Origin of the sequence: Rhodococcus yunnanensis NBRC 103083 (assembly GCF_001895005.1) — a bacterium.
Classification (GTDB): Bacteria; Actinomycetota; Actinomycetes; order Mycobacteriales; family Mycobacteriaceae; genus Rhodococcoides; species Rhodococcoides yunnanense.
Genome location: NZ_BCXH01000009.1, coordinates 57,672 through 115,025 on the forward strand (window position 1 = coordinate 57,672; position 57,354 = coordinate 115,025).

The window sequence follows — 57,354 nt, forward strand, 5'->3', positions numbered from 1 at the left end:
TCCTGCTGCTCGACGAGCCGACCAACAATCTCGACATCGACGCCCGCCGTCACCTCCACCAGGCGATCACAGCGTTCAGCGGCGTACTGATCGTGACGAGCCATGACCTCGAACTTCTCGAGATCATGGACGGCACGGCGGAAGTGCGCGCCGAGCGTGACGGCATCACGCGGTTGCGAATGTTCGGCGGCAACTACGCCCACTATCGCGACGTCGTCGATGCGGAACAGGAGGCAGCACGCGCGGCACTGCACGACGCGAAAAACGATGTGCGCAAGCAGGAACGCGAACTGGTAGAAACACGAACCAAGCTCGACCGACGCCTGCGGTACGGCAAGAAGATGGCCGAACAGAAGCGGGAGCCCAAGATAGTCATGGGCAATCGCAAACGGGCGGCGCAGGTTTCGGCCGGCAAGTTGCGCAACAACCATCTGGAGAAGGTCGACGACGCCCAAGCCGCACTCGCATCCGCCGAGGATCGACTGCGTGACGACAGACAGGTACGCGTCGACCTGCCTGCGACCGAGGTCCATGCGGGGCAGAAGATCGTCGAGATCGACGAGCTCGACATCGTGGGACCGGAGCGGATCGCGCTGATCGGCCCGAACGGCAGCGGCAAGACGACGTTGTTGCGTGCACTCGAATCGGCAGGGCCATCGGTGCCGTGGCGGTATCTACCCCAGCGGCTCGACGTGTTCGACGAGTCGAAGACGGTCGCGGAGAATGTCGCCGACGTCGCCGAACACGCGTCGAACGAGCAGATTCGAGCACAGTTGGCGCGCTTCCTCTTCCGCGGAAACGACGCCGATGCCGTCGTGGCAACCCTGTCCGGCGGTGAACGATTGCGGGCCGCACTCGCCCGGATCCTGCTCGCCGAGCCTGCGCCGAGATTCCTCATGCTCGACGAGCCGACCAACAACCTCGACCTCGCCAGCAGAGCACACCTCACCGAGGCCCTCGCGGGGTATCGGGGTGCCCTGATCGTCGCGAGCCACGACCTGGCGTTCCTGCGCGATCTCGGGCCGACGAGGTGGGTGGAGTTGGAGCGAATGTCACATTCAGTCACCTCGGAGTGAGCGAATGTCACATCCGGTCACTTAGAGTGAGCGAGGGCGTCATCCGGTCACTCAGGGTGCGCGACTGGGCCATTCGCTCACCGGGTTACTGCCGGGTGCATGATGGACGGGTGGACTTCGCAACCAACCCGAACGACGGCATCCGGATCGCGTATCAGGTCGTCGGCTCCGGACCGCCGCTGCTGCTGGTACATGGGAGCCTGCTGACGCACACGATCTGGCGAACATTCGGATACGTCAAGGCCTTACGCCCGAGCCGCGCGCTCATTCTCGTCGACATGCGTGGGCACGGTCGCAGTGACAAGCCGCACGAGATCGACGCATACCGAATGGACACCGTCACCGACGATCTCGTGGCGGTACTCGACGCAGCCGGAATCGCCAGGACCGACTACTGGGGATACTCGTACGGCGGCCGCGCTGGTCTGTCGCTGACGGCGAAAGCTCCCGAACGGATCAGCAGCCTCATCGTCGGGGGTGGATCGCACGGGCCGCAGGCGGGCGCGTTCGATCGCCTGTTCTTCCCCGGGTGCGCGGACGTACTGGAAACACGCGGCATGGACGGCTTCATCGACGAGTGGAACAAGCACCGACTGTTCCCGGTGGATGCAGCCACCCGGGCGGTGTTTTCGGCGAACGACGCCTCCGCGATGGCAGCCTACTTTCGTGCATCCGACGTCGAACCGGGATTGTCCGACGAAGCACTGCGGCAGTTCACCGTCCCCAGTCTGTTCTATGTGGGGTCGCAAGATCACACCCGTTTGGACGACGCGCACGCGGCAGCCGACCTGGTCCCCGGCGCTGAACTCCACCTCATCGACGGTTTCGACCACTCGACGACTCCCGCCGCGAGCACCGAGGTCCTCAGCGTCGTCCACCCCTTCCTTACAGTGCATCCTCAGGCATGACGGCGATCGGGTTCCGGTAACCTCGGCGTGAGCGAATGTCACATCTGGTCACCCCCGAGTGAGCGAGGGCGACATCCGGTCACTCAGAGTGAGCGAGGGCGACATCCGGTCACCCCCAAGTGAGCGAAAGCCACATCCGGTCACCACCCCAACGTGAGCGAATGTCACATCCGGTCACACCCAAACACCCCCAAACCCGCGAACTCAGACCGAACCAGCAGAATACGCGATTGAATCATCTTGATTTCAAGTCTGGCGCCGGGAGGGAAGACTTGCCACAATCGGTCAACATGTCCCTGCGTTTTCACTGGTTCCTGCCCACGTACGGCGACTCGCGCAACCTGATGGCCGGTGGCCACGGATCGTCGATGTCCGGTGATCGGCCGGCGACGCTGAAGTATCTGAACCAGATCGGCGCTGCGGCCGAGAACAATGGCTTCGAAGCAGTGCTCACCCCGACAGGTGCGTGGTGTGAGGACGCGTGGCTGACGACGGCCATGATGATCGACACCACCGAGACTCTCAAGTTCCTCGTAGCGCTACGGCCCGGTTTGCTCAGCCCGACTCTCGCGGCGCAGATGGCCGCAACTTTCCAGTGGCAGTCCGGCGGCCGGCTGCTGCTCAATGTCGTCACAGGCGGCGAGGACCACGAGCAACGACGGTTCGGCGACTTTCTCGACAAGAACGAGCGTTACGCGCGCTGCGGCGAGTTCCTCGACGTGACCCGGAGGTTGTGGGCGAACGATGGCCCGGTCAGCTTCGAGGGCAAGTACATCAAGGTCGAAGATGCTGCGCTGCAACGACATCCGAATCCGGTGCCGCCGATCTTCTTCGGCGGTTCCTCGCCCGCGGCAGGCACCGTCGCGTCGCAGTTCGCCGATACGTATCTGACGTGGGGTGAACCACCCGCCGCAGTGGCGTCGAAGATCGCGTGGATTCGGGATCTGGCCGAGGTACAGGGTCGCACACTCGATTACGGCATTCGCCTGCACGTCATTTCACGCGATACCTCCGAGCAGGCGTGGGCCGAGGCAGATCGCCTGCTCGGCAATCTCGATCCGCAGACGGTCGCGTCGGCGCAGGAAAGTCTGTCTCGCTCGGTCTCCGAGGGGCAGCGCCGTATGCGTGAACTTCACGGCGGCGGTGAGGCATACGTCAGCGGTGCCGATGCCCGCACCCTCGAGGTTGCACCGAATCTGTGGACCGGTGTCGGCTTGGTCCGCGGCGGAGCGGGCACCGCGCTCGTCGGTTCGCACGAGGAGGTGGCCGATCGTATCGCCGAGTACAGCTCCATCGGGCTCGACCACTTCGTGCTGTCCGGCTACCCACATCTCGAGGAGGCATACCATTTCGGCGAGGGTGTCCGGCCCATCCTCGAAAAGCGTGGGCTCGTTCGCTCACGCGCCCGCGAAAACGCCTCTACAGGAACACCGTTCCTGTAGAGGCGAGTCCCTACTTCAGTCCGGTGAACTGGTCGTCTCGCCATTCGCCGGACAGGATCTCACCGGAATCCTCCCGCGCACGCAGTTCGACGCGCCGAATCTTGCCCGAAATGGTTTTCGGCAACTCGAAGAACTCGATGCGTCGCACGCGCAGGTACGGTGCGAGGTGTTCGCGAGCATACTTCAGAATCTGAAATGCCGTCTCCTCGTTCGGCTCCCAGCCTGCCGCCAACGCGACGTACGCCTTCGGCACCGCCAGTCGTGTCTCGTCCGGAGCCGGGACGACCGCAGCCTCGGCGACTGCGGGGTGCTCGATCAGGACGCTTTCGAGTTCGAACGGCGACACCTTGTAGTCGGATGCCTTGAACACGTCGTCGGTACGCCCGACATACGTGATGTAGCCGTCGTCGTCGCGGGAGGCGACGTCGCCGGTGTGGTAGTACCCACCGGACATCACCTCCGCATTGCGAGCCGGGTCGCCGAGATATCCGGTCATCAGATTGAACGGCTTCGCCGCGAGATCGAGGCAGATTTCACCCTCGTCCGCGAGCTCACCGGACACCGGGTCGACGATGACGACGGGCACACCGGGCAGCGGCCTGCCCATCGAACCGAACTTGAGCTCGGCACCCGGCGTATTGGCCACCAGCGCAGTGGTTTCCGTCTGACCGAATCCGTCGCGGATGTTCAGACCCCACTGCTTCTGTACGTGCGAGATGACCTCGGGATTGAGAGGTTCGCCTGCACCGATCGCCTCACGCAACGCACCTCTGCCGCCGGAGATGTCTGCCTGAATCAGCATGCGCCACACCGTCGGAGGGGCGCAGAAGGTGGTCACCTCCGCCCGTCGAATCTGCTTCAGCAGGGCCGAGGCGTCGAACCGGGTGTAGTTGTAGATGAAGATGGTCGCCTCGGCGATCCAGGGTGCGAAGAAGCAGCTCCACGCATGCTTGGCCCACCCCGGCGAACTGATGTTCAGGTGCACATCTCCCGGCCGAAGTCCGAGGAAGTACATCGTGCTCAGGTGCCCGACCGGATAGGAGACCTGCGTGTGCTCGACCAGCTTCGGCTTGCTCGTCGTGCCCGAGGTGAAGTAGAGCAGCATGCGGTCTTCGGAGTCGGTCTCGGCGCTGAACGGCTGCGCACCCTCGACCTCGTACGCGCTGCGGAAGTCGATCCATCCTTCGGACTCGCCGATCGAGATCTTCAGATAGTCCCCCGGCACCTCGTCGAACTTCGGGGCGTCGGCAGGGTTGACGATGACAGCACGCGCACCGCCGCGTTCGACGCGGTCGGCGAGGTCGACGGAACCGATCGCGGTGGTGGTCGGCATGAGGACGGCGCCGAGCTTCATGACGGCCAGCATCGATTCCCACAGTTCGACCTGATTGCCGAGCATGAGGAGCACCGAGTCGCCGCGGCCGATCCCCTGGGACTCGAGCCATCGGGCAACCTGGTCGGAGCGATGCGCGACGGTGTCGAAACTGTACTTCGCCTCCGAACCGTCTTCCTCGACGATCCACAGCGCCGTGGTGTCGTTGCCGCGGGCGATCGCGTCGAACCAGTCGACGGCCCAGTTGAATTTGCCGTCGAACGAGGGCCACTCGAACGTGGACAGAGCCTTGTCGTAATCGCCGTACGCATCCAGTAGCAGGTCTCTGGCCTGCTTGAATGCGGCGTGGGCGGTTCCATCCGTCATAGTCACTCCTTGCTGTGGCACACGTCTCACTACAATGGCCCAACGCTAGGTGTCTGCGCGCGCGCCGCGCTACCCCCGAACAGGGGTAGTCGCCAGTCGGCGTTAAGTGCGCGCCAAGTGGCCAACGGCACCCTTCGATGCATGAACACGACACAGAAGATCACCACCGACGCCGACCTGCTCGGCATCCGACTCGCGCATCGGGTCATGCGACGCGATGCGACGCGGCTCGTCGAATTGACCTCCGGTCTGGCCGACCCGTCGCCCGAGCGGCTCGCTGCCGTCACCGAGTACATCCACCTGTTCGCCGACAGCATCCACCATCACCACACCACCGAGGACGACGTCCTGTGGCCGAAGATCCAGGCATCCGTCGGACCGCACCTCGATCTGAGCGATCTGACCGAGGACCACCAGGCGCTCGATCCGCTGCTCGACGAACTGCGGACCGCCGCCGACGGCCTTCCCGGCAGCATTCCTCTGTTGGTCGCAGCACTGACTCGATTGAACAGTGAGCTCGACGAACACATCGAGGACGAGGAACGGACCATCTTCCCGCTCATCACCGAGCACTTGCCCCTCACCGAGTGGGAAGCCGTCGAGACCATCGCTCGTAAGGGCGGAAGAACAGATTTCGAACTACCCCGAATGGTCGCTGTGCTCAGCCCGGCGGAGTCGGTACGCATGAAGAAGGAGGGCGGCCTGGCACTGCGCATCATGCTGCCGTTCCTCTGCCGCAGATATCGACGACGCGAGCAGGCCTGCGGTCTTCCTGTCGGGTAGCGCTCCCGATTCGGTCCCACCCGACGCGCCGGAGGCGCACTATGAAACGGTGCACGAACTTGCGATAACGCAGTGCATCGTCGACGCCGCATGTGAGCGAGCCGACGGAAGGCCCGTGAGCCGAGTTCGCGTCCGGGTGGGACGGTTGTGCGCGGTGGTCCCCGACTCGATGCTGTTCTGTTTCGAACTCGTCACCGAGGGCACGGTCATGGAAGGCGCTCTGCTCGAGATCGACGAGGAAGACGCGCGGGCACACTGCAACTCGTGCGACCGCGAATTCGTCATGCCCGACGCAATCCTGCTGTGCCCCTGCGGCAGTGCCGACGTGGAGGTTCTCACCGGCCGCGACCTTCGAATTCTCTCGATGGAAACGAGGTGACGTTCAGATGTGCGCAACCTGCGGATGCCAAGGTGACGGCGGGCCCGTCGTGACCCTCCCGCACGAACACCAGCACCCCCACTCCTCCCACGAACACGACCACGACCACGACCACCAGCACGGTCCGAGCGGCGAAGTGATCACCCTGGAACAGAAGGTTCTCGCGAAGAACGATCTACTCGCCGAACGGAACCGCGGGTGGTTGGCCGGACGCGCGATCTCGGCGTTCAACGTGATGAGCTCGCCGGGAGCGGGCAAGACGACGTTGCTCGTACGGACCATCGGTGACCTCTCCGGTGCTCGCCCGATCGCCGTCATCGAGGGCGATCAGGAGACCACGCTCGACGCCGATCGAATAGAAGCTGCGGGATCGTCTGTGGTGCAGATCAATACCGGTTCCGGCTGCCATCTGGACGCCGACATGGTTCGCCGGGCGTTGGAGAAACTGGACCCCGCGACGGGGACACTTCTGTTCATCGAGAATGTGGGAAACCTGGTGTGCCCGGCACTCTTCGATCTCGGAGAGGAAGGTAAGCTTGTCCTTATCTCGGTGACGGAAGGGGATGACAAACCCCTGAAATATCCTCACATGTTCGCCGTGGCCGACGCCGTCGTCGTCAACAAGACCGATTTGCTGCCGTACGTCGACTTCGACATGAAAACATTTGTCCGACATGCACAGTCGGTCAATCCAGAAGTGCGGATATTACCGACTTCGGCGACGACCGGAGATGGAATGGACGATTGGTACGGTTGGCTCGCCGAAAACCGTCACATCGTCCGTTGACAACCATTTTGAGCGCGAGTAAACAGTGATGTACATCATAGAAGCAAGCCGAACGTCGACTCCGGTGATGTAGGGGTCCGGGAGGGCTCCGGAGGGTGGGGACTCCATGCCTACACAGGCGGCTGCACGCGCTGAACAAACACTGATTCACGTTCTGTGGATAAACGCCGGATTGAGCTGCGACGGTGACTCGGTGGCCCTCACCGCAGCCACTCAGCCGAGCATCGAGGAGATCGCGCTCGGGGCACTACCCGGCCTGCCGCAGGTGGCAGTCCACTGGCCCCTGATCGACTTCGAGTGCGGCCCCGCAGGCGGTGCCGACGACTTCCTCGAATGGTTCAGAAAGGCCGACCGAGGAGAGCTCGAACCGTTCGTACTGGTGGTGGAAGGCTCGATCCCGAACGAGGCACTGCACGAGGACGGGTACTGGTGCGGATTCGGCAACGATCCGAACACCGACCAACCGATCACGACGAGCGAATGGCTAGACCGGTTGACACCGAAAGCAACCGCAGTGGTCGCGGTGGGGACATGCGCGACGTACGGCGGAATTCACGCCATGTCGGGCAATCCGACGGGTGCCATGGGAGTGCCCGACTACCTCGGATGGGACTGGAAATCCAAGGCGGGCATACCGATCGTGTGTGTGCCCGGATGCCCGATACAACCGGACAATCTCTCCGAGACGCTGACCTACCTGCTGTACATGGCCACCGATCAGGCGCCGATGATTCCGCTGGACGATGCGCTGCGACCCACGTGGCTGTTCGGGCAGACCGTACACGAGGGCTGCGACCGCGCCGGATACTACGAGCAGGGCGATTTCGCGACCGAGTACGGTTCACCGAAGTGCATCGTCAAACTCGGCTGCTGGGGTCCTGTCGTCAAATGCAATGTGCCCAAACGCGGCTGGATCAACGGTGTAGGCGGTTGCCCCAACGTCGGCGGGATCTGCATCGGCTGCACCATGCCCGGATTCCCCGACATGTTCATGCCGTTCATGGACGAGCCTCCCGGCGGAAAGTTGTCCACCACGGCGGCGGGAATGTACGGATCCGTCATCCGAAGTCTGCGCCACATCACCGGTAGGACAGTCGATCACGAGCCCAAGTGGCGTCACTCCGGCGAGAAGCTCGAAACCGGAGCAACCCGAACCTGGTAGTCGTACATCCACGCAAGAGAGGCAGCTCTGCCATGACAGCCACCATGCCCACTCCGTCCCACAGAAAGACCGACAAAGACGGGCTGGTGGAGATGGCGTGGGATCCCATCACTCGAATAGTCGGTAGCCTCGGCATCTATACCAAGATCGACTTCGCGAACAACGAAGTGGTCGAATGCAAGAGCACGTCGTCGATCTTCCGCGGCTACTCGATCTTCATGAAGGGAAAGGATCCACGCGACGCCCATTTCATCACCAGCCGCATCTGCGGAATCTGCGGCGACAATCACGCGACGTGCTCGTGTTACACCCAGAACATGGCATACGGGGTCAAGCCCCCACCTCTCGGTGAATGGATAGTCAATCTCGGTGAAGCTGCCGAATACATGTTCGACCACAACATCTTCCAGGAGAACCTCGTCGGTGTCGACTACTGCGAGAAGATGGTATCCGAAACCAATCCAGGAGTACTCGCCAAGGCCGAGAACACTCGGGCACCGAACGAGGCCGCACACGGCTACCGCACGATCGCGGACATCATGCGCTCGCTCAACCCGTTCACCGGCGAATTCTATCGTGAAGCGTTGCTCGTCAGCCGATCCACACGAGAGATGTTCTGTCTCATGGAGGGTCGGCACGTACACCCGTCCACGCTGTATCCGGGCGGCGTCGGCACAGTCGCGACGATTCAACTGATGACCGATTACATGTCTCGGCTGATGCGCTATGTCGAGTTCATGAAGAAGGTCGTCCCCATGCACGACGACCTCTTCGACTTCTTCTACGAGGCACTGCCCGGTTACGAGAAGGTGGGTCTGCGTCGAACTCTGTTGGGCTGCTGGGGATCCTTCCAGGACCCGCAGGTGTGCAATTTCGCGTACAAGGACATGACGGAGTGGGGACGGAGAATGTTCGTCACCCCCGGCGTCGTGGTCGACGGGAAACTGGTGACGACCGATCTGGTCGACATCAACCTCGGCATCCGAATTCTGCTCGGCTCTTCGTATTACGACGACTGGACCGACCAGGAGACCTTCGTCCGAAAGGATCCGCTGGGCAATCCGGTCGATCGTCGACATCCGTGGAACCAACACACCAACCCCAAGCCGCAGAAGCGCGACCTGGACGACAAGTACAGCTGGGTGATGTCGCCGCGCTGGTTCGACGGCAAGGACTACCTGGCACTCGATACCGGCGGCGGGCCACTCGCCCGATTGTGGTCGACAGCGCTCGCCGGTCTCGTCGACATCGGATACGTCAAGTCCACCGGGCACAGCGTGCAGATCGAGCTACCGAAAACCGCGCTGAAGGGTCCGGTCAGTCTGGAGTGGAAGATACCCGAGCACGGCAGCAACACCCTCGAACGCAACCGCGCCAGAACATATTTCCAGGCCTACGCCGCCGCTGCCGCACTACATTTCGCCGAACAGGCACTCGTCGAGATCCGTGCAGGCCGCACCGACACCTGGGAGCCGTTCGAGGTCCCGGACGAGGGAATCGGTTGCGGGTTCACCGAGGCCGTACGCGGAGTTCTGTCGCACCACATGGTCATTCGCGACGGCAAGATCGCCAACTACCACCCGTATCCGCCGACACCGTGGAACGCGAACCCACGCGACAGCTACGGAACTCCCGGCCCCTACGAGGATGCGGTGCAAGGACAACCGATTTTCGAGGAGAACGACCGAGATCACTTCAAGGGCATCGACATCATGCGCACCGTCCGAAGCTTCGACCCCTGCCTACCGTGCGGTGTGCACATGTACCTCGGCGACGGAAAGACCTTGGAGAAACTGCACTCCCCGACCCAATCGGTGACCGGTGAGTGAGGACGCGTGGCGTAGCGCAGGTGAGCGCATCGACACGCTGGTGGACTCGATCGGCGTCGGGGGCGCCGTGGCTCGGGAGCGGGCCGAACAGCTCGTACGCGAGGTCGTCGACCTCTACGGAGAAGGCCTGGCTCGAATACTCCGCATGTCCGATGCGGCCGCCGTCGAGCGCCTCGTACACGACGATCTCGTCGCGAGTCTGCTTCTGGTACATGACATCCACCCACACGACACCCGGACCCGGATACGGACCGCGCTCGACGGCGTACGGCCCTACCTCGGCTCCCACGGCGGTGACGTCGAGCTGATCGACGTCGTCGACTCGGTCGTGCAACTGCGCCTGACGGGCAGTTGCAAGACATGCCCGTCGTCGTCGGTGACACTCGAGTTGGCCGTCACCGATGCGGTACGGTCGGCGGCCCCGGAGACGACGGGTATCGAGGTCGAAACACCGGCCGCCGAGGACAAATCCCTGTTCTCACCCGAGTCGCTGATGTCGAGAGTGCATACGACAGCTGGTGGGTCAGCGCCGGAGCACACCTGGGTTTCGATGCCGGAGCTGGACGAGCTGGCCGACGGCTCCGTCGGCGGATTCGAGGTTGCGGGACTGCCGATTCTCGTATGTCGGCTCGGCACGACGCTGTACGCATACCGGGATCGGTGTGCCCACTGCACCGAGACGATGGCGGGTGCACGGCTCGGGCGCGTGGCTGCGACCAACAGCGTCGCCCTGACATGTCCGATCTGCCACAGCCACTACGACGTCCGGGCAGCCGGCGCGGCCCTGGACCATTCGGAGCACCATCTCGACCCCCTCCCGATTCTCGTTCGCGGCGGCGTACCGTCCGTCGCGACTCCGATCGGATCGCCGTCGTGAGCGGCCCACTCGCCTCACTGGCGCGCATCACACGGACGCGTCCAGCACCGTCGCAGTCCGGATCATGCGAGATGTGCGCCCAGCCCCTCGCCTTCGGCGTCCCCACTCCCTCCACCCCCTCCACGCCCTCACGCAAACGCACATGCATTTGCGAAGCCGACCAGCACGAACCCCACCCCCCACACAAACGCACATGCATTTGCGAAGCAGACCAGCAGGAACCCCAGTCCACACACAAACGCACATGCATTTGCGAAACGGGGGCAGCAGACCAGGACGAACCCCAGTCCACACACAAACGCACATGCATTTGCGAAACGGGGGCAGCAGACCAGGACGAACCCCAGTCCACACACAAACGCACATGCATTTGCGAGGCGGGGGGTGCAGAGGGAGCAGACGAGGCGGGGGGTGCAGAGGGAGCGGGGGGTGCAGGGGGAGCAACGGGAGCGGAGCATCAGCATGTCGTCGATGTCCAGGCGCGGCAGCTGATGTGCGTATGCCGCGGATGCTACCTACTGTTCACCGACGATTCCGCGACCCTTCGGTACCGAGCGGTACCCGACAGATATCTCCAGTTCCCCGGTTTCGCGCTGGCGCCGGGGTTGTGGGACCGCCTCGAGATTCCGGTCGGGGTTGCGTTCTTCTTCCGCAACTCGGCCGCCCACCGCACGACGGCGTTCTATCCCGGCCCGGCCGGTGCGACCGAGTCCGAGCTGCCGCTGGACGCGTGGAGCGAGGTCATTGCAGCCAATCCGGGATTGGAGGTGCTCCGCGACGACGTCGAGGCGCTGCTGATCCGGGTCTCCGCCACCGGCGCGTCGTGCCATCTCGTTCCGGTCGACGCGTGTTACGAGTTGGTCGGCCGGATTCGGATGGTGTGGCGCGGATTCGACGGCGGCCAGGACGCGCATCGCCGGATGGACGAGTTCTTCACCGCTCTCGAGCGACGAAGTAGGAGCGCGCCATGACCGCGTTGTCGTTCGAGATCCTGAGCATCACACCGGAGAAGTACGCCGTGGTGCCCAACCTCATTGCGCACGTGCGCATCACCGAGTCCGATGGCACTCGCATTCATGCGATGGCGTTGCGCGCCCAGGTGCGGATCGAGCCGCATCGTCGCCGGTACTCCGACGACGAGGCCGCTGCCGTGGCCGACCTGTTCGGCGGCCGCGAGCGATGGGCGTCGACGCTGAAGTCGTTTCAGTGGATGAACATCTCCACCATGGTGCAGGGATTCGCCGGTACCTGCGACGTCGATATCGGCATTGCATGCACCTATGATTTCGACGTCACCTCGAGCAAGTATCTGCACGCGCTACAGGACGACGGAAACGTCCCTCTGACACTGCTGTTCAGCGGAACGGTGTTCACACACGAGCCGGGAAAGTTCGCCGTCGAACAGATTCCGTGGGACCTCGAATGTTCCTACGATCTGCCGGTCCGAGTCTGGAAAGACCTGATGCGCCTGCATTATCCCGACACCGGGTGGATCCGTCTGCGGCACGACTCCCTCGCAGCCCTTGCACGGTTCAAGGCCGAGCACGCGCTGCTGACGTACGACGACGTCGTCGACCAACTGCTGTCGACCGACCGATCCAGGTCGACCGTACTCGACCGAGGTGATGCATGATGAATACCGACATCCGCCGCGTTGCCGACGCCATCCTGTACGAGGGCTATCTTCTCTACCCGTATCAGGCCAACTCGCTGAAGAACCGATCCCGTTGGCAGTTCGGTGTTCTCGGACCGGAGGACGCCCGAACCTCCAGCGTCGGAGAGGAGTCGACCCTGTCGACGCAGTGCCTGGTGGACACCAGACCGGACGCCGCGATCGAGCTCACCCTGCGATGCCTTCAGCTGCAGGACCGGCGTGTCGAGCGCCGGGACGGGGAAAATTTCGTGCCCACACCGGATCTCACGGCCGAGGGGACGCACTGGCTGTCGTGGGAGGAGGCCGTCGAGATCGAGATAGAGCTGGGACGCATTCCGCTGTCGGACTTCGACGACGGCAAGGTCCTCCCCGTCTCGGTCGCCGGAGACACTCGCACCGAGCTGCTCGGCGATGCCGGACGCATCGTGCGCTCCCGGCACCCGTTGACGGGTGAGATCAGCCTGTCCGGGGACCGACTCGGGAACTACACGAGGATCGGATTCGAGGTCTGCAACACCGGAGCGTCCGAGCCGGACCGTGATTCGGCGATGCGCGCGTCGTTCATCGGCACTCACCTCGTTCTGCATGCGCATGCCACCGAGTTCTCGTCGCTGCTCGAACCGCCCCCGCCTGCCGCCGAACCCGCATCGACATGCGAACAGCACCGCTGCTTTCCCGTCCTCGCCGGCACCCCGGGCAGCACCGACTCGGTACTGGTCTCGCCGATCATCCTGTACGACTATCCCGAGATCGCCGAGGAGAGCGACGGAGCGCTGTTCGATTCGACGGAGATCGACGAGATCCTCACCCTCCGCATCATGGCGCTGACCGACGAGGAGAAAGCGCAGGCCCGTGCGACCGACCCTCGCGCAGCCGAGATCATCGACCGCTGCGATGCCCTGTCCGCCGAGGACATGGCGGACCTGCACGGCGTGGCACACCCGGTGCCCGGACATTCACCGTTGGTGCCGGAAGTCCCGGAGGGAGTCGAGTGGTGGTCCCCCGACGCCGACACTCTCGTCGAACCGGCCCACGACGCCGTCCTCGTGCACGGAGTGCTCGTCGCCAAGGACAGCCTCGTCCGAGTGCATCCCAACCGGCGCGCCGACGCACAGGATCTGTTCTTCGAGGGCCGCACCGCACGCGTCGCGTCCGTCCACGAGGACGTGGACGGCAATACCCACGTGGGGGTGGTGATACTCGACGACCCGGCCGCCGACCTGCACGGTTGGTACGGCCGATACCTGTACTTCGCTCCGGACGAGCTGGAGCCGGCAATGAACGAGCAGGAAGAGGAGGCAAGGTCATGAGTGTGCTGGGGTATCTCACGACGGCGGTGATCGCCGTCGTCGTGGCTGGGGTAGCGGTGATCGGAGTTCGATCGATTCCCGACATCAAGCGCTACACACGTATGCGCCGAATGTAGTTCTGCGATGCGCATTCTCATCGCAGGCGTCGGCAACATCTTCTTCGGCGACGACGGCTTCGGGCCCGAGGTGTCGCGGCGGATTCCGGTGCACGAACTCCCGGACGGGGTCGAGAACGTGGACTACGGAATTCGCGGACTCCACCTCGCGTACGACCTGCTCGCAGAAACCGATTCCCTGGTTCTCGTCGACGCGATACCCGATCGCGGCGAGCCGGGCCACCTTCGATCCTTCCGCGTCGACGAATCCGACCTCGTCACAGCAGAATTCGATCCGCACGGGATGAACCCGCTCGCTGTTCTCTCGCTGCTCTCACCGATCGGTGCCCGGCTGCCACCGCGCACCATCGTCGTCGGGTGTCAGGCGCAGTCCATCGACGAGGGAATCGGGCTCTCGCCCGCTGTCGCGGCAGCCGTCGACGACGCAGTCGAGTTCGTCCTGGAGGAGGTGTCACTGTGTGCCTCGGCATCCCAGGGCAAGTCGTATCGATGATCGACGGGTACGGCGGCCAGTTGGCTCTCGTCGATGTCCTCGGCGAGCCGCGCAAGGTCAATATCGGCATGCTGGCCGACGAGAGATTCGATCGCGGCGACTGGGTCATCATCCACATGGGGTTCGTCGTCGAGAAGACCGACGCCGCCGGTGCTGCGGCCGCTCTGGCAGGCCTGGAAACGATGGGGCGAGGACGTACGGGAGACCCGGAATGAACAGAACGAGCGTTCGACGAGCCTTCACGGTCACCGGTGTGGTTCAGGGAGTGGGGTTTCGTCCGTTCGCGTATGCAACCGCAACGGAACTCTCCCTGACGGGATTCGTCGGAAACACCAGCGCGGGTGTGGCTATCGAGGTCGAGGGGACGGTGGACGCCGTCGACGAGTTCGGGCGCAGGCTGCAGGATGCGCCGCCGCCGCACTCGGTCGTCGAGTCCATCTCGACGACCGAGTTGGCCGCCCGAGGTGGCAGTGGATTTCGCATCGACGAGTCCGTCTCGGGCACCGGACGCACCTTCGCATCACCCGATCTGGCGATGTGCTCGGAGTGCCTGGCAGAGTTCGACGATCCGAACGACCGCCGCTACCGTCACCCGTTCATCTCGTGCACCAACTGCGGCCCGAGGTTCACGATCATCGAATCTCTGCCGTACGACCGAGACTCCACCACGATGCGCCCATTTCGCATGTGCGCGGCGTGCGCGGCCGAGTACTCCGATCCTTCCGATCGCCGATTCCACGCCCAGACCGTCGCGTGTTGGAACTGCGGGCCGACGCTGACCTTCTCTCGCGGTGTCCACGGCGCCAGCATAGGGCAGACGGCGGCTGCCGACGCCGCGACACTCCTGGCCGAGGGAAAGATACTGGCCGTCAAGGGCATCGGCGGCTACCACCTCGCCTGCGATGCCACCGACGACGACGCGGTGCGTAGGTTGCGTACGCGCAAGCGACGCGGCGACAAACCGTTCGCCGTCATGGTGCGCGATCTGCAGCAGGCGCGCTCCCTCGTCGACATCGGCCCGCGTGCAGCATCTCTCCTGACCGGGTCTCGGCGCCCGATCGTGCTGCTCGAATCGGTCTCCGGCGCCCTGTCGGCCGATGTCGCACCCGGCGGCCGCGACATCGGAATCATGCTGCCGTACAGCCCTGTCCACCAACTCCTCCTCGAACACGGACCACTGGTGATGACGTCGGGAAACTTAGGCGGCGAGCCCATCACCTACCGCAACGACGACGCCCACCAGCGCCTCACTTCTATCGCCGACGGGTGGCTCGATCATGATCGCGACATCGTCGTCCCGTGCGACGACTCGGTGATTCGTGTCGTCGACGAGGTCGACCGGCCGATTCGGCGGTCACGAGGCTACGCGCCCATGCCACTTGCGCTGCCGTTCACCGTCGATCCCGTGCTCGCGGTGGGCGGCGACCTCAAGAACACGTGCGCCGTCGCCGACGGACGCTACGCATGGCTCGGCCAACACGTCGGCGACATGGACCATCTGGCAACGTTGGACGCCTTCACCGACAGCGAGTCGCACCTCGAGACCCTCACGGGTGTTCGGCCGTCACACGTGGTCTCGGATTCACATCCGAACTATCGCTCGTCGGCGTGGGCCAGGCGACATTCCGACGGTCGCCCTGTCGGTTCCGTCTCCCATCACCACGCACACATCGCCGCCGTCATGGGTGAGTACGGTCTGGAGGCCGATGCCGAGGTCCTCGGATTTGCGTTCGACGGAACGGGATACGGTACGGACGGCGCAGTGTGGGGCGGGGAGATACTCCACGCCGGCTACAAGGGATTCGCGCGCGTCGCGCATCTGAAGTACGTGCCGCTCGCCGGCGGCGACGTCAGCGTCCTTCGGCCGTACCGGATGGCCCTTGCCCATCTGCACTCGGCGGGCGTGGAGTGGTCCGAGGGCCTCTCGTGCGTTCGCGCCTGCCCCGTCCCCGAGCGTCGTGTCCTGCGACATCAACTCGAGACCGGTTTCGGGTGCGTACCGACGTCCAGTATGGGCCGGCTGTTCGACGCCGTGGCCGCACTCACCGGGATACGCGACATCGTCGACTACGAGGCGCAGGCCGCGATCGAGCTGGAGGCGCGTTCGCGGCACATCGACTCGGGTGCTTATCGATTCGGCGACGATGTCGATCCGAATCCTGTCATCCGGGCGATCGTCGACGACGTCGGCGCCGGGATCGATCCGGGTGTCATCGGTGCTCGGTTCCATCGTGCGGTGGCGAATCTGGTGCGCTCGGTGGCCGAGCGATCGCGTGCTCGGGTCGGAGATCTTCCCGTCGTACTGACCGGTGGCGTGTTTCAGAATCCGACGATTCTGTCGTTGTGCACGGCCGCATTACGTGATTTCACAGTTCTGGTCCCGCGAGTGCTGCCGGCCAACGATGGCGGTCTCGCATTCGGTCAGGTGCTCGTGGGGAGTGCGTCATGACCGGTGAAAGGGGGTTGCCATGTGTCTGGCCGTTCCAGGAAGGATAGTGACGGTCTTCGCACGCGACGATACGTCGATGGCCGAGGTCGACTTCGGTGGGCTACGGAAAGAGGTGTGCCTGCACTACATTCCGGATGCCGCGGTGGGCGAGTACGTCGTCGTACACGTCGGGTTCGCCATTCAACGTCTGGACGAGGAGTCCGCGCTGGCGACGCTCGCCGAGTTCGAACGGATGAACGTCCTCGACGAGGAGTTCGGCGACGGGTTCGAGCGTGCGGCACGACAAGCAGGCGAGGTGGAATGAGATGAAGTATCTCGACGAGTTCAGCAATCCAGAGCTGGCGAGAAAGTTGCTCGACCAGATCCACGCCGCCACCACCAGGCCGTGGGCGATCATGGAAGTCTGCGGTGGGCAGACACATTCGATCATCCGCCACGGCATCGATCAGCTGCTGCCCGAGCAGATCGAGATGATTCACGGACCCGGCTGCCCGGTGTGCGTGACGCCGCTCGAAATCATCGACAGGGCACTGGCGATCGCGTCGTCACCCGGAGTGATCTTCTGCTCGTTCGGTGACATGCTGCGGGTGCCCGGCAGCGAGAAGGACCTGTTCCACATCAAGAGCGAGGGCGGCGACGTCCGCGTCGTCTATTCCCCGCTCGATGCCCTCGCCATCGCCGAGGCCAACCCGGATCGCCAGGTCGTGTTCTTCGGAATCGGATTCGAGACGACGGCACCGGCCAATGCGATGACGGTGTTCCAGGCGAAGAGGCGAGGAATCGAGAACTTCTCGCTGCTCGTCTCCCATGTGCTCGTACCACCCGCGATCGCGGCGATCATGGAATCACCGACGTGTCGCGTGCAGGCGTTTCTCGCCGCCGGGCACGTGTGCAGCGTCATGGGCACGCGCGAATACCCGGCGCTCGCCGAGAAGTACGGTGTGCCGCTCGTCGTCACGGGTTTCGAACCCCTCGACATCCTCGAAGGAATCAGACGCACCGTGCTGCAGTTGGAGTCGGGGCGTCACGAGCTGGAGAACGCCTACACCCGCGCGGTCACGGCCGAGGGCAACGTGGCAGCGCAGGCGATGCTCGCCGACGTCTTCGAGGTCACCGATCGGACGTGGCGCGGAATCGGGATGATCCCCGGCAGTGGATGGCGTCTGTCGCCTGCGTACCGGTACTACGACGCCGAGGCACGGTTCGATGTCGAGGCGATCCGCACCGCCGAGTCGTCGATCTGCCGGTCAGGCGAGGTACTGCAGGGGTTGCTGAAGCCGAACGAGTGCGCCGCCTTCGGGAAGGAATGCACACCGCGCACCCCGCTCGGCGCGACCATGGTGTCCTCGGAGGGCGCGTGCGCTGCCTACTACCTCTATCGCAGACTGCAGCAGCAGCCGGAGGTCAGCCATGCCTGAGATCGACATCGAATCGTGGACGTGCCCGGCACCGCTGCGGGATTCACCGAACATCGTCATGGGCCATGGTGGTGGTGGCGCGTTGTCGGCGGAGCTGATCGAGCATCTGTTTCTGCCGGCATTCGGATCCGCTGCCACTGCGGCACTGGGAGATTCGGCAGTCGTCCCGATCGACGGCGTTCGGCTTGCATTCTCGACCGACTCGTACGTCGTCAAACCGATGGTCTTCCCCGGCGGCACGATCGGTGATCTCGCGGTGAACGGAACCGTCAACGATCTCGCGATGTCGGGCGCCCGCCCACTCGTGCTGTCGACGGCGTTCATCCTGGAGGAGGGAACACCACTCGGCGACATCCGTCATATCGCGCAGTCCATGGGAACCGCCGCGCTCGCAGCGGAGGTCACCCTCGTCACCGGTGACACCAAGGTCGTCGACTCCGGCCACGGTGACGGGGTGTTCGTCAACACCGCTGGAATCGGAGTCATTCACGGCGACCTCGATATCCGGCCCGAGAACGCACGGGCGGGCGACGTCGTCATCGTCAGCGGCGACATCGGCGTGCACGGCGTCGCGGTGATGAGCTGCCGCGAGGGCTTGGAGTTCGGTACCGCGGTCTGCTCGGACACCGCACCGCTGAACGGGCTCGTCGAGACGATGCTCGCGGCAGGCACCGTGCACACGATGCGCGACCCGACCCGAGGAGGCGTCGCCGCGACGCTCAACGAAATCGCCGGTGCCGCAGGCATCGGCATCTCGATCGTCGAGAAGGCGCTGCCCATTCCGGGCGCGGTCCGCGACGCATGCGGTGTCCTCGGCCTCGATCCGCTGTTCGTCGCCAACGAGGGCAAGCTCATCGCATTCGTACCCCGACCCGACGCCGACGCCGTGCTCGAGGCCATGCGCAGGCACCCCCTCGGTGCCTCGGCAGCGATCATCGGCGAATGCGTCGCCGAGCACCGGGGTACCGTCGTCGCACGCACGACGCTCGGTGCGCAACGCGTCGTCGATCTTCCGTTGGGCGAACAGCTTCCCCGGATCTGCTGATGACCAAGGGCGCGGCCTTCTTCGGCCGCTACGCATTCCCGCCGAACGAGCTCGGGTACTGCGGGCCGCCGGGCGCCCACACGCTGCTCGACGCGATCGGCAACGGTGACGGCATCGTCGATCGCGCACGCGAATTCAACGGCGCCTGGCCGTATCTCGAAGCTCTCGCCCGCTTCGGCGGTTACTCGGACAGACTCGATCCTGCTGTCGTGAAAGCCTATTGGGTCGGATCCGATCTGGTGGATTCGATCGATCCGGTGGACCTGCGGCGCCGGTTGCGCTCGGCGTTCGCCACCCAGCCCGGCGGCATACTTCACGATCCGCGGCTTCAGGACTGCATCGCGCACCACAGCTTCCACGTACTCGCGGTGTATCCGTGGCTTCGACTGCTTCCGCACGGCGGGCCGATCGCACTGTCGATGCTGCAGCAATGCCGGATCCGGTGGGGTCGCGTCGTTGCGCTCGGCGCCGACGAGGCAACGGTCTCGTCGGCGCCGCTGACGTACGACGGGAGTCGTCTCGACGTCGGGGACGCGGTAGAGGAACGGGTGCGCTGGAAATCGGCGGGGCGAGCTCTCGTCGCCGATCCAGTCGAGGGCGACCTCGTGTCACTGCACTGGAGCTGGATGTGCGATCGACTGACCTCCGAGGACGCCGCCCACCTGGACCGCTTCACCGACCGGTCACTCGCCGTGGCGAACTCCGCACTCCTCTCGTTGCCCAGGCCCTAGATCCGCTCGCCCGTCTCCGGGTGGAACAGATGCACGGGCCCGTCGAGCTTGGTCAGGCTCACGCTTTCGCCGATTCGAGCGGGCGCGCGCACGGCCGACCGCGCGACCAACGCCACCGGACCACCGTCGAGGCCTTTGACCTTGGGGTCGTCGAGGTGGGCGTACACGTAGGATTCGCTGCCCAGTTCCTCGATCAGGTCGACCTTGGCCGCGAACCCCTCGGCATGATCGATACCCAGCTGCTCGGGGCGGAGGCCGACGGTGACGGCGTCCAGGTTCGCGCTCGCGAGCGCGGTCAGCGCGTCACGCTCGAGCGGCAACAGAGTGTCGCCGATCTGCACGCCACCCGACCCGATCGGAACCGTCATCAGGTTCATCGCAGGCGAGCCGATGAATCCGGCGACGAAGGCGTTGACCGGGTTGTCGTACAGATCGGTCGGCGAGGCGAACTGCTGCAGCTTGCCGCCGCGCAGCACGGCGACGCGGTCACCCATCGTCATGGCCTCGACCTGATCGTGGGTGACGTAGACCGTCGTCGTGCCGAGCCTGCGTTGCAGTGCCGCGATCTGCGTGCGCGTCTGCACTCGGAGTTTGGCGTCGAGATTGGACAACGGCTCGTCCATGCAGAACACCTGTGGTTCACGAACGATCGCACGCCCCATGGCCACTCGCTGACGCTGGCCACCGGACAACTTGCCCGGCTTCCGGTCGAGGTACTCGGTGAGGTCGAGGATCTTCGCGGCCTCGGCGACCTTGCGCGTGCGCTCGTCGAGCGAGACTCCACGCATCTTGAGCGCGAATCCCATGTTCTCCCCGACGGTCTTGTTCGGGTACAGCGCGTAGTTCTGGAACACCATGGCGATGTCGCGGTCCTTGGACGGCACCCCCACCATGTTCTTCCCGCCGATCTCGATGGCACCGCCGTCGATGTCCTCCAGCCCTGCCAACATCCGTAGCGCGGTGGACTTACCGGATCCGGACGGGCCTACGAGAACGACGAATTCACCGTCGGCGATGTCGAGGTCGAGCGAGTCGACCGCCAGCGAGTCGGCACCTTCGTAGACGCAGGACGCTTTCTTGTACGTGATTGCAGCCATGGTGAACTCCTGTTACTTGATGGCACCGAAGGACAGACCGCGCACGAGTTTGTTCTGCGCGACCCAGCCGGCGAGGACGACGGGAAGTGCTGCGAGCGTCGCAGCGGCGGACAAGCGGGCCCAGTACAGCCCCTCGCCGGTGATGAATCCGACCAGGGCAACCGGAACGGTCTGCGCCTGCACGGCAGTGAGGTTGACGGCGAAGAAGAATTCGTTCCACGAGAAGATGACACAGATCAGTGCCGTCGCGGCGATCCCCGGTGAGACGAGCGGCAGAATCACTTCTCGCACCGACGTCCACAGTGATGCCCCGTCCATGCTCGCGGCTTCGAGAAGTTCACTCGGCACCTCGAGGAAGAACGAACGCATCATCCACACCGCGATCGGCAGATTCATTGCCGTGTACAAGATGATCAGCGCCCAGATGTTGTCCAGCAATCCGATGTCGCCGACGATGACGTACAGCGGCACGATCGCCGCGACGACCGGAAGCATCTTGGTGGAGATGAAGAAGAACAGTACGTCCTTCGTCTTCCGCACGGGCCGAAGGGACAGCGCGAACGCTGCTGGAATACCCAGCAGCAGAACGAGAAGCGTGGAGACGATCGTCGCGAACGCCGAGTTCAGCAGTGCCGTTCCGATTCCGCTGGACAACACGGCGCTGTACTGATCGAGCGTCGGGGTGAAGAACAGCTTCGGTGGGTCGGAGTAGGCGTCGCCCTCCTGCTTGAAGCTCGTGATGACCATCCACAGGACCGGGAAGAAGAACCCGATCCCGACGACCCAGGCCACGACGGTCCAGAAGGTACCTGCGCCGAGCTTCTTCTTGCGTGCGATCACCGGAGAATCGGTAGTGGTAGTCATCAGGCTGCCTCCTCGTTCCCGCTGAAACTCTTGAAGATCAGGCGCAGCGCAAGAGTGCTGACTGCGATCGTGGCGACGACGGTGACGACGCCCATCGCGGCGGCCTGGCCGATGTCGAAGCCCAGGAACGCGCGCTGATAGATGTAGTAGGGAAGGTTCGAGCTCGCGACACCCGGTCCTCCGGAGGTCATCATGTACACCGCGTCGAAGGTGTTGACGAGGTAGATGGCTCCGAGTACGGCGCCGAGCTCGATGAACCGACGCAGATGCGGAAGGGTCAGTTCGCGGAACAACGCGAAAGCGCCTGCGCCGTCGACCCTAGCGGCCTCGGCGATGTCCTTGGGCATCGACTGCAGTCCGGCGAGGATCAGCAGCATCATGAACGGCGTCCACTGCCAGATCAGGTTGACCATCACGGCAGCGAGCGGGAAACGAGAGACCCAGTCGATCTGGCCGACGCCGAACGGTGAGAGCGCGAAGTTGATCAGACCGAACACCGGATCGAACATCGTGGTCTTCCAGATCAGTGCACCTGCCACCGGCGTCACCAGGAACGGTGTTATCAGCAGTGTACGAATCAGGCTGCGGCCGATGAACTTACGATCGAGAAGCAGTGCGAGGAACAAGCCGAGGATCACCGAGATGATCACGGTTCCGACGATCATGATGACGGTGTTCAGCGCTACCTCGCGGAACTGGCTGTCCCGGAAGACGTCGACATAGTTGTTGAGCCAGTTGAACTCCCGCGACCCGGGGCGTACCAGGTTCCACGACTGCGTGGAGTAGTACAGCGTGAACAGAAACGGGATCTGCGTGACGACGACGGCGAAGACCAGTGCCGGCAGGAGCGGGCCTCGCCGACGCCATCCTTCGGCCCTGGAGACAGTGCGCCGACGGGGAACGAAGTCTTCGGGTTCGGCTTCCGCCGGTCGCTGTTCGGTTGTGGTCATCCCTGGCCCTCCTGGTAGGTCTTACCGACCACCTCGGCATACTGCTGCGCTTGAGCGAGCGCATCCTGGACGCTGATTCGTCCTGCCACTGCTGCACTGATCTGTTGGCTGACCCTGGTACCGAGATCCTGGAACTCCGGGATGGTCAGGAATTGCACGCCGGTGTACGGAACGGGGAGCACCGTCGGGTTCTTCGGATCCGCGCCCTCGATCGATTCGAGGGTCAATGGACCGAAAGCCGCTGCCGCCTCCTTGTACTCGGGAATCTCGTAGGTGCTGAGCCTGCTACCGGGTGGCACACGCTCCCAACCCAGCTCGTTGCCGACCTTGTTCAGGTACTCCTTGCTCGTCATCCACGACACGAACTTCCACGCGTCGTCCGGATGTTCGCTCGTGGTAGGAATTCCGAGGGCCCACGAGTACAACCATCCGTTGTCGCCCTTGGCCGCACTGGGCGCTTTCGCGTACCCGATATTCCCGACGACCTTGCTGGCAGTGGGATCCTCGAGAACCGACACCGCGGAGGTCGCGTCGTACCACATCGCGGTGTTGCCCTGCGAAAGCTGCGTAGCGCACTCGCTGAACCCGCTCGTCGCAGCGCCTGCCTGCCCGTGTTCCCGAACCGTGTCGACGTAGAACTGCACCGCCCGCTCGACCTCGGGACTGTCGAGCTGAGCATTCCAGTCCTCGTCGTACCAGCGTCCACCGAAGGCATTGATGACGGTATCGAGCGGCGCGAGAACCTCTCCCCAGCCCGGCTTTCCGCGGAGGCAGATGCCTGAGACATCGGGACTGTCGAGCGCGGCCGCGGCGTCGGCCACTTCCTGCCACGTCGGCTCCTCGGGCATCGTGATCCCCGCGGCCGCCATGAGGTCCTTGCGATACATCAGGAACGACGACTCGCCGTAGAACGGCACCGAGTACATGCTGCCCTCGTACGACAACGATTCCTTCAACGTGGGGATGAAATCGTCCTCGTCGTACCCCGGCGTCGCATCGGCGTACTCGGAAAGATTGGTGAGCCAACCGTTCTCGGCCCACTGCGGGGTCTCGAAGTTGCTGATCATCACCACGTCGAACTCGCCGCCGCCCGTCGCGACCGATGCCGTGATCTTCGCGCGCGCCTCGTTCTCCGACAGGGACACGAACTTCAGATCGATACCGGGGTTCTCGGCCTCGAAAGACGGGGCGAGCGAGATGGCGTCGGCCATCTGCGAGTTCGACACGATGGCCACCGTGATGGTCGTGCCACCGCCGCCGCCGCCGAACGAGCCGGCCCCGGCGCAACCGGACAGGACCATGGTCGTCGCGAGCGTAGCCGCGCCGACAGCTTTCGGAAATGCTTTCACTAGATACCTTTCTCAGTCTGCGCCATCAACCAGCGGGCGCTTGCGATATCGGTCACCAGAATCGATGCGAAACCGCCACGCAGTGCGCCGAGAATCGCCTCGTGCTTCTTCGTGCCGCCGGAAATGAGCACTGCACGTTCACATGCCGCAATTGCATCGAGAGAGACCGATACGGTGCGCGGCGGAAGTGAGCCGCCGGTTTCCCTGCCTTCGATGTCGAAGAATCGGCCGCCGATCTCGCCGACTGCACCGAGACCGCGTAGCTCGCCCAGCACCGAGGCATCGATGAAGCTGCCCTCGAACAGCGTTGTCGACGTGGAAACGGGACCGAGGCCGTACATCATCACATCGGCCCCGGTCCCGGTCTGGAGGGCGCGCGATATCACCGAGTCCTGCTGCAGCGCGGTCACTGTCGCATGATCTGCATACAGCGGCGCATTGAGCCGTACAGGCGTGGCCTGCAGGTACTCGGCGCAACGGCCGAGGGTGTATTCGACGCCGGTCTGGTAGTCGGCCGAACTCATCGATCCGTCGAGTTGGACGACCCGAGCGCACTTCGCGCCCCGAGTCTTGAGGGATTGCGCAACAGCGACCGTTTCCGGCCCCCACGTGAAACCGAGTGTGTCGTCGTCCTTCAGGCGACGCAGCAGCATTCCGGCAGCCGCGCGGCCGAGCGAGCCGTATCCGTTGTCGGTGCCGTCGATGACATCGGACACGACGAGAACCTCGGTGAGCCCGAAGGCCTGTTCGAGTGCGCGTTCGACATTCGCGTGCACCGTGCCCTGAAGTTCGTCCGGCACATGAACCTCGATGGTCACCAGGCCTTGGGTTCGAGCGCGGGCGATGAGTCGGCCGACGGTGGGCCGTGACACACCGAGCTTGGTTGCGATCTCGGCCTGCGTCGCGCCTTCGAGGTGGTACATCGACGCAGCGCGCAATGCGAGCCGTAGGTCGTCGCTGGTCTTCGACGATCTCTGCGAATGCGGCAGATCCGGAACCGCTGCAGTCACGACCACTCCTCGCTGGTTTCACACGCACGATGAGCAGATGCTCATGGTGTGTTCTTCTGCTCATTAAGCTAACATTCAGGTGTGATCTACACAACACCCGAATCCGAGGTGCCCGCGTCGATGCAGGTCAGCGTGCTGACGGGCCCGCAGGAGATTCGCCTCGACGAGCGCCCCGTACCGAGCCCGGCACCGGACGAGGTCCTGGTGCGTGTCAGTGCCGTCGGCGTCTGCGGTTCCGACACGCACTACTACCGCGAGGGACGTATTGGCGGCCACGTCGTGACGGGTCCGCTCGTACTCGGCCACGAGGCCGCGGGCGTCATCGTCGCGGTCGGATCGGCCGTCGCCGACACCCGCGTCGGCCACCGCGTCTCGATCGAACCGCAGCGTCCCGATCCCACCAGCGCCCAGTCGCGCGCGGGCAGATACAACTTGTGCCCGTCCATGGAGTTCTTCGCGACGCCGCCGATCGACGGTGCTCTCGCCGAGTACGTGCTGATCCAATCGACGTTCGCGCACGCGGTACCGGACAGCGTCTCCGACGAGGCGGCAGCGCTGTTCGAGCCGCTGTCCGTCGGTATCGCGTCGGCGCAGAAAGCAGGAATCGGCGCCGGATCCAGCGTGCTCATCGCCGGTGCCGGTCCCGTGGGACTGCTCACCGCGCAGGTCGCCCGCGCGTTCGGAGCCACGCAGGTGATCGTCAGCGACATCGACGAGGCCCGGCGGCTGAATGCGTCGACGTTCGGCGCGACACGCGTCGTCGACCCGACCGAGGAGAATGTTCGCGCCCTGGAGGTCGACGCCTTCGTCGACGCATCCGGGGCGCCGAGCGCCGTCGTCGACGGAATTCATGCCGTCCGGCCCGCAGGTACGGTGGTGCTCGTGGGAATGGGAGCCGCCGACTACGCCCTTCCGATCTCGCTGATCCAGAACCGCGAACTCGTCCTCACCGGTGTCTTTCGCTACGCCAACACCTGGCCGATCGCCCGCGAGCTCGTGACCGCAGGGCTCGTCGATCTGGACTCGATGGTCACCTCTCGATTCGGACTCGACGGAGTCGAGGATGCACTGAATGCAGACAGGACGCCGGGAAGCATCAAAGCTGTTGTCATCCCCGGACTTTCGAAGGAGAACGAGAAGTGAAGTTGAACTCGCACACCCTCGACGACTTCATCGAGGACGTCGCCGTTCCCACCTACGATCGCTCCGACGTGACCGTCGGGATCGTCCACTTCGGAGTGGGCGGATTCCACCGAGCGCACCAGGCGATGTACCTCGACCGCCTGCTGCAGCAGGGCGAGGCGCAGGACTGGGGAATCTGCGGCGTCGGCGTCCTACCGGGAGACCGGAAGATGAACGACGTCATGGAGGCGCAGAACTGCCTCTACACGTTGGCGCTCAGACATTCCGACGGAACGTGGGACACCCGCGTGATCGGATCGATCGTCGAGTATCTGTTCGCCCCGGACGACGCCGAAGCCGTGATCGAGAAGATGGCCGCGGAGACCACCCGGATCGTCTCGCTCACCATCACCGAAGGCGGTTACAACTTCTCGGCGACCACGGGTGAGTTCGATGCGGACAACCCCGCAGTCGCGGCAGATCTCGAGGACGGGTCGATACCGTCGACCACGTTCGGACTCGTCACCGAAGCCCTTGCCCGGCGCAGGAATCGGGGTCTGAAGCCGTTCACTGTCATGTCCTGCGACAACATCGAGGGCAACGGTCACATCGCGCAGTCGACGTTCACCGCTTTCGCGCGTCTGAAGGATCCGGCACTCGCGGAGTGGATCACCACCGAGGGCGCGTTCCCCAATTCGATGGTGGACCGCATCACCCCGGTGACCACTCCCGAAGTGATCGAGGAACTTTCGGAGCGCTACGCCATCGACGACGCATGGCCCGTCGCCGGTGAGCCGTTCACCCAGTGGGTGCTCGAGGACAACTTCACACTGGGCCGCCCCCGGTTCGAGGACGTCGGTGTACAGATCGTCGACGACGTCGCGCCGTACGAACTGATGAAGCTCCGGCTGCTCAATGCCAGTCATCAAGCGTTGGCGTACTTCGGCTATCTGTCCGGCTACCGGCTCGTGCACGAGGCGGCCCAGGATTCACTGTTCGCCGAATTCTTGCTGGCGTACATGGACAACGAAGCAACCCCGACGCTTCGGCCTGTCCCCGGCATCGACCTCGACGCGTACAAGAAGACGCTGATCGAACGATTCTCGAACCCGGAGATCCGGGACACCGTCGCCAGGCTGTGCGCGGAATCCTCGGACCGAATTCCGAAGTGGCTCCTGCCCGTCATCGAGAAGAACCTCGAATCCGGCGGCGACATCACCCTCTCCGTCGCCGTCGTGGCCAGTTGGGCGCGGTACGCGGAAGGCGTCGACGAGCAGGGTCAGCCCATCGAGATCGTCGACCAGCTCGCCGATACGTTGATCCCGATCGCGAAGACGCAGCACGAGGACCCCACTGCGTTCATCGCCAACCGCGCCGTGTTCGGAGATCTCGTCGACAACGAACGATTCGTCGACGAGTACACCGCGCAGCTCGAATCCCTGCATTCCCGGGGTGCGCGGGCGACACTGCAGGCATTGCGCGCCTAGATCAGCGTCCGAACTCCGCGGTCCCGATGGTCCAGGCCTTGGCCTGCTCGCTGAGCGTGAAGCCCAGGCCTGGGCGATCCGACAGATGCATTCTGCCGTCACGGGTTTCGAGATGCTCGTTGAACAGCGGATCGAGCCAGTCGAAATGCTCGACCCACGTCTGCAGCGGGTAGACCGCCGCCAAGTGAAGGTGAATCTCCATCGCGAAGTGCGGGGCGAGCTGCAGATTGTGGTGCTCGGCGAGCGCGGCGAGTTTGAGGAACTGAGTGATACCACCGATGCGGGGGGCGTCGGGCTGAATGATGTCGACGGATCCGGCTTCGATCAACCGGACATGCTCACCGACGCTCGCCAGCATCTCTCCCGTGGCGATCGAGGTGTCGAAGTTTCGCGCGAGCATCGCGTGTCCTTCGGCGTCGTACGCATCGAGAGGCTCCTCGATCCAGACGAGGTCGAACTGTTCGAGGATGCGGCACATGCGGTTCGCGGTCGGGCGATCCCACTGCTGATTGGCGTCGACCATCAGTGGCACGTCGTCTCCGAGGTGCTCACGAACCGCCGTCACACGCGCGATGTCGGTGCGCCAATCCGGCTGTCCCACCTTGAGTTTGATGCCGCCGATGCCTGCCGCGAGTGATGCGGTCGCGTTGTCGAGCACCTCTTCGATGGGCGTGTGCAGGAATCCGCCGGAGGTGTTGTACGTCTGCACCGAGTCCCGTGTTGCACCGATGAGCTTGGCGAGCGGCAACTGCGCACGCTTCGCCTTCAGGTCCCACAGTGCGATGTCGATCGCTGCAATCGCCTGTGTCGCAACGCCGCTGCGCCCGACCGAGGCTCCAGCCCACTGCAACTTGGTCCAGATCTTGCCGATATCACTGGGATCCTCACCGATGAGAACGGGTGCGATCTCCTGCGCATGCGCGAACTGCGCTGGGCCACCGGCGCGCTTGGAGTAGCTGAATCCGATTCCCTCGTGGCCCTGTTCGGTCCTGATCTCCGCGAACAGGAAGGCCACCTCCGTCATCGCCTTCTGCCGGCCGGTCAGCACCTTGGCGTCACTGATCGGGTTCTTCAGCGGCAAGGTGATCGAGGACAGCGTCACGTGCGCGATGCGGTCGATCGTCGCGTCGCCGGCGGCCAGTGCCTTGATGGCTGCGTCGGGGGCGGTGAGACCACTGGTCGGCTTCGAGGTGCTTGCGGATCCCACGGCAGGTGATTGCAAAGAGGTGGACACGGCGCTTGTCTCCCTAGAAAGGCGGTGATACTGAACGGCGGTGATACTGAACGGCGGGTGTGCTGGCTCACACGCTATTCTCCGGATCCATTCAAGTCCAAGACTATTTGTGGATGCGTTGATACAAGAACTGCATCAACGCATCCACCGTGATCAGTCCTGCGTGAGGGTGCCATCCACCCGGCGCCAGATGTGCTCGGGATTGCCGTCGGCGATCGCCGACGGCAGCAGCGCGTCGGGCACGTCCTGGTAACTGACGGGCCGGAGAAATCGGTCGATGGCAAGGCTGCCGACCGAGGTGGTACGCGAATCACTGGTCGCCGGGAACGGTCCGCCGTGCACCATCGCGTGACCCACCTCGACTCCGGTCGGCCAGCCGTTGAACAGGATTCGGCCTGCCGTACGTTCGAGCTGTTCGACGAGCACCTCCGCGCTCGCGTGGTCACCGGGCACCGCATGAACGGTGGCGGTCAACTGCCCTTCCAGTCCCTTGACGGCACCGAGAAGTTGATCGAGATCGTTGCATCGCACGACGAGCGACGTCGCACCGAACACCTCGGCGTGCAGCGATGGATCGGCCAGAAAGTTCTCGGCGTCGGTGACGAGAAGCTCGGGCAGGCCTTGAAACACGCACGAGCCGGGCTGACCGGTCGCGACGGAGTCGACGTCGGCATGTTCGCGCAGCGCCTGCTGTCCCGACGCGTATGCCGCGGCAATTCCCGGGGTGAGCATCGCAGCACCTGTCGACAACCCGATCGCCGTCGACGCCGCGGACAGGAACTCGCTCAATTCGGCGCCGACGACCGCGAACACGAGGCCGGGGTTGGTGCAGAACTGGCCGGATCCCATCGTCAGGGAAGCAGCGAAGGCCGCGCCCAGCTCGGACGCCGATTCCCTCAGCGCACCCGGCAACAGAAACACCGGATTGATGCTGCTCATCTCCGCGTACACGGGGATGGGTACATCTCGTCCGGCGGCGGCTCTGCACAGAGCAAGACCACCGCCTCGTGATCCGGTGAAGCCGACGGCGGCGACGACGGGGTCGGTCACGAGTTCGACGCCGATGGTCTGGCCGAGTCCGTAGATCAGCGAGAACACCCCGCTGGGCAGGCCGTGCTCGACGACCGCGGCCGAGACCGCCCGGCCCACGAGCTCCGAAGTGCCGAGATGGGCGTCGTGTGCTTTGACGATGACGGGGCAGCCGGCTGCGAGTGCCGACGCAGTGTCGCCGCCTGCCACCGAGAACGCCAACGGAAAGTTGCTGGCCGAGAACACGACGACAGGTCCGAGCGGGATGTTACGCAGCCGAATGTCGCTGCGCGGAGCGGGTTTCCGATCCGGTTGCGCCGGATCGATGCGTGCGCCGTTCCAGCTTCCCTCACGGAGAACCGATGCGAACAACCTGAGCTGCCCGGTGGTCCGTCCTCGCTCGCCCTGGAGTCGTACGCGCGAGAGCCCGCTCTCGGCGGAAGCACGGTCGATCAGTTCGTCGCCCAGCGCGTCGATGTTGTCCGCGATCGATTCGAGGAACAGTGCGCGTGCTTCCGACGTCGTGCGCCGATAGGTGTCGAAGGCCTCGTCGGCCAATCTGGTTGCGTCCTGAACATCCTTGGTCGTCGCATAGTGGAAGGTCGGTCCGAGGGTCTCGCCGGAGGACGGATCGATGGCCTCGATGGCATCGCCCTCGCCCGTTCTCGCCGCACCGCCGATCAGAAAATCGCCCGTGATCGAGGTGTTGATCGTCGTGGTGTTGATCGTCGTGGTCATCGGTGCTCCTAGTCGACGAGGCGTTCGCCGGTGACGGTCGAGAACAGGTGAGTGCGCTCGGCCGCATAGGAGAGGGTGATCGTCTCGCCGCGACGGGGCGGGATTCGGCCGTCGGCTCGCACGACGATGGGCTGCTTCGTTCCGTTGATGTCTGCCTGGCCGTACACGTAGGCGTCGGCACCGAGTTCTTCGACGACGTCGATGCTGACCTCGAGCCCCGGCCCCGTCGTCAGTTCCAGATCTTCCGGGCGCACGCCCAACGTCACCGAGCTTTCACCGATGCCTGCCACCGCCGCCCTGGGAACCGGCACGATCTCGCCGCCGAAGCTGACCCCGCCGTCGACCAGGGGCAGCTCGAGTAGGTTCATCGCGGGCGAGCCGATGAACCCGGCGACGAAGACGTTGTTCGGGTGCTCGTACATCCGGCGCGGGGTGTCGCACTGCTGCAGCACTCCGTCCTTGAGAACGGCGACACGGTCGCCCATGGTCATGGCCTCGACCTGGTCGTGGGTGACGTAGACGGTGGTGGTCGCGAGACGTCGCTGCAGCGCGGAGATCTGCGCGCGAGTCTGCACGCGCAGCTTGGCGTCGAGGTTGGACAGCGGCTCGTCCATGAGGAATACCTGCGGCTTGCGGACGATCGCGCGGCCCATCGCGACGCGTTGGCGCTGTCCGCCGGACAGTGCCTTCGGCTTGCGGTCGAGGAATCTGGTGAGGTCGAGGATCTTGGCGGCGTCGTCGACGCGTCGTTTGATCTCGGCCTTGTCCTCACCGGCGATGCGGAGCCCGAAGCCCATGTTCTCGCCGACCGTCATGTGCGGGTAGAGGGCGTAGTTCTGGAAGACCATCGCGATGTCGCGGTCCTTGGGCTGGAAGTCGGTGACATCGTTGCCACCGATGGTGATGGCGCCGCGGTCGACGTCTTCCAATCCGGCGAGCATCCGCAGTGACGTGGACTTACCGCAGCCCGACGGGCCGACCAGGACGAGGAACTCGCCGTCCTCGATCGCCAGGTCCAGCTGATCGACTGCGGGCTTGTCGCCACCGGGGAAGAATTTGGTGACGCTTTCGAATGCGACTGTAGCCATGATGGGTGGTACTCCTTCACCGGCAGGAACGTGCCGGACGGTCCGAGTGGAGGTCATAGGTGTTCACGTACGTGAATGCGAGTCAAGATAGTGACTTCATTTCGAAGTATGTACTAACGTGATGCGCAGCACAAGAGATTCTGCGAAGAGACGAGGAAACATGTCACGACTGTTGGTCACCGGCGCCGCCGGAAACATGGGCACGATGCTGCGTCCGCTGCTGCGTCGCCCCGATCGCACACTGAGACTGTTCGACATCGCCGATGTCACCGATATCGATTCGGCCAGTGAGGAATTCGTCCAGGGATCGGTCACCGACCGAGAAGCAGTGGCCAGAGCGGTCGACGGTGTCGACGCCATCCTGCACCTCGGCGGACTGAGCACCGAGGACTCGTGGGCGAACATCCTGTCGGTCAACGTCGACGGCACGCAGGCAGTATTCGACGCTGCCGCCGCGCACGGCGTCACCCGCGTCGTCGTCGCGTCGAGCAACCATGCTGTCGGTTTCTGGACACACGACGAAGCGGGCGGCTCGGATCTGCCCGGAGACGTCGGCGCTCGGCCCGACGGCTTCTACGGCTGGTCGAAGGCGGCGGTCGAGGCATTGGGCCGGCTGTACCACGACAGGTTCGGCATCGACGTCGTCAACCTGCGGATCGGGTCCAGCTTCGAGAAGCCGCCGAACTACCGAGGTTTGGCCAGCTGGATGTCGCCTGCCGACACGGCGCGGCTGATCGAGGCATCATTGTCCGACGACGCCAAGGGCTTCCACACCGTGTGGGGCATCTCGAAGAACTCGCGTGCCTGGTGGTCGGGGGCCGAGGGCGCCGCGATCGGCTACGAGCCCCGCGACGACGCCGAGCAGTTCGCCGACGAGTTCCTCGCCGAGCACGAGTGGACCTTCGACGACCCGATCCTCCAGCGCGTCGGCGGCGCATTCTGCGACCATCCCCTCGGCCAGCGCATGCGCTGAGAACCCGTGCGCTGACAACCCCGTGTGCGAGGAGTGATCGCCGACCGTCACTCCTCGCGCACGGGCAGGTCAGCGGGTGTATTCCGCGACGATCCGGCCCAGGGCGCCGAGTTGAGGCCGGTTGACGAGTCCGAGGTGGTAGAGATGCAGCTCGTTCGCCCCGGCCGCGACGGTGGCTGCGACGTGAGCGCCCACCTCGTCGAGCTTCTTGGGCGGCAGTACGGACACGTAGGCGCCCACGGACACATCACCGCCGACGAGGGTTCGGGTGTTCTCCACGACGGACACCGTCTCCGCTGTTCCCGGCCACGCGGACACCAGCACCGCGTCGACCTCGGACGGAACACCGGCAGTGACCGCGGGCGACGGACCCGTCTTCCACGGATCGGGGTGTCCGTGGAGGGTGACGCGAACATCGGGGGACTCGTTTCGGACCGCCGCCAGCACCTCGCGCCGCAGGTGGTCGGCATCGGCGTGACGAACCGCGAGCACCGCGCTCGCCTCGTCCGCGTCGAGCACATCGGTGATCGACGATCCAGGCGACAGCGTGCCGCCCGACACCGCATCGATGCCGCCGCGCACCTTCGCGACGATCTTCTCCGCGTCGACGCCCCGGGCTGCCCATGCGGCCAACTCGCGGTCGGTGCAGCTGATGGACATCAGGGTGTCGCCGATTCCGGGGTACGCGCCGTCCGTCTTCTCGTGCGGCCCGACGTGCGCGAACCCGAGCTGGCCGGCCGCTTCGATCGACACTCCGTGCAGATCGACGCCTCGAACGGCCTCCGCGGCGAGGGTTCGTGCGTAGGCGACGATGCCCGGATGCCCTGGTGCGAGCGCGTACGGGTAGCGGTCGCCGAACGCGTTGACGACGGTGGCATCCGGATGAGCGTGGCCGAGAATTGTACTGTGCGACAGCACGATCCAGGCGTGCACCGCGAGTCCGGCACTGACGAGGAGTGCGGCGGCATCACCGAACGCATCCTCGGATCCGCCCCACGACGCACCTCGCGCGGCGATGTCGAGCCCGCCCCACGCCTCGGGTCGGATCGGCCGGTACAGCGCGGCGTGATGCGCGTCGACCACTTTGTGCTGCGGGTGCAGTGGAGTTGCGGCGCGGGTGGAGTGATAGCTGGCGGCCAGCGCGATCTCGCGGATTCCCAGCTCACGCACGCGGTCGACGAAGTGCGGGTCACCGAGCACGTCCCACGGATACGCGTGCGCGACGATGCGATCGACAGAATTTTCGGACATGGATAGCCCTTCAGAACAAGTTCAACAGACAGGACAGAGTTCACACATGGGAACACACAATCGTGCCGACTGTCCACGATCACCGCTCCGACACGACATCCTCCGAGCCCTCGGCATGCCCTCCGACCTGCACGTAGGCGCCCCCGACGTCACCTATGGCCGCACCTGGACCCGCGATGGCGTCGACGGCGTCGAACTCCAGTGGACCGCGCGCTCCACCCCTACCGAGGCCTGGCTTCTGAAACCCACCCCCGCGCACACCCCCACCTCGGCGCACACCCCCGCACTGCCGGCCGTCCTGCTCATGCACGGCCACGACGGCGTCAAGTTCTACGGCAAGGAGAAGGTCGCCGACGGACCCGATGGGCCTGCGCCCGGCATCGCCGAACTGCGACACCGCGGATACGACGGCCGGGCCGTGGCCACCGGGCTCGTCGCCGCCGGTTTTGCCGTCCTCGTCCACGACGCCTTCCCCTGGGGTAGCCGCCGCGTCCCTTGGCACGAGTTCCCCGAACGCGCCAGAAAAGCCGCAGGCGGTGACCCCGGGAACTACGAGGCCGCAGCGCGCGAGCATGAACACGGGCTGGCCAAGGTCGCGGCGCTCACCGGCTCCTCGCTCGCCGCACAGGCGTTGCAGGAGGATCTGGTCGCACTCGAAGTCCTGCGCAGCACCCCCGGCGTCGACAGCTCACGCATCGCCACCGCCGGTTTCTCGGGCGGGGGAGCACGCGTCGCGCATCTTGTCGCCGCGGCAGGTGACGGGCACCTGGCAGCGGCCGTCATCATCGCCATGATGAGCACGTTCGCCGATATCGCCGACGGCCATGCCGACGACACCACCTGGTCGATGATCACCCCTGGCCTACCCGCCGTCTGCGATTGGCCCGATGTCGCGGCGTCGGCGGCACCGATGCCGCTACTCGTCCAATTCGCCTCGAAGGACAGCCATTTCGGCATCGAAGGCATGCTCGACGCGGAGGCGTCCCTCCAGCGGACCTACAACTCCGACGCGCTCGCCACACAGTGGTTCACCGACAACCATCGATTCACCGCACCCATGCAGGACGCCGCCGCGCAGTGGCTGCAGCGGAACGTGTGAGCCCACACGCTTGACATGCCTTGTGACTGCGGTCATAGTGAATCCAGCAATTCACATAGAAGACGTGAGTTCATATACGTGAACGGATGAGAATGAGCCACACGAGCCCGAACCTCGCGCCCGGTACCGGGTTCTCGCAGTTCGTGCAGCACTTCCCCGCACGCTGATTTCTCGCACGCTGATCTCTCGCACGGCATCCGCCGCATCCCAGACCCAGACCCCGCCGGCCGAACCCGGCCCCGAAATATTCGGAGCGTCCCCCATGGTCATCACCACACCCCCGCGATCGGGAGGCACACCGGCGCCCGCCGCGGCCCCGATACGGAATCGAAAGAAGCGCCGAATTTCCGCGCCCTACATCCTGATTGCGCCGGTCGTCGTTCTGCTCGCCGTGTTCATCTTCTATCCGGTCGGTAGCGTCTTCTACTACAGCCTGCAGTTCTACAACCCGACAACGCCGTGGGACAACGGCTTCGCCGGGTTGGAGAACTTCAAGCTGATGTTCGCCGACGACGCCTTCTGGAACAGCCTCGTCGTGACGGCCAAGTGGGTCGGGGTGCAGGTCGTCTTCCAGCTGATCCTCGGACTCGGCCTCGCGCTGCTCGTCAACGAGGTGTTCCGTGGCCGCGGATTGGCTCGCGCACTGGTGTTCTCCCCGTGGGCAGTCTCGGGTGTGCTCACCACCGGCATCTGGTTGCTCATCTACAACCCGTCGACGGGCCTGTTCAAACTCCTCGGCAACATGGGCATCGGCGACGGTACGGCAGCTCCCATCGCCGACCCCGACACCGCCTTCTGGGCCACCAGCGTCGCCGAACTGTGGCGCGGTGTTCCGTTCTTCGCAATCCTGATTCTCGCCGAGCTGCAGAGCGCGCCGAAGGACCTGTACGAGGCCGCGAACGTCGACGGCGCAAACCGTTGGCAGCGTTTCCGTTTCGTCACCCTTCCGCACCTCAAGGCAGTCATCATCCTCTCGACACTGCTCCGCGGGGTGTGGGAGTTCAACAACGTCGATCTCCTCTACACGCTCACCGCAGGCGGTCCTGCCGACGTGACGACCACGTTGCCGCTCTACGTTTCGCAACTCGCCACCACTGCCCAGGACTTCGGATACGGCTCGGCACTGACCACCGTGGCATTCGTGATCCTGCTCTTCTGCTCGATCCTCTACTTGCGCCTGAGCAAGTTCAACAGCGACAAGGCCTGAGACACATGACCACTACCGCCGATCGACCCGTGATGCACACTCCGAGGACCGAATCCTCGCACGAGCCACGAATCCACAAGAGCAAGCCCAGATTCTTCAGCGTCGGGTTCCCGCTCGCCCTCTACCTCCTGTTCACTCTCGTTCCGTTCTACTGGATGATCGTGTTCGCGTTCCGGCCCGCGGGTTCGAACAGCATGCTCCCCTGGCCCATCACCTTCGAGCACTTCGACACCGTCTGGAACACGCTCGGCTTCAGCTTCTTCTTCAAGAACAGTCTCATCGTCGCCGGACTGTCTCTCGTCCTGACGACCTTCGTCGCTCTTGCCACCGGATATGCATTGGCTCGCTTCAAGTTCCGCGCCAAGATTCCGCTGGTGATGGCACTGCTGTGCAGCCAGTTCGTCCCCGGTGCGATGCTGCTCATCCCGCTGTTCCAGGTGTTCCGTGAGATGGGACTGGTCAACAATCTGTTCGGCCTCATCGTCGCCGATACCGTCTTCCAGCTCCCCTTGGCCGCCATGCTGATGGCCGGGTTCATCGCACAGATCCCGGTCGAGCTCGAGGAAGCGGCCATGGTCGACGGCTGCTCCCGCCTGCGGGCATTCCGGATCATCATGCTCCCGCTGCTTCGCCCTGGCCTCATCGCCGTCGGATCGTTCGCGTTCATCGGCAGCTGGAACAACTTCCTGTTCGGACTCATGTTCATCTCCAGCCAGGAAAAGTTCACGCTTCCAGTCGGATTGAGCTACACCATCGGCTCGTACAACGTCGACTTCGGTGTACTCGCCGCAGGCGGTCTCATCGCAGCGGTCCCCGTCGTCGCGGTGTTCGCCGTCATCCAGAAATACCTCGTCCAGGGCCTCAGCGCCGGCGCGGTGAAGGGCTGATCATGAAGAATTACCTCACACGAACCCTCCTCGTCGGCACCGTCGCCGCCCTCGTTCTCACCGGGTGCAGTTCCGAGACGTCGTTGCCCGACGGCGCCCTCGGCGACCCGAACAGCGGAACACTCACCTTCTGGGACAACAACGCAGGACCGGATCGAACCCCGCTGTACGAGGAACTGATTCGCCGCTTCGAGGCGGTCAACCCCGGCATCGACATCGAATACGTCGGCCTGCCCTCGGACAGTGCGCAACAGAAGTACCAGACTGCGCTTGCCGGCGGTTCCGCTCCCGACCTCGGCATCGTCTCGACGGCGTATCTGGCTCCCCTCGTCGCGCAGAACGCGGTCATCCCTCTCGACGACTTCATGGCCGCATCACCGCAGCGCGCCGAGTACGACCCGAAGATCATCGAATCCGCGAAGGAGTCCGGCGGCGGCCAGAACCTGTACGGACTGCCGTACACCAGTAACAACGCCACGCTGTGGTACCGCGCCGACTGGTTCGACGAAGCCGGAATCGCCCCGCCCGACACATGGGACGAGTTCTTCGATGCCGCAGACGAACTGACCGACAAGTCGAACGGGCGCTACGGTTTCACGATCCGCGGCGGCGCAGGTTCGATCTATCCGTTGCTGCAGTACATGTTCGCCTCCACCGGAATCGACAATTTCTTCGACGGAGGAAAGTCGACGGTCAACCGGCCGGAGATGGTCGAGGCCATCGAGCGATTCGCAGCGCTCTACGACGTGGACACTCCCACCGCGGATGTCAACAACGGCTTCCCGCAGATGGTCGCCAGCTTCGGCGGAGGTTCGGTTGCGATGATGCAGCACAACCTCGGCTCGTACAGCAATCACAAGAAGTCGCTCGGCGACAAGGTCGGTGCTGTTGCACTCCCGTTGGCGGACAACGGCGTCCGCACGGTCATGACCGATCCGTTCCCGTCGTACACGATCTTCAAGAGCAGTAAGCACCAGGCGGCCGCGTGGAAGTTCCTGGAGTTCATGACGTCTCCGGATTCACAGGCCTACTGGAACGGCAGCGTCGGGCAGATCCCCGTCAACACCGTCGCACGCTCGGCACCGTCCTTCCAGGAGATGCCGTCGGTGCAGGCGGCACAGGCTGCTCTCGACGACCCGAAGACCGTGCTCGTCACACCGCCGGACTACCTGGCGAGTTTCGGCAAGATCGTTCAGGTCCAGATGCTCGGCCAGTGGCAGAAGGTGCTCATCGGTCAGCTCAGTGCCCAGGACTTCGCCGACGACTTCGCCGAGAAGCTCGACCTAGCCAAGGCCAAATACGATGCCCGTCAGGGCAAATAGGGGAATCGACACCATGTCCAGCGTCATCACGGAAGTAGCCGTGCAGGTGTTCAAGACCGAGGCCCGTACTTCGGTCGACTCGTACGGGCATCGCCATCCGGGTCCGTCGATTCAGACGACGCAAGCACTGCTCCGCATCACCGACTCCGACGGGGTCAGCGGATACGCCGTCGGCAAGCCCAACTATCTGCGTCAGGATCAGGTCGAGCAGTCCTTCCGAGCGGTCCTGATCGGTACCGATCCGCTGGCACGGGAGGCGATCGAGAAGAAGTTCGCCATCCGCCAGCGCACCAAGGCCGTCGAGCTACCCGAGCACACACTCAGCTACATCGACCAGGCACTGTGGGATCTGGCCGGCAACAAGTTCGACACCCCGGTGTGGAAGCTGCTCGGCGGCGCGCGCTCGGAGGTCAAGGCGTACGCGAGCACCATGTGCGGCGACGACATCGAGGGCGGACTGTCCTCGCCCGAGGATTTCGCGAGCTTCGCGCTCGATCTGAAAGCGCGCGGTTACACCGGCATCAAACTGCACACGTGGATGCCGCCGCTTCCCGGTGCCCCCGACCTCCACCGCGACATCGACGCCTGCGCGGCGGTGCGCGATGCCGTCGGGCCCGGGTTCTCGCTCATGCTCGACGGTTATCACTGGTACTCACGTACCCAGGCCCTCACGCTGGGCCGCGAGCTCGACCGGCTGAAGTTCGACTGGTTCGAGGAACCGATGGACGAGTTCTCGCTGCGCTCGTACAAGTGGCTCGCCGACCAGATCGACACGCCCGTCATCGGTCCCGAGACCACCCCTGGCAGGCACAAGTCGCGTTCGGAGTGGATCGTCAACGACGCGTGCGACATCCTGCGCGTCGGCGCCATGAACGGCGGCGGCATCACACCGGCCCTCAAGACCGTGCACATGGCCGACGGATTCGGGCTCGACTGCGAGATTCACGGCAACGGCGCCCCCAACCTCGCCCTCGTCGGCGGCGCACCGAACGTGCAGTGGTACGAGCGCGGCCTGCTGCACCCCCACACGGACTACGACTGGGTTCCGCCGCACCTCGGGTCCATCGTCGACCCGATCGACTCGGCAGGGATCGTGACGATGCCCGACCGTCCCGGCCTGGGCGAAGAGTTCGATTTCGACTACATCGTCGAAAATCTCGTGTCGGAATACTGATGTCAGTAGGTCAATACAGGCACACGGATGAAACTGCGTTCGAAATGAGGGACACTGTCCTCATGGTGAACGACGTCAAAGAGACCACTACTCCGGTCAAGTCCGCAGAACGCACCATTCACATCCTCGAGACCCTTGCCGCGTCCCCGACGCGCATGAGCCTCGGCGAGCTGCAGGAGGCGTGCAAGTACCCCAGATCGTCCTTGCACGCGCTCCTGCGCACCCTCAAGGAACTGCGGTGGATCGAGGCCGACGACTCGGGTTCGCGCTACGGCATCGGCACACACGCCCTGCTCACCGGCACGTCGTACCTCGACAAGGATTCCGTGGTCGGCCGAGCCGCTGCGGTACTGGAGGCACTGCGCTCCGACGTGCGCCACACCGTGCACTTCGCGCGGCGCGACGAGGACCAGGTCATCTACCTCGCGAGCCGTGGGTCCAAGCTCGAGGTCAGGCGCATGCACCGAGTCGGACGCAAGCTTCCCTGCCACGTCACCGCGCTCGGTCAGGCACTGCTCGCCGAACTCACCACCGACGAGGTCACCCAGCTACTCCCGAAACAGCTCGAGCGCTACACCGACAACACCATCGTCGACCGTGACGCACTGATCGTCGAGCTGGCCGAGGTTCGCAGGCGAGGATGGTCACTCGAGCAGGAACAGGGCACGCCGGGCGTGGTCTGCATCGCCACCGTGGTCCCCTACCGCATCCCGGCGTCCGATGCGCTCAGCGTCTCGATGCCTGCCGAGGTGGCGTCGTATCCCGGCGAGCTCGAGCGCATCGCAGGCGTCCTGGTCAAGCACGCCGACGCATGGGCCCGCGAGCTCAGGGCCGAGGGCGTGCGCTGAGGCCGGATATGTTCGCCGCGATGTCGGCAACCCGGCCGACGAACGTGTGATGGGTGACCCCGGACGAATGCGGGGTCATCAGGATGTTCGGAAGCTCTTCGAACGGAAGAGAACTCGGCTTCCCGACGCCGTCGGCACCGGGGTACCGATACCAGACGTCGACGGCAGCTGCCGCAATTGCCCTGTCGGACAACGCGTCGAACAGTGCCTGCTCCTGAACCAGAGGACCTCGTCCCACGTTGACGAGTACGCCGTCACGTCCGAGCCGGGCGAGCTCGTCGGCGCCGATCAGGCCGCGGGTGGCATCGTTCAACGGGGCCGATACGACGACGATGTCGGACCATTCCATCAGTTTTCCGAGATCTGCGGTATCGGAGTTCCATTCCAGACGGCCGTTCGCGGTGCCGCTGCCGGTCACCGCGGCGCCTACGCAGCCGAACGCCTCGAACAACGTCCACGCTCGCTGACCGATGTGTCCGAAGCCCACGAATCCGACGCGCGCGCCGCTCAGCGACAGCGGCTGAGGGATCGACGGGTCGTACACGGAGGTCGAGAACACACCCGCTCGTAGCGCACGGTCCTGCTCCAAGAACTTACGACGCAGCATGACGGTGGCCGAGACGATGTATTCGGCGATGGACTGCTCGTGGTGAAAGGTGGTGCGGACGAGAACCTCCGGCGCCAATCCGGTCCTGTCGACATTGTCCGTCCCGGCGCCTGCGACATGTACCATCCGCAGCCGCGGCGCCGCAGCACCCATCGCAGCGCTGAACTTACCGCCGACATAGACGTCGGCGTCGGACAATTCCTCGAGGACGCGGGCCTCGTCGAACGGGACGACCCACACCACTTCGGCGCCGACCGGCAACCCGCTCTCGAACTGCGCCCTGTGCGGCAGCACGTTTCGATCGCCGACGACAATCTTCATGGGCGCGACCTTCATCGCAGGAGGGCGGGGCGCTTGCTGTCGAATGCCCACCCGTCGATCAGGTACTGCATGCCGATCGAATCGTCTCGTGCACCGAGACCTTCACGCTGGTAGAGCTCGTGGGCTGCATCGACGCGCTCCCAGTCGAGTTCGACGCCGAGGCCCGGCTTGTCGGGGACCGTCAGGTAACCCCCCTCGATCTCGAACGGCTCCTTGGTCACTCGCTGACCGTCCTGCCAGATCCAGTGCGTGTCGATCGCGGTGATGTTTCCCGGTGCCGCGGCCGCGACGTGGGTGAACATCGCAAGCGATACGTCGAAGTGGTTGTTGGAGTGCGATCCCCACGTCAAACCCCAGGCGTCGCACAACTGCGCGACACGCACGGAACCGTTCATCGTCCAGAAGTGCGGGTCGGCGAGCGGGATGTCGACGGCTCCGGAGCGGATCGTGTGACCCATTTCCCGCCAGTCGGTGGCGATCATGTTGGTTGCCGTCGGCAACCCGGTGGCGCGCTTGAACTCCGACATGACCTCGCGGCCGGAGAAACCCCCTTCGGGGCCTACCGGATCCTCGGCGTAGGCGAGCACGTCACGCAGGCCGCGGCAAGTCTCGATCGCATCCTTCAGCAGCCATCCACCGTTGGGGTCCAACGTGATTCGTGCGTCCGGGAATCGCTCGGCCAGTGCGGTGACGGCTGCAGCCTCCTCGGCCGCAGGCAGTACCCCACCCTTGAGCTTGAAGTCCTCGAATCCGTAGCGCGCGTGCGCAGCTTCGGCGAGGCGTACGACGGCGTCGGGTGTCAGCGCTTCCTCGTGCCGCACCCGCAGCCACTCGTCGCCGCCCACCGCTTCGTCGGCGGAGGTTCGGTACGCGAGGTCCGTCTTACTCGCGTCGCCGACGAAGAACAGGTACCCGAGAGCTTGGACCTTCTCTCGCTGCTGGCCGTCGCCCAGCAGCGCCGCGACGGTGACGCCGAGGTGCTGTCCGAGCAGGTCGAGCAGTGCAGATTCGACGGCCGTGACGGCGTGCACCGCGATACGCAGGTCGAACGTCTGGGCGCCGCGTCCTCCCGAGTCCCGATCGGCGAAGGCCGAACGCATCGACGCAAGTACCGCGTTGTACGTGCCGATGCTCGCGCCCTCCACGAGAGTCCGTGCGTCCTCGAGGCAGCGACGGATCGGTTCGCCGCCCGGCACCTCTCCGACACCGACGCTGCCCTCCGAATCGGTGAGCACGACGAGGTTCCTCGTGAAGTACGGAGCATGTGCGCCACTGAGATTGAGCAACATGCCGTCGTGACCGGCGATCGGGATCACTCGCATCTCGGCGATGACGGGGGTGGCGTTCTGCGCGTTCATGGCTCGACCTTCTATCGGCGTGCTTCTACGGGCGGAGTGACTCGGCTCACGCCGAACTGTAGGCCCGGTCGTCGATTCGTGTCCAAGACCGTAAACGCATCGACCGATACCGCAACCGCATCGCCAGCGCCGCGATCACACGGTGCATCGATACCGATCGTGTATCAACAGCGCTGCTTATTGACTTGGACAAGTATCGATCGGCCTTCTACCGTGAGTAGCTATGAGTCAGGTCACGTCCACGGGGCGGACCGAGAACATCGCAGCACGAGAACAGGAGTCATCCATGACGGCATCGTTGACGCAGTCCACCGAACTCACCGGCAAGATGATCATCGCCGGACAGGCAGTGCAGGGTTCGGGAACCGCGGTTCACGGAATCGATCCGAGCACCGGGGACTCGCTCGAACCTACCTACCACCACGGCGACCTCGGCCACGTCGACGCAGCCACTGCCGCTGCCGCCGCCGCGTTCGACGACTACCGGTCCACCTCCTCCGAGACCCGCGCGCAGTTCCTCGACGCCATCGCCGACAACATCACAGCCCTCGGTGAGACGCTCATCGCGCGGGCTGTCGCAGAGTCGGGACTGCCCGTCGGTCGCATCACCGGCGAGGTCGGCCGCACCACCGGACAGCTTCGTCTCTTCGCATCGGTCCTGCGCGAGGGCAGCTGGAACGGCGCGCGCATCGACCCGGCGCTCCCCGATCGTGCTCCTGTGCCCCGCGCCGACATCCGCCAGCGCAAGGTCGCACTCGGACCGGTCGTCGTCTTCGGCGCCAGCAACTTTCCGCTCGCCTTCTCCGTCGCCGGCGGCGACACCGCATCCGCACTCGCTGCCGGCTGCCCCGTCATCGTCAAGGCGCACGACGCCCACCCCGGTACGTCCGAACTGGTCGGTCGCGCCATTGCCGACGCCGTGGCCTCCACCGGGATGCCGTCGGGAACGTTCTCACTGCTCTACGGCTCCGGCCGGTCTCTCGGCACCGCACTCGTCACCGACCCACGCGTCAAGGCAGTCGGCTTCACCGGTTCACGCTCGGGCGGTACCGCTCTCGTCGCGGCAGCGGCAGGACGACGCGAACCCATTCCGGTGTACGCCGAGATGAGTTCCATCAACCCGGTCTTCGTCCTCGACAACGCACTGGGCACCCGCGGCGCGGAACTGGGCCGCGCGTTCGTGGCATCGCTGACTCTCGGTTCCGGGCAGTTCTGCACCAACCCCGGCCTCGTCATCGCTGTCGACGGCCCAGGCCTCGACTCGTTCGTGGCCGCCGCACAAGCAGCGGTGTCCGAGACGGCACCGACGACGATGCTGACCCCGAACATCGCCGCGAGCTACGCCAGCGGCGTGCAGGAACTCGCCGCGTCCGCTACCGAAATTGCCCGAGGCACCGAGTCCGACGCGCCGAACGCATGCCGCGCCGCACTTTTCGTCACCGATGCCGACAATTTCGTCACCTCGGAGATCGAGCAACAAGAGGTGTTCGGCGCCTCGAGCCTCATCGTCAAGTGCACCGATGCACAGCAGGTTCGCGACGTGGCAGCGCTGCTGGAAGGCCAGCTCACCGCGACCATTCACGTCGACGACGCCGACCACCCCGAAGCAGCCGCGTTGCTGTCGGTCCTCGAACTCAAAGCCGGACGCATCCTGTTCGACGGGTGGCCCACCGGCGTCGAGGTCGGTCACGCGATGGTCCACGGCGGACCGTTCCCCGCCACCTCCGATTCACGTACCACCTCCGTCGGATCCCTTGCGATCGAACGGTTCCTCCGCCCCGTTGCGTACCAGGACGTCCCGGCTGCCCTGCTTCCCAGTGCACTTGCCGACGGAAATCCCGACAAGATCTGGCGCCGCATCGACGGCCACCTCACCCAAGACTGACATCCCTTCGAAACCCTCAGGAGACATCACATGCTCGACGGAGTCCTTTTCTTCCCAGTCACCCCGTTCACCGAGACCGGTGAGGTCGACTACGACCTGCTGGCCGCACACGTCGCCAAGGGCGTCGACGCAGGCCCCGGCGGAGTGTTCATCGCCTGCGGCACAGGTGAATTCCACGCACTCGACCTGGAAGAGTTCGGCAAGATCGTCCGCACGGCAGTCGACGTCATCGCCGGCCGCGTTCCCGTCTACGCCGGCGCAGGCGGATCGGTGGCACAGGCCAAGGCGTTCGCGCGCAGCGCGAAAGCGAACGGTGCCGACGGCATCCTGCTGCTTCCGCCGTACCTCGTCACGATGCCGCAGGCCGGACTCGTCAGTTACACCAAGGCCGTCGCCGACGCCACCGATCTGCCGGTCATCGTCTACAACCGGGGCAACGCTCGATTCACCGAGGCGTCCGCCGTCGAGGTGGCCCAGTTCCCCACCGTCGTCGGATTCAAGGACGGCACAGGCGATCTCGATCAGGTCGGCCGCATCGTGCGGGCCGTGTTGGATGCGCTGGAGCCGTCGGGCAAGCCTTTCCAGTTCTTCAACGGTCTTCCCACCGCCGAGGTGTCGCAGCAGGCGTACAAGGCCATCGGCGTCACCCTGTACTCCTCGGCGACGTTCGCGTTCGCGCCGGAGTTGGCCCTCGCCTTCTACCAGTCGCTCGAGAGCGGTAACGACAAGCTCACTGCCGCATTGCTTCGCGAGTTCTTCCACCCCCTCGTGCGCTTGCGCGACCAGGTTCCCGGGTACGCGGTTGCCCTCATCAAGGCAGGTGTCACCCTGGAAGGCATCGAGGCAGGACCGGTCCGCCCGCCGCTGATCGACATCAGCACCCAGCATCTCGCCGAACTGACCGCGATCGTCGCTGCCGGGCGCGCTGTACTCGCGGACGAGCTCGCGGTGCATTGATGTCCGAGACCATCCGCATCACCGGAGTTCGGATCACCCCGGTGGCATTCGTCGATCCACCGCTGCTCAACACGGTCGGTGTGCATCAGCCGTACGCGTTGCGGGCGATCATCCAGCTCGATACCGACGCCGGCATCGTCGGCCTCGGTGAAACCTATGCCGATACTGCGCACCTCGCACGCCTCGACGCTGCCGCAGAAGCCATCACCGGTCTCGATGTGTTCGCACTCAACGCTATTCGTGCGGCCATCGACACACAGTTGGCATCGTCGACCATCACCGGCGGTGACGGTGTCGCCGGCATGATCACCACGGCGAGTACGACCGATCGGGTCCTCTCACCGTTCGAGGTCGCGTGCCTCGACGTGCAGGGCAAGGCACTCGGGCGTCCGGTGTCGGATCTGCTCGGCGGAAAGGTCAGAGACGCAGTCCCGTTCAGCGCCTACCTGTTCTACAAGTGGGCAGCTCACCCGGGCCAGGAGCCGGACGAGTGGGGCGAGGCGGTCGATCCCGACGGTCTCGTCCGGCAGGCGCAGAAGATGATCGGCGAGTACGGGTTCGGAGCCATCAAGGTCAAGGGCGGTGTCTTCCCACCCGACGAGGAGATCGCCGGGATCAAGGCGCTGCGCACGGCTTTCCCCGATCTTCCGCTCAGACTGGATCCGAACGCGGCCTGGACCGTCGACACCTCCATCAGGGTGGCGTCGGAGCTCGACGGCATCGTCGAGTACCTCGAGGATCCGACACCGGGGCTCGACGGCATGGCCGAGGTCGCGCGCGAGGCGAAGATGCCTCTTGCGACCAACATGTGCGTCGTCGCGTTCGATCAGCTCAAGCCTGCAGTGCTGAAGGACTCGGTGCAGGTCGTGCTGTCGGATCATCACTACTGGGGCGGACTGCAGCGTTCACGCCTGCTCGCCGGTGTCTGCGACAACTTCGATCTCGGCCTGTCGATGCATTCGAACAGCCATCTCGGGATCAGCTTGGCGGCCATGGTGCATCTCGCAGGCGCGACGCCGAATCTGACGTACGCGTGCGACACGCATTGGCCGTGGAAGAACGAGGACGTGATCGTGCCCGGCGTGCTGAACGTCGTGGACGGAGCGGTCGCGGTTCCCACCGGTCCGGGTCTGGGCATCGAGATCGACGAGGACGCACTCGCGGCGCTGCACCAGCAGTACCTCGACTGCGGCATCCGTGACCGTGACGACACCGGGTACATGAAGAGCATCGACCCGACGTTCGAGAACACCTGCCCTCGCTGGTGACGGCTGGGTGAGGAACCTGCACACAGGCAGCGCCGGCCGATTCGTATCGGACGGCGCTGTTTGTGCGTTACCTTGATACTCGATCCAGTCGAAAAGCGTCTGCGACGATTCAAGGAGTGGATGAGTTGTTTTCGCTCAACCGTCTGACATGCTTCATCGCCGTCGCGGAGGAGCTTCACTTCGGTCGAGCGGCCGAACGGCTCCACATGACACAGCCCCCGCTGAGTCGGCAGATCCAGCAGCTGGAGAACGAAGTCGGCGTGCAACTCATCGACCGCACCAGCAGGTCGGTCACACTCACCGCGGCAGGCGTCGCGTTCCTGCCCGACGCCAGGCGCATCCTCAATCTCGCCGAGGGTGCCGTCCTGACGGTCCGACGCGTACCCACCGGCGATCTGGGGACGGTCGTCGTCGGATTCACCGGGGCGTCGGCGCATGCGGTGCTGCGTCCGCTGCTCGAGAAGGCACGCGAGGAGCTTCCCGACGTCAAGATCGTGTTGCGCGAGATGGTGTCGGCCGTGCAGATGGAATCGCTCGCCATCGGGGACCTCGATCTCGGTCTGGCGCGTCCTCCGCTGAAGCGGCCGGGTATCGCCTCGCGGCCGGTGTTGCACGAAGCCCTCGTCGCGGCACTGCCTGCATCGCATCCGCTGGCCGACCGCGACCAGCTGACCGTGGAGGACTTCGACGATCAGCCGATCATCATGTATTCACCCGTCGATGCACGCTATTTTCACGAGCTGCTGATCAGTACGTTCACCATCGTCGGTGTCACACCGCGGTACGTGCAGTACGTGACGCAGGTGCACACGATGCTGGTGCTGGTGCGCTCCGGGATCGGTACAGCGCTGGTACCCGAGTCCGCCAGAACGATGCAGCCGGAGGGCGTGGTGTTCCGGCCCGTCGACACCACCCCGAAGCGTCCGGTGGAACTGCATGCCGCCTGGCGTCCCGACAACGACAATCCTGCGTTGCACCGCTTCATGTCCGACGTCCTACCCGCGCGCGAGTGGAACTGACACTCAGTCGAGGCAGAACTCGTTGCCCTCGATGTCCTGCATGACGATGCAGGATTCGTCGACGCCGTCGGCGCGCATCACGCGGACCTCGACCGCGCCGAGTGCGACGAGCCGAGCGGATTCGGCTTCCAGCACGGCCAACCGCTCGTCGCCCGCCAGTCCGGTACCCACACGGACGTCGACGTGCACCCGGTTCTTGACCACTTTGCCCTCCGGGACGCGCTGGAAGTACAGCCGCGGTCCCACCCCCGCCGGATCGACGCATGCGGACGTGCCCTGCATGACGTATCCGAGTATCTCGCACCAGAATCGAGCGAGACGCTCTGGTTCTTCGCAGTCGAAGGTTACCTGGATCTGCTTGACCGACGGCATCGATCCATTCTAACGGGATAGTGTTCGGTGATCGACTGTCGACGCGTAAACGCAAACAGCTCTATCGCGACCGCTGGTGCGCATGCCCAGGGTCGGCCATAGTGCCTCCACGATTGCTGAATCACGTCCTTCCGACTGGGAATGTGGATCGTCACCAAGTCGCGTTGCTATCAGATTGTATCCGGGTGTGTCAGGTCAGAACTAATAGAGGGGCATACGATGCGCAGGCCCGCGATGCGATCGTCACACCGATCGCCAGGCTCAACCAATCCATCAGCCCCGAAGCGATCGACTACATCGTCGCAGCAAGTGATGGATACCCGTACTTTCTTCAGGTGTTCGGTCACGAGCTCTGGCAAGCAGCCCAACAGTCCCCGTTCACCCTCGCCGACGCCGTGGACGCCGTGGAAACCGGTCACGCCTCACTCGATTCCGGCTTCTACAGCTCGAGGTGGCTGCGCGCCACCGAAGCCGAAAAGCGGTACCTGGTTGCCATTGCACGCAGCGGAACCGACACCCCTCGGACGGCAGCCCTTGCCGAGGTCCTCGGATCGAACCCGCAATCGATGGCGCCGCACCGCGACTCATGCATCCGCAAAGGCCTGATCTGGTCTCCCTCACGCGGACTAGTTGCCTTCACCGTCCCGGGAATGGCCGACTTTATCCGCCGTCAACCCAACGCCCCCATCGTCTGACCCGAAAAGCATTTAACCTTGGGTCAAACTATTTCGGCAGGCCCACCGGCGGTTTGACTGCCACGACGGGGCTCTGCGATTCGAGAATGACGCGCTGAGAGATACTGCCCATCAGCAGCTTTCCGACGGGCGAGCGGCGCCGGATGCCGATGACGACGAGGTCGGTTCCCTCCGCGTAGGACAGGTCGATGAGATTGTCGGCGTGCGATCGGCCCTTCTCGTTGTCGTGGACCGTCACTGCGACCCCGGCGGCGTCGGATTCGTCGCGGGCGGATTCGATCGTCGCGCCGAATCCTTCCTCGGACGCCGAATCCTCCTCCGCGACAATGATCAAGTCCGTTCCGCGCTGGAGAGCTTCACCGAACGCGAACGGTAGTGCGCCCTTGCCTTCGGCGGTCGGCGAGTAGCCGACGACGACGGTCATCGTGTCACCGGCGTGATGAGGCTGCCGTCGGCGAGGAACCGGTCGAGATTCTCGAGCGTCAACGCTTCCATCGCGGCCCGCGTTTCGACCGTGCCGCTGCCCACGTGGGGCAGCAGAACGACGTTGTCCAGTGTCGTGAGCGCGGCCGGCACCGAGGGCTCGTGGGCGAACACGTCGAGCCCCGCTCCTGCCAGTCCGCCGCCTGCGAGCAATTCCACCAACGCCTCCTCGTCCACGACGCTTCCGCGTGCCACGTTGATCAGGTAACCCTGCGGACCGAGCGCGTCCAGTACCTCACGATCGACGAGGTGCCGAGTGCCCGACCCGCCGGACGCTGCGACGATCAGAATGTCGACGCCGCCTGCGAGTGCAGCCGCCGTCGGGAAGTACGTGTACGGAGAATCCGCGATCTCGTTGCGGTTGTGGTAGCTGATGGGGCAACGGAATCCGCTGAGCCGGTCGGCGATCGCCGTTCCGATTCGGCCCAGACCGATGATGCCCACGCGCTTGCCGGTGACCTGGCGTGTCAACGGCGTATTGCCTTCGCTGATCCAGCGCCCCTCGCGCACGTAGCGATCGGAGAACGACACCTGCCGCAGCGCATCGATGACCAGTCCGACGGCGAGGTCGGCCACACAGTCCGTCAGAACATCCGGAGTGTTGCTCACACCGATGCCACGTTCACGTGCCGCGTCGACGTCCGTCGCGTCGTATCCGACGCCGAAGTGGACGATGGCGCCGAGGTTGGGCAGCCCGGCGATCAGTTCGGCGTCGACGCCGGTCCGTCCCGAGGTGACCGCTGCGGTGATCGACTCACCGTGGAGCGCGAGGAAACCGGTTCGCTCGTCTCCGTCCGGGAGAACCAGGGCGTCGTAGTCACCTGCGAGGGTGTCCATCAACGACGGCTTCAGCGGCCCGACTCTGAGCACTCGACCGGTGCGCGCCGAATTCCGTTGCGCCCCATCGGTTTTTTCCGAACCAACCGTTGTCATTGCCCAGCTCCTCGCCGTCGTCGATACCGCCCATGACCTGTCCACAGGTTTCGATCCTGCGTGCGCGTCTTCCGTTACGTTATTCCGGTCGACAAATACCTGTCCAACACGGAAATAACATGGATTGATACTCAAACAGCATCATAGAGCCATTTCTGAGGGCATGGGTAACCTAAGGAAAAGGTGTCCCACCAGGTCAGACGCATGAGACTGTGATCCACATCGCGTGAATGAGCGTCGTGTGACGCACCAAACTCCCTGCATACGGCCCCGCGGCGTGTTGACGAACGATTTCCCCCACTCCTACCGTGTGTCTACCGTCACAGGTGCGGCTACGGCCACCACAGCAGACGCACATCACTTCCCCCTTGGAGGACCCCATGAGCCCTGCACGTGCAGTGCAGCAGGGACGGACCACGCGCGCCGCGGTCATCACCGCTGCCGCCCTTAGCTTTTCGATGATCGCCAGTGGATGCTCGGTGGCGAACTCCGGCAGCGGAACTGCCGCCAGTGCCGACACGCTCCGCATCGTTCTGCAGGAAGAGCCACCCACCCTCGAAGCATGCGACGTCTCGCTGACGTCCGTCGGCGTCGTGACTCGGTCCAACATCACCGAGCCGTTGATGGAACGGAACCCGAGCGAGGGCACACTCGAACCGAAGCTTGCCGACTCCTGGACTCAGGTCTCGGACCGCGAGTGGACGTTCCAGTTGCACCCCGGAGTGACGTTCAGCGACGGCAGCCCGTTCGAAGCGGAGGACGCAGCACATTCGATCGAGCGAGCGGTCAACTCCGACCTCGGGTGCAATGTCGAAGGCTACGTCTTCGGTGATGCCGACCTGACGGTCCGCATCGTCGATCCGCTCACGATCAGTGTGGCCGCGCCGGCCCCGGACCCCATCCTGCCGTTGAAGCTGTCCTTCATCGAGATGGTGCCGAGGACCTACAGCATGACCGAGCGCGTCCGCGAACCGATCGGTACGGGACCGTTCGCGATCGACTACTGGGACTACGGTCAGCGACTGTCCCTCGTCCGCAACGACACCTACTGGGGAGACGAGCCCGACTACGCCCGCGCCACCTACCAGTGGCGAAGCGAAGGCAGCGTGCGCGCCTCGATGGTGGCGAACGGGGAGGCCGAGCTCGCGACGTCCCTCGGACCGGAGGACGGCGCAGGCGACCTCGGCGTCTCGTACCCCAACAACGAGACCACCGCGGTGCGAATCCAGCTGGAGGAGCCGCCGCTCGACGACATCCGCGTACGCCAGGCGATCAACTACTCCATCAATCGTGACGGAATCGTCGACGCCCTGTTCCAGGGACTCGGAACGCCTGCGGCACAACTCATCTCCGACGGCGTGATCGGCTACAACGACGAGATGACGCCGTGGCCGTACGACCCGCAGAAGGCACAGGAACTGATCGACGAGGCCCGTGCCGACGGCGTCCCGGTGGACGCTCCGATCAGGCTCATCGGACGGACCGGGCAGTTCCCCAAGGTCAACGAGACGCTCGAGGTCGTCCAGTACGCCCTGTCCCAGCTGGGGATGAACGTCTCCATCGAGATGACGGACTCGGCGGGCACTGCCGAGTACCAGGAACGCCCGTTCCCGAAGGTCGGGCCGTACCTGCTCGTCATCCAGCACGGCAACCAGGCCGGTGACGCAGCGTTCACCGCCGATCAGTACCTGAAGAGCGACGGTTTCCAGAGCGCAGGCGGTACACCCGAGTTCGACAAGCGTGTCGACGAGGCCGCAGTGCTGACCGGCGATGCCCGGCAGGAAGCCTACGCTCAGCTGTTCGCCGACGAGCCCAAGGAAATCATGCAGATGGCCTTCATCGCCCACATGGAAGGTGTTCTGGCGAAGTCGGATTCGGTCAACTACACACCCAACTCCGCAACCGTCGACGAGATGCACCTCGCAGCGATGACCCGCGCCGACGCACCCGAAACGGACTGAGGCCCAACATGTTCAGATTCCTCCGCCGCCGGATCTACACCAGCCTCGTGCCGCTGATCGTCGTCCTGCTCGGCGTGTTCTTCCTGGCCCGGCTCACCGGTGACCCGACCAGCCTCTACCTTCCCGAATCCGCCACGCAGGCACAGCGAGAAGCATTCCGGGCCACCAACGGCCTCGACCAGCCTCTCCTGACGCAGCTCTGGGATTACCTCAAAGGCGTCGTACAGCTCGACTTCGGCGATTCACTGAGAACCGGGGAAGCAGCGTCGACGATGGCTCTTCGAGCCTTCCCGGCGACCCTGCAGCTGGCGTTCATGACGATGTTCCTGGCGATCCTGGGCGCCGTCGTCATCGGCTGCTGGGCTGCGTACCGCCCCAACTCGTTGGCGGACCGCATCTCGAGTCTGCTGTCCATGACAGCTGCGAGCATCCCCGACTTCTGGTTCGCCATCATGGGGGTCTGGGTCTTCGCCGTCACCTTCGGCGTTCTGCCGACCTCCGGAACCGGCGCCGGGGCACTGTCGTGGGTCCTCCCGATCGCCACGCTGCTCATCCGGCCGCTCGGCGTGCTGACGCAGGTGGTCCGCGGCGCCATGGTCGCGGCCTTGTCGGCGCCCTACGTCCGGCTGGCACGAAGCAAGGGTGCCAGCGACGTTCGGGTCGTGACGCACCACGCGCTTCGCAACGCCGCCGCACCGGCATTGACCGTCGCGGGCGACCTGATGGTCGGTCTGGTCAACGGCGCCGTCGTCGTCGAGGCGATCTTCGGTTGGCCCGGAATCGGCAAGCTCATGATCGACGCGATTCTCCAACGCGACTTCGCGGTGCTCCAGGCCGCGGTCCTGTTGACCGCAGTGAGCATCTTCGTACTCAACATCGCCATCGACGCCTGCTACGCACTGCTCGACGCCCGTGTTCGCGACAAGGCGAAGGTCTAGGAGGCCACCATGTCACTCGATTTCGAAGCACCGAAAACCTCGGAGCCGGAGGAAGTCCCGGCGGAGCAGCCCGCTGTGGTCAGGAAGAGCTCGGCACCGCTGTGGCGACTGCTTCTGCGTGATCGGGTCGCCACCGTCGCCGCCGGGATTCTCGTCCTGGTGTTCCTGACGGCGATCTTCGGGCCGATGCTCGTCGGCGATGCCGCAAGCGAACAGGATCTGAACCAGTCCAACCTCGCTCCGTTCAACCTGGACACCGGGTGGATGAACGTGCTCGGCACCGATCCGCTCGGGCGCAGCATGCTGGCCCGGCTGGTCGTCGCATGCCAGACCACACTGTCGGTGGCGATCCCGGCGGTCATTCTGTCGGCCATCGTCGGTTCGATCATCGGCATGTGGGCCGGCTACCACCGCGGCTGGCGTGAAACCTCGGCGATGCGCGTTGCCGACGTCATCATGAGCTTCCCGTCGCTGCTGATGGCCGTCGTCGTGCTGTACGTCTTCTCCCCGAGCGCCGCGAACATCGTTCTCGTTCTTGCCATCACACGTATCCCGATCTACCTCCGCACCGCCCGAGCTGAGTCCGCCGAACTGCAGAGCCGTCTGTTCGTCGACGCCGCCCGAACGTTCGGAGCATCGAGCGGGGCCGTGATACGACGACATGTCGCGCCGATCCTGCTGCCCACCCTGCTCACCGTGGCGACACTCGACTTCTGCTTCGTCATGCTGGCCGAGTCGTCACTGAGCTTCCTGGGCATCGGAATTCAGCCACCCGACGTCAGTTGGGGCCTGATGGTCGCGCAGGGACGTACCTACCTGCAGACCGCATGGTGGCTCTCGTTCTTCCCCGGTCTTGCCATCGTCGTGACCACCGTCTCGGCCACCGTGCTCGCCGCGTGGGCGCGCATCGCCACCGACCCGGCCCAGCGGTGGCGCCTGACCGTGCCTCGCTCGGCCAAGTCCCGTCTCCTCCCCGTCCGAAAGGTCGTCTCATGAGTGCACCTGCAGTCACACGCCCGGACACAGACCGTGTCGCCATGGAGGTACGTGACCTGACGGTCGATCTGCGGACGCCGTCGGGCGTCATCCGCGCGGTCGATCACGTGAGCTTCAGTGCTCGACGCGGCGAAACACTGGCTCTCCTCGGTGAATCCGGTTGCGGGAAGTCGATGACGGCACAGGCCGTCGTCGGCCTCCTCGAGCCGATCGCCGACATCACCGACGGGTCCGTCGAACTCGGGGACGTGGACCTCGTCACCGCCAAGAACAAGGTACGACGCCATATCGCGGCCACCGAATTGGCGATCGTCTTCCAGGACGCACTGACCGCGCTGAATCCGGTGTACACCGTCGGCACCCAGCTGGCCGAGCCGTTCCGCATCCACCGCGGAATGAGCGCGAAAGCGGCACGCAAAGAAGCGATCTCGCTGATGGAACGCGTCGGGATCCCACAGCCGGAGTCACGTGCGGATTCCTATCCACACCAGTTCTCCGGCGGTATGCGCCAGCGTCTGCTGATCGCCATGGCCGTCGCGCTCAGCCCGTCGGTGCTCCTCGCCGACGAGCCGACCACCGCACTCGACGTGACCGTCCAAGCGCAGATCATGACGTTGCTGCGTGGGCTTCGAGAAGAGCACGACATGGCCGTCGTACTCATCACCCACGATCTCGCTCTCGTCGCCGAGGAAGCCGACCGCGTCGCGGTCATGTACGCGGGCAACGTCGTCGAGACCGGCCTCGTGTCGGAGGTGTTCGCCGATCCCCGGCATCCGTACACCAAGGGTTTGCTCGACTCCGTGCCGAAGCACGCCGTGCGCGGCGAGGATCTCAAATCCATCGGCGGCACCCCGCCGGATCTTCATTCCATCCCCGACGGCTGCGTCTACCAGGCCCGCTGCCCGCTGGCCCGCGACATCTGCGTCGTACAGCGCCCGAAGCTCGAACCCGCAGGAGAAGGCCGATTCTCCGCGTGCCACTTTGCGAACGAGGTGTCCCATGCATGACAACACACGAGCCGATCAGCTACTCACCGTCCGCGGTCTGAACAAGACGTTCAAGGTCGGCGGCGGGAACCTGCGTGCGCTCGACGCGATCGATCTGGACCTGCGACGCGGCGAGACTCTCGGTTTGGTCGGCGAATCCGGGTGCGGCAAATCGACTCTCGCACGCACACTCATGATGCTCGAGCGTCCGGATTCAGGCACCGTCGACTTCGACGGCGTCGATCCGTTCGCGCTGCGGGGCAAGGACCTTCTCGGATTTCGCCGACGCGTACAGATGGTGTTCCAGGATCCGTACGGCTCGTTGAACTCCCGGATGAACGCAGGGGACATCATCAGCGAACCCTGGCGAACACACAAGAGCCTGTACAAGACTCGCCGCGACCGCTCCGCTCGCGTTCGGGAACTCCTGCATCTGGTCGGACTTCGTCCCAGTGACGAGAACAGGTTCCCGCAGGAGTTCTCCGGCGGGCAGCGTCAGCGTCTGGGCATCGCACGTGCACTTGCCCTCAACCCCGACGTCATCATCTGCGACGAGCCCGTCTCCGCGCTGGACCTGTCGGTGCAGGCGCAGGTGCTCAACCTGCTGAACGACCTGCAGAAGCAACTGGGCATCTCGTACGTCTTCATTTCGCACGACCTGTCCGTGGTGCGCCACGTCGCGGACCGGGTCGCAGTGATGTATCTGGGTCGGATCGTCGAATCCGGTGCTACCGAAGCCGTGTTCGAGCGGCCGAGCCATCCGTACTCCGCCGCCCTGATGTCTGCAGCACCCAAGCTGGACGCCGAATCACGCGGTGAGCGCATCCTGTTGAAGGGCGAGGTGCCCTCCCCGCTCAATCCGCCGTCGGGGTGCCGGTTCCGTACCCGCTGCTGGAAGGCGACCGATCTGTGCGCCTCGGAGGCCCCGCCTGTGGCGTTCGACCGAGCCGAAGCCGATCACATGGCCGAGTGCCACTACCCGCTCGTCGCGAACGACCTGGGGTTAGTCGCTGCCGGATCGTGATCGGCGACTTGACGGTTGCTGACTTCGCCATCGTCGCGTTCGCGATCTTCTTCGCCTCGTGCATGCAAGCGTCGATCGGATTCGGGATGGGGATGCTCGCGGCCCCGATCGTCGCGATCGTCGATCCAGGGCTGGTCCCGGGAACACTGATCATGCTCGCGCTGCTGGTCAGCACCATGGTGCTCGTACGCGAAGGGTCTGCGCTGGACCTGTCGGGTGCGAGTTGGGCGCTGGCGGGCCGCATACCGGGAACCATTCTCGGAGCGCTCCTGCTGGTGGCTCTACCGGAACGTGGACTCGCGCTGATGCTGGCGCTCGTTGTGCTGCTCGGTATCGCCTTGACCTCGTTCGGCTGGATTCCACTGCCGCACAGGCGGAATCTGATGATGGCGGGCGCGGCATCGGGCCTGCTGGCGACCGCGACGTCGATCGGCGGTCCCCCGATGGCACTGGTGTGGCAGCGCAACACCGGTGCGAAGCTGCGCAGCACCATGAGCGCGTTCTTCCTCGTCGGCTCGATCATGTCGCTCGCCGCTCTGACCGCGGCAGGTGCAGTCGATCGTCACACCGCATGGTTGTTCGTTCTGCTGGCGCCTGCGACGATTCTCGGGTATGTGTTGTCGCGCTTCGTCAACCGCATCATGGACCGGCGCAGGCTCAGGCT

At 64.6% G+C, this 57,354-nt stretch carries 54 protein-coding genes and 1 pseudogene (2 of these 55 running past the window's edge); 40 read left to right on the forward strand and 15 right to left on the reverse strand.

The window, feature by feature from the left end; genetic code table 11:
• From RY1_RS15775 to RY1_RS15785, 3 genes are all read left to right on the forward strand, one after another.
• Positions 1–1,076 carry the 3' portion of an ABC-F family ATP-binding cassette domain-containing protein gene (locus tag RY1_RS15775; RefSeq protein ID WP_072804686.1) on the forward strand. Its footprint begins 502 nt before the window's first position, so 1,076 of the gene's 1,578 nt are visible here — the last part of the coding sequence; its start codon lies off the left edge, out of view; the stop codon is at positions 1,074–1,076.
• 110 nt (positions 1,077–1,186) lie between these two features.
• A complete protein-coding gene (locus RY1_RS15780; protein ID WP_072804688.1) occupies positions 1,187–1,984 on the forward strand; it encodes an alpha/beta fold hydrolase in 798 nt (265 codons plus the stop codon).
• Between the two features lie 290 nt (positions 1,985–2,274).
• Positions 2,275–3,426 carry an LLM class flavin-dependent oxidoreductase gene (locus RY1_RS15785; protein ID WP_072804690.1) on the forward strand — a complete coding sequence of 384 codons (1,152 nt, stop codon included), beginning with the start codon at positions 2,275–2,277 and terminating at the stop codon, positions 3,424–3,426.
• A 10-nt stretch (positions 3,427–3,436) separates the two neighbouring features.
• Here RY1_RS15785 and RY1_RS15790 read toward each other — a convergent pair whose 3' ends face one another.
• Positions 3,437–5,125, reverse strand: coding sequence for an AMP-binding protein (locus RY1_RS15790; protein ID WP_174565394.1), 1,689 nt, complete (start codon positions 5,123–5,125; stop codon positions 3,437–3,439).
• A 141-nt stretch (positions 5,126–5,266) separates the two neighbouring features.
• Between RY1_RS15790 and RY1_RS15795 the strand changes: the two genes are divergently transcribed.
• From RY1_RS15795 to RY1_RS15870, 17 genes and pseudogenes are all read left to right on the forward strand, one after another.
• On the forward strand, positions 5,267–5,908 hold the full coding sequence (locus RY1_RS15795; RefSeq protein ID WP_072804693.1) for a hemerythrin domain-containing protein: 642 nt from the start codon (positions 5,267–5,269) through the stop codon (positions 5,906–5,908).
• A gap of 49 nt (positions 5,909–5,957) precedes the next feature.
• Positions 5,958–6,287 carry a hydrogenase maturation nickel metallochaperone HypA/HybF gene (locus RY1_RS15800; RefSeq protein ID WP_072804694.1) on the forward strand — a complete coding sequence of 110 codons (330 nt, stop codon included), beginning with the start codon at positions 5,958–5,960 and terminating at the stop codon, positions 6,285–6,287.
• A gap of 7 nt (positions 6,288–6,294) precedes the next feature.
• Positions 6,295–7,074, forward strand: a complete 780-nt coding sequence (hypB, locus tag RY1_RS15805; protein WP_072804696.1) for a hydrogenase nickel incorporation protein HypB — start codon at positions 6,295–6,297, stop codon at positions 7,072–7,074.
• A 106-nt stretch (positions 7,075–7,180) separates the two neighbouring features.
• The gene (locus tag RY1_RS15810; protein ID WP_072804698.1) at positions 7,181–8,236 is read left to right on the forward strand and encodes an NADH-quinone oxidoreductase subunit B family protein; all 1,056 of its coding nucleotides are present in this window, start codon (positions 7,181–7,183) and stop codon (positions 8,234–8,236) included.
• Positions 8,237–8,268: 32 nt separating this feature from the next.
• On the forward strand, positions 8,269–10,065 hold the full coding sequence (locus tag RY1_RS15815; RefSeq protein WP_072804700.1) for a nickel-dependent hydrogenase large subunit: 1,797 nt from the start codon (positions 8,269–8,271) through the stop codon (positions 10,063–10,065).
• Positions 10,058–10,942 carry a NifU family protein gene (locus tag RY1_RS15820; protein ID WP_072804702.1) on the forward strand — a complete coding sequence of 295 codons (885 nt, stop codon included), beginning with the start codon at positions 10,058–10,060 and terminating at the stop codon, positions 10,940–10,942. Before RY1_RS15815 ends, RY1_RS15820 begins: the two co-directional genes overlap by 8 nt.
• A gap of 455 nt (positions 10,943–11,397) precedes the next feature.
• Positions 11,398–11,913: pseudogene (locus RY1_RS15825) on the forward strand (DUF5947 family protein); the annotation flags it as partial.
• Complete coding sequence (locus RY1_RS15830; protein WP_072804704.1) at positions 11,910–12,575, forward strand: DUF6084 family protein; 666 nt, start codon at positions 11,910–11,912, stop codon at positions 12,573–12,575. The pseudogene RY1_RS15825 and the gene RY1_RS15830, both read left to right, overlap by 4 nt.
• The gene (locus tag RY1_RS15835; RefSeq protein ID WP_072804706.1) at positions 12,572–13,906 is read left to right on the forward strand and encodes a hypothetical protein; all 1,335 of its coding nucleotides are present in this window, start codon (positions 12,572–12,574) and stop codon (positions 13,904–13,906) included. Before RY1_RS15830 ends, RY1_RS15835 begins: the two co-directional genes overlap by 4 nt.
• On the forward strand, positions 13,903–14,022 hold the full coding sequence (locus tag RY1_RS31025) for a DUF6893 family small protein (protein WP_371829480.1): 120 nt from the start codon (positions 13,903–13,905) through the stop codon (positions 14,020–14,022). Before RY1_RS15835 ends, RY1_RS31025 begins: the two co-directional genes overlap by 4 nt.
• A 7-nt stretch (positions 14,023–14,029) precedes the next feature.
• Complete coding sequence (locus RY1_RS15840; RefSeq protein WP_072804708.1) at positions 14,030–14,515, forward strand: hydrogenase maturation protease; 486 nt, start codon at positions 14,030–14,032, stop codon at positions 14,513–14,515.
• A complete protein-coding gene (locus tag RY1_RS15845) occupies positions 14,479–14,730 on the forward strand; it encodes a HypC/HybG/HupF family hydrogenase formation chaperone (RefSeq protein WP_072804710.1) in 252 nt (83 codons plus the stop codon). Before RY1_RS15840 ends, RY1_RS15845 begins: the two co-directional genes overlap by 37 nt.
• A complete protein-coding gene (gene hypF / locus RY1_RS15850; protein ID WP_072804712.1) occupies positions 14,727–16,964 on the forward strand; it encodes a carbamoyltransferase HypF in 2,238 nt (745 codons plus the stop codon). The genes RY1_RS15845 and hypF overlap by 4 nt, the downstream gene beginning before the upstream one ends.
• Before the next feature lie 19 nt (positions 16,965–16,983).
• On the forward strand, positions 16,984–17,268 hold the full coding sequence (locus tag RY1_RS15855; RefSeq protein ID WP_072804714.1) for a HypC/HybG/HupF family hydrogenase formation chaperone: 285 nt from the start codon (positions 16,984–16,986) through the stop codon (positions 17,266–17,268).
• 1 nt (position 17,269) lies between these two features.
• A complete protein-coding gene (gene hypD, locus RY1_RS15860) occupies positions 17,270–18,382 on the forward strand; it encodes a hydrogenase formation protein HypD (RefSeq protein ID WP_072804715.1) in 1,113 nt (370 codons plus the stop codon).
• Positions 18,375–19,427 carry a hydrogenase expression/formation protein HypE gene (gene hypE, locus RY1_RS15865; RefSeq protein WP_072804717.1) on the forward strand — a complete coding sequence of 351 codons (1,053 nt, stop codon included), beginning with the start codon at positions 18,375–18,377 and terminating at the stop codon, positions 19,425–19,427. The genes hypD and hypE overlap by 8 nt, the downstream gene beginning before the upstream one ends.
• Positions 19,427–20,158 carry a DUF6390 family protein gene (locus RY1_RS15870; protein ID WP_084727466.1) on the forward strand — a complete coding sequence of 244 codons (732 nt, stop codon included), beginning with the start codon at positions 19,427–19,429 and terminating at the stop codon, positions 20,156–20,158. The genes hypE and RY1_RS15870 overlap by 1 nt, the downstream gene beginning before the upstream one ends.
• Here the strand turns inward: RY1_RS15870 and RY1_RS15875 are convergent.
• Genes RY1_RS15875 through RY1_RS15895 form a run of 5 tightly spaced genes read right to left on the reverse strand, consistent with a single transcriptional unit; the run spans position 20,155 to position 25,428 of the window.
• On the reverse strand, positions 20,155–21,255 hold the full coding sequence (locus RY1_RS15875) for an ABC transporter ATP-binding protein (protein ID WP_072804718.1): 1,101 nt from the start codon (positions 21,253–21,255) through the stop codon (positions 20,155–20,157). The two genes, RY1_RS15870 and RY1_RS15875, sit on opposite strands and share 4 nt — an antisense overlap.
• Before the next feature lie 12 nt (positions 21,256–21,267).
• Positions 21,268–22,119, reverse strand: coding sequence for a carbohydrate ABC transporter permease (locus tag RY1_RS15880; protein WP_072804720.1), 852 nt, complete (start codon positions 22,117–22,119; stop codon positions 21,268–21,270).
• Complete coding sequence (locus tag RY1_RS15885) at positions 22,119–23,069, reverse strand: carbohydrate ABC transporter permease (protein ID WP_072804722.1); 951 nt, start codon at positions 23,067–23,069, stop codon at positions 22,119–22,121. The genes RY1_RS15880 and RY1_RS15885 overlap by 1 nt, the downstream gene beginning before the upstream one ends.
• The gene (locus tag RY1_RS15890; RefSeq protein ID WP_072804899.1) at positions 23,066–24,370 is read right to left on the reverse strand and encodes an ABC transporter substrate-binding protein; all 1,305 of its coding nucleotides are present in this window, start codon (positions 24,368–24,370) and stop codon (positions 23,066–23,068) included. Before RY1_RS15890 ends, RY1_RS15885 begins: the two co-directional genes overlap by 4 nt.
• A gap of 47 nt (positions 24,371–24,417) precedes the next feature.
• Positions 24,418–25,428: a sugar-binding transcriptional regulator gene (locus tag RY1_RS15895; RefSeq protein ID WP_072804902.1), complete on the reverse strand. Its 1,011-nt coding sequence runs from the start codon at positions 25,426–25,428 to the stop codon at positions 24,418–24,420.
• Positions 25,429–25,548: 120 nt separating this feature from the next.
• Between RY1_RS15895 and RY1_RS15900 the strand changes: the two genes are divergently transcribed.
• Positions 25,549–26,571, forward strand: a complete 1,023-nt coding sequence (locus RY1_RS15900) for an NAD(P)-dependent alcohol dehydrogenase (RefSeq protein ID WP_072804900.1) — start codon at positions 25,549–25,551, stop codon at positions 26,569–26,571.
• Positions 26,568–28,037 carry a mannitol dehydrogenase family protein gene (locus RY1_RS15905; RefSeq protein WP_072804724.1) on the forward strand — a complete coding sequence of 490 codons (1,470 nt, stop codon included), beginning with the start codon at positions 26,568–26,570 and terminating at the stop codon, positions 28,035–28,037. The genes RY1_RS15900 and RY1_RS15905 overlap by 4 nt, the downstream gene beginning before the upstream one ends.
• A gap of 1 nt (position 28,038) precedes the next feature.
• On the opposite strand, the gene RY1_RS15910 is transcribed toward RY1_RS15905, so the two are convergent.
• From RY1_RS15910 to RY1_RS15920, 3 genes are all read right to left on the reverse strand, one after another.
• Entirely contained in the window at positions 28,039–29,178 is a 1,140-nt protein-coding gene (locus RY1_RS15910; RefSeq protein WP_306305355.1) for an L-talarate/galactarate dehydratase, read from the reverse strand.
• Between the two features lie 246 nt (positions 29,179–29,424).
• Complete coding sequence (locus tag RY1_RS15915; RefSeq protein WP_072804727.1) at positions 29,425–31,038, reverse strand: aldehyde dehydrogenase (NADP(+)); 1,614 nt, start codon at positions 31,036–31,038, stop codon at positions 29,425–29,427.
• Positions 31,039–31,046: 8 nt separating this feature from the next.
• The gene (locus tag RY1_RS15920; RefSeq protein ID WP_072804904.1) at positions 31,047–32,126 is read right to left on the reverse strand and encodes an ABC transporter ATP-binding protein; all 1,080 of its coding nucleotides are present in this window, start codon (positions 32,124–32,126) and stop codon (positions 31,047–31,049) included.
• 160 nt (positions 32,127–32,286) lie between these two features.
• Here RY1_RS15920 and RY1_RS15925 point away from each other — a divergent pair, with 160 nt between their 5' ends.
• Complete coding sequence (locus RY1_RS15925) at positions 32,287–33,099, forward strand: NAD-dependent epimerase/dehydratase family protein (protein ID WP_072804906.1); 813 nt, start codon at positions 32,287–32,289, stop codon at positions 33,097–33,099.
• Between the two features lie 69 nt (positions 33,100–33,168).
• Here the strand turns inward: RY1_RS15925 and RY1_RS15930 are convergent, their stop codons facing one another.
• Positions 33,169–34,350: a hypothetical protein gene (locus tag RY1_RS15930; RefSeq protein ID WP_072804729.1), complete on the reverse strand. Its 1,182-nt coding sequence runs from the start codon at positions 34,348–34,350 to the stop codon at positions 33,169–33,171.
• Positions 34,351–34,396: 46 nt separating this feature from the next.
• Here RY1_RS15930 and RY1_RS15935 point away from each other — a divergent pair, with 46 nt between their 5' ends.
• From RY1_RS15935 to RY1_RS15960, 6 genes are all read left to right on the forward strand, one after another.
• Positions 34,397–35,449, forward strand: a complete 1,053-nt coding sequence (locus RY1_RS15935; RefSeq protein ID WP_072804731.1) for a dienelactone hydrolase family protein — start codon at positions 34,397–34,399, stop codon at positions 35,447–35,449.
• A gap of 262 nt (positions 35,450–35,711) precedes the next feature.
• The gene (locus RY1_RS15940; protein ID WP_072804732.1) at positions 35,712–36,656 is read left to right on the forward strand and encodes a carbohydrate ABC transporter permease; all 945 of its coding nucleotides are present in this window, start codon (positions 35,712–35,714) and stop codon (positions 36,654–36,656) included.
• 5 nt (positions 36,657–36,661) lie between these two features.
• Positions 36,662–37,543, forward strand: a complete 882-nt coding sequence (locus RY1_RS15945) for a carbohydrate ABC transporter permease (RefSeq protein WP_174565395.1) — start codon at positions 36,662–36,664, stop codon at positions 37,541–37,543.
• Positions 37,544–37,545: 2 nt separating this feature from the next.
• Positions 37,546–38,865 carry an ABC transporter substrate-binding protein gene (locus tag RY1_RS15950; RefSeq protein ID WP_072804736.1) on the forward strand — a complete coding sequence of 440 codons (1,320 nt, stop codon included), beginning with the start codon at positions 37,546–37,548 and terminating at the stop codon, positions 38,863–38,865.
• 13 nt (positions 38,866–38,878) lie between these two features.
• A complete protein-coding gene (locus RY1_RS15955; protein WP_072804738.1) occupies positions 38,879–40,039 on the forward strand; it encodes an enolase C-terminal domain-like protein in 1,161 nt (386 codons plus the stop codon).
• Positions 40,040–40,083: 44 nt separating this feature from the next.
• On the forward strand, positions 40,084–40,887 hold the full coding sequence (locus tag RY1_RS15960; protein ID WP_174565396.1) for an IclR family transcriptional regulator: 804 nt from the start codon (positions 40,084–40,086) through the stop codon (positions 40,885–40,887).
• Here RY1_RS15960 and RY1_RS15965 read toward each other — a convergent pair.
• Together RY1_RS15965 and RY1_RS15970 are read right to left on the reverse strand one after the other, a co-directional pair.
• Positions 40,865–41,815 carry a 2-hydroxyacid dehydrogenase gene (locus tag RY1_RS15965; RefSeq protein ID WP_139279875.1) on the reverse strand — a complete coding sequence of 317 codons (951 nt, stop codon included), beginning with the start codon at positions 41,813–41,815 and terminating at the stop codon, positions 40,865–40,867. The genes RY1_RS15960 and RY1_RS15965 overlap by 23 nt on opposite strands.
• Before the next feature lie 11 nt (positions 41,816–41,826).
• The gene (locus RY1_RS15970; protein WP_072804743.1) at positions 41,827–43,173 is read right to left on the reverse strand and encodes an enolase C-terminal domain-like protein; all 1,347 of its coding nucleotides are present in this window, start codon (positions 43,171–43,173) and stop codon (positions 41,827–41,829) included.
• 286 nt (positions 43,174–43,459) lie between these two features.
• On the opposite strand from RY1_RS15970, the gene RY1_RS15975 reads away from it, so the two are divergent.
• The 4 genes from RY1_RS15975 to RY1_RS15990 all read left to right on the forward strand — a co-directional run bounded on the left by RY1_RS15975 (position 43,460) and on the right by RY1_RS15990 (position 48,302).
• Positions 43,460–45,058, forward strand: a complete 1,599-nt coding sequence (locus tag RY1_RS15975) for an aldehyde dehydrogenase (NADP(+)) (protein ID WP_072804907.1) — start codon at positions 43,460–43,462, stop codon at positions 45,056–45,058.
• A gap of 30 nt (positions 45,059–45,088) precedes the next feature.
• A complete protein-coding gene (locus RY1_RS15980; protein WP_072804745.1) occupies positions 45,089–46,015 on the forward strand; it encodes a 5-dehydro-4-deoxyglucarate dehydratase in 927 nt (308 codons plus the stop codon).
• Complete coding sequence (locus tag RY1_RS15985) at positions 46,015–47,283, forward strand: glucarate dehydratase family protein (protein ID WP_072804747.1); 1,269 nt, start codon at positions 46,015–46,017, stop codon at positions 47,281–47,283. Before RY1_RS15980 ends, RY1_RS15985 begins: the two co-directional genes overlap by 1 nt.
• Before the next feature lie 125 nt (positions 47,284–47,408).
• Complete coding sequence (locus RY1_RS15990; protein ID WP_072804909.1) at positions 47,409–48,302, forward strand: LysR family transcriptional regulator; 894 nt, start codon at positions 47,409–47,411, stop codon at positions 48,300–48,302.
• Positions 48,303–48,305: 3 nt separating this feature from the next.
• Here RY1_RS15990 and RY1_RS15995 read toward each other — a convergent pair whose 3' ends face one another.
• Entirely contained in the window at positions 48,306–48,674 is a 369-nt protein-coding gene (locus tag RY1_RS15995; RefSeq protein ID WP_072804748.1) for a VOC family protein, read from the reverse strand.
• Between the two features lie 185 nt (positions 48,675–48,859).
• On the opposite strand from RY1_RS15995, the gene RY1_RS16000 reads away from it, so the two are divergent.
• Entirely contained in the window at positions 48,860–49,369 is a 510-nt protein-coding gene (locus RY1_RS16000) for a DUF8462 domain-containing protein (protein WP_174565397.1), read from the forward strand.
• 28 nt (positions 49,370–49,397) lie between these two features.
• Here RY1_RS16000 and RY1_RS16005 read toward each other — a convergent pair whose 3' ends face one another.
• Both RY1_RS16005 and RY1_RS16010 read right to left on the reverse strand, forming a co-directional pair.
• A complete protein-coding gene (locus RY1_RS16005; RefSeq protein WP_072804750.1) occupies positions 49,398–49,793 on the reverse strand; it encodes a universal stress protein in 396 nt (131 codons plus the stop codon).
• Positions 49,790–50,785, reverse strand: a complete 996-nt coding sequence (locus tag RY1_RS16010; protein WP_174565398.1) for a 2-hydroxyacid dehydrogenase — start codon at positions 50,783–50,785, stop codon at positions 49,790–49,792. The genes RY1_RS16005 and RY1_RS16010 overlap by 4 nt, the downstream gene beginning before the upstream one ends.
• 380 nt (positions 50,786–51,165) lie before the next feature.
• On the opposite strand from RY1_RS16010, the gene RY1_RS16015 reads away from it, so the two are divergent.
• The 6 genes in view from RY1_RS16015 to RY1_RS16040 are tightly spaced (at most 9 nt apart) and all read left to right on the forward strand, a layout consistent with a single transcriptional unit that may run on beyond the window.
• Positions 51,166–52,746 (forward strand): ABC transporter substrate-binding protein, encoded by a 1,581-nt coding sequence (locus RY1_RS16015; protein ID WP_072804753.1) that lies wholly within the window; start codon positions 51,166–51,168, stop codon positions 52,744–52,746.
• Between the two features lie 8 nt (positions 52,747–52,754).
• Positions 52,755–53,684 (forward strand): ABC transporter permease, encoded by a 930-nt coding sequence (locus RY1_RS16020; protein ID WP_072804755.1) that lies wholly within the window; start codon positions 52,755–52,757, stop codon positions 53,682–53,684.
• A gap of 9 nt (positions 53,685–53,693) precedes the next feature.
• Complete coding sequence (locus tag RY1_RS16025; RefSeq protein WP_072804757.1) at positions 53,694–54,680, forward strand: ABC transporter permease; 987 nt, start codon at positions 53,694–53,696, stop codon at positions 54,678–54,680.
• On the forward strand, positions 54,677–55,687 hold the full coding sequence (locus RY1_RS16030; RefSeq protein WP_072804759.1) for an ABC transporter ATP-binding protein: 1,011 nt from the start codon (positions 54,677–54,679) through the stop codon (positions 55,685–55,687). Before RY1_RS16025 ends, RY1_RS16030 begins: the two co-directional genes overlap by 4 nt.
• A complete protein-coding gene (locus RY1_RS16035; protein WP_072804761.1) occupies positions 55,680–56,690 on the forward strand; it encodes an ABC transporter ATP-binding protein in 1,011 nt (336 codons plus the stop codon). Before RY1_RS16030 ends, RY1_RS16035 begins: the two co-directional genes overlap by 8 nt.
• Before the next feature lie 8 nt (positions 56,691–56,698).
• Positions 56,699–57,354 carry the 5' portion of a sulfite exporter TauE/SafE family protein gene (locus tag RY1_RS16040; protein WP_072804912.1) on the forward strand. It continues 67 nt past the right edge of the window, so 656 of the gene's 723 nt are visible here — the first part of the coding sequence; the start codon lies at positions 56,699–56,701; the stop codon falls past the right edge of the window.

Excerpts from the sequence above, each read along its gene's own strand:
- RY1_RS15785 (WP_072804690.1), top strand. The coding sequence starts at position 2,275 with ATGTCCCTGCGTTTTCACTGGTTCCTGCCCACGTACGGCGACTCGCGC.
- RY1_RS15790 (WP_174565394.1), bottom strand. The coding sequence starts at position 5,125 with ATGACGGATGGAACCGCCCACGCCGCATTCAAGCAGGCCAGAGACCTG.
- RY1_RS15795 (WP_072804693.1), top strand. The coding sequence starts at position 5,267 with ATGAACACGACACAGAAGATCACCACCGACGCCGACCTGCTCGGCATC.
- hypB (WP_072804696.1), top strand. The coding sequence starts at position 6,295 with ATGTGCGCAACCTGCGGATGCCAAGGTGACGGCGGGCCCGTCGTGACC.
- RY1_RS15810 (WP_072804698.1), top strand. The coding sequence starts at position 7,181 with ATGCCTACACAGGCGGCTGCACGCGCTGAACAAACACTGATTCACGTT.
- RY1_RS15815 (WP_072804700.1), top strand. The coding sequence starts at position 8,269 with ATGACAGCCACCATGCCCACTCCGTCCCACAGAAAGACCGACAAAGAC.
- RY1_RS15830 (WP_072804704.1), top strand. The coding sequence starts at position 11,910 with ATGACCGCGTTGTCGTTCGAGATCCTGAGCATCACACCGGAGAAGTAC.
- RY1_RS15835 (WP_072804706.1), top strand. The coding sequence starts at position 12,572 with ATGATGAATACCGACATCCGCCGCGTTGCCGACGCCATCCTGTACGAG.
- RY1_RS31025 (WP_371829480.1), top strand. The coding sequence starts at position 13,903 with ATGAGTGTGCTGGGGTATCTCACGACGGCGGTGATCGCCGTCGTCGTG.
- RY1_RS15840 (WP_072804708.1), top strand. The coding sequence starts at position 14,030 with ATGCGCATTCTCATCGCAGGCGTCGGCAACATCTTCTTCGGCGACGAC.
- hypF (WP_072804712.1), top strand. The coding sequence starts at position 14,727 with ATGAACAGAACGAGCGTTCGACGAGCCTTCACGGTCACCGGTGTGGTT.
- RY1_RS15855 (WP_072804714.1), top strand. The coding sequence starts at position 16,984 with ATGTGTCTGGCCGTTCCAGGAAGGATAGTGACGGTCTTCGCACGCGAC.
- hypD (WP_072804715.1), top strand. The coding sequence starts at position 17,270 with ATGAAGTATCTCGACGAGTTCAGCAATCCAGAGCTGGCGAGAAAGTTG.
- hypE (WP_072804717.1), top strand. The coding sequence starts at position 18,375 with ATGCCTGAGATCGACATCGAATCGTGGACGTGCCCGGCACCGCTGCGG.
- RY1_RS15870 (WP_084727466.1), top strand. The coding sequence starts at position 19,427 with ATGACCAAGGGCGCGGCCTTCTTCGGCCGCTACGCATTCCCGCCGAAC.
- RY1_RS15875 (WP_072804718.1), bottom strand. The coding sequence starts at position 21,255 with ATGGCTGCAATCACGTACAAGAAAGCGTCCTGCGTCTACGAAGGTGCC.
- RY1_RS15880 (WP_072804720.1), bottom strand. The coding sequence starts at position 22,119 with ATGACTACCACTACCGATTCTCCGGTGATCGCACGCAAGAAGAAGCTC.
- RY1_RS15885 (WP_072804722.1), bottom strand. The coding sequence starts at position 23,069 with ATGACCACAACCGAACAGCGACCGGCGGAAGCCGAACCCGAAGACTTC.
- RY1_RS15890 (WP_072804899.1), bottom strand. The coding sequence starts at position 24,370 with ATGGTCCTGTCCGGTTGCGCCGGGGCCGGCTCGTTCGGCGGCGGCGGC.
- RY1_RS15900 (WP_072804900.1), top strand. The coding sequence starts at position 25,549 with ATGCAGGTCAGCGTGCTGACGGGCCCGCAGGAGATTCGCCTCGACGAG.
- RY1_RS15915 (WP_072804727.1), bottom strand. The coding sequence starts at position 31,038 with ATGACCACGACGATCAACACCACGACGATCAACACCTCGATCACGGGC.
- RY1_RS15920 (WP_072804904.1), bottom strand. The coding sequence starts at position 32,126 with ATGGCTACAGTCGCATTCGAAAGCGTCACCAAATTCTTCCCCGGTGGC.
- RY1_RS15925 (WP_072804906.1), top strand. The coding sequence starts at position 32,287 with ATGTCACGACTGTTGGTCACCGGCGCCGCCGGAAACATGGGCACGATG.
- RY1_RS15930 (WP_072804729.1), bottom strand. The coding sequence starts at position 34,350 with ATGTCCGAAAATTCTGTCGATCGCATCGTCGCGCACGCGTATCCGTGG.
- RY1_RS15935 (WP_072804731.1), top strand. The coding sequence starts at position 34,397 with ATGGGAACACACAATCGTGCCGACTGTCCACGATCACCGCTCCGACAC.
- RY1_RS15940 (WP_072804732.1), top strand. The coding sequence starts at position 35,712 with ATGGTCATCACCACACCCCCGCGATCGGGAGGCACACCGGCGCCCGCC.
- RY1_RS15945 (WP_174565395.1), top strand. The coding sequence starts at position 36,662 with ATGACCACTACCGCCGATCGACCCGTGATGCACACTCCGAGGACCGAA.
- RY1_RS15950 (WP_072804736.1), top strand. The coding sequence starts at position 37,546 with ATGAAGAATTACCTCACACGAACCCTCCTCGTCGGCACCGTCGCCGCC.
- RY1_RS15955 (WP_072804738.1), top strand. The coding sequence starts at position 38,879 with ATGTCCAGCGTCATCACGGAAGTAGCCGTGCAGGTGTTCAAGACCGAG.
- RY1_RS15960 (WP_174565396.1), top strand. The coding sequence starts at position 40,084 with ATGAGGGACACTGTCCTCATGGTGAACGACGTCAAAGAGACCACTACT.
- RY1_RS15965 (WP_139279875.1), bottom strand. The coding sequence starts at position 41,815 with ATGAAGATTGTCGTCGGCGATCGAAACGTGCTGCCGCACAGGGCGCAG.
- RY1_RS15970 (WP_072804743.1), bottom strand. The coding sequence starts at position 43,173 with ATGAACGCGCAGAACGCCACCCCCGTCATCGCCGAGATGCGAGTGATC.
- RY1_RS15975 (WP_072804907.1), top strand. The coding sequence starts at position 43,460 with ATGACGGCATCGTTGACGCAGTCCACCGAACTCACCGGCAAGATGATC.
- RY1_RS15980 (WP_072804745.1), top strand. The coding sequence starts at position 45,089 with ATGCTCGACGGAGTCCTTTTCTTCCCAGTCACCCCGTTCACCGAGACC.
- RY1_RS15985 (WP_072804747.1), top strand. The coding sequence starts at position 46,015 with ATGTCCGAGACCATCCGCATCACCGGAGTTCGGATCACCCCGGTGGCA.
- RY1_RS15995 (WP_072804748.1), bottom strand. The coding sequence starts at position 48,674 with ATGCCGTCGGTCAAGCAGATCCAGGTAACCTTCGACTGCGAAGAACCA.
- RY1_RS16005 (WP_072804750.1), bottom strand. The coding sequence starts at position 49,793 with ATGACCGTCGTCGTCGGCTACTCGCCGACCGCCGAAGGCAAGGGCGCA.
- RY1_RS16010 (WP_174565398.1), bottom strand. The coding sequence starts at position 50,785 with ATGACAACGGTTGGTTCGGAAAAAACCGATGGGGCGCAACGGAATTCG.
- RY1_RS16015 (WP_072804753.1), top strand. The coding sequence starts at position 51,166 with ATGAGCCCTGCACGTGCAGTGCAGCAGGGACGGACCACGCGCGCCGCG.
- RY1_RS16020 (WP_072804755.1), top strand. The coding sequence starts at position 52,755 with ATGTTCAGATTCCTCCGCCGCCGGATCTACACCAGCCTCGTGCCGCTG.
- RY1_RS16025 (WP_072804757.1), top strand. The coding sequence starts at position 53,694 with ATGTCACTCGATTTCGAAGCACCGAAAACCTCGGAGCCGGAGGAAGTC.
- RY1_RS16030 (WP_072804759.1), top strand. The coding sequence starts at position 54,677 with ATGAGTGCACCTGCAGTCACACGCCCGGACACAGACCGTGTCGCCATG.
- RY1_RS16035 (WP_072804761.1), top strand. The coding sequence starts at position 55,680 with ATGCATGACAACACACGAGCCGATCAGCTACTCACCGTCCGCGGTCTG.